Raw genomic sequence first — 57671 nt, forward strand, 5'->3', positions numbered from 1 at the left:
CAGCACCCCCGGATCGCCGATCGACGCCTTGTGCGTGCCGAGCGCCGCCTGGCCCACGAAGAACGTGATGAAGCTGGTGATCATCCCGACGGCCAGGGCGAGACCGGCCGCCACCGCGACCTTGCTGAACAGGAACGTGCCGCGCTGGGGGACCGCCGAGAGCGACGTGCGGATCATGCCGGTGCTGTACTCGTTGCCGACGACGAGCACCCCGAACACGATCATCGCGAGCTGGCCGAGGGTCATGCCCGCGAAGCTGATGAACGTCGGGTCGAAGGTCAGCCGGTCCTGCCGGCTCATGTTGTCCCACTCGTGGTTGGACAGCAGCGAGATGAGCAGGCCCAGCGCGATCGTGACGACCGCCGCGAGGCTCAGCGTCCACACCGTGGACGAAACGGAACGGATCTTGGTCCACTCGGACCTGAGGACCTGTCCGGCCGCCATCGTCAGCCCTTCTTCCAGTCGCCGCCCCAGCGGGGGGCGGGAGGTGTGTCCGGCGGGTCCGGCACGAGCTCCGGTTCCGCCGTGTCGGTGTGCGCGTGGTACTCCACCGATTCCGCGGTCAGCCGCATGAAGGCCTCCTCCAGCGAGGCCTGCTGCGGGCTCAGCTCGTGCAGCACGATCTGGTGCCGCGCGGCCAGCTCCCCGATGTGCTCCGGTTTCCCGTCGTCCACCTCCAGCGCCCCGCCGCCCGTCTGGACGACCGTGATCCCCGCGCCCTTCAGCACGTCGAGCAGCCGCTCGCGCTGCGGGGAGCGGACACGGACGTAACTGCGGGAGTTCTGCCGGATGAAGTCGGCCATCGAGGTGTCGGCGAGCAGCCTGCCCTGGCCGATGACGACGAGGTGGTCGGCCGTCAGCGCCATCTCGCTCATGAGGTGCGAGGAGACGAAGACCGTACGGCCCTGGGACGCGAGGGATTTCATCAGATTGCGGATCCAGTGGATGCCCTCGGGGTCGAGCCCGTTGACCGGCTCGTCGAACATCAGGATCCGCGGATCGCCCAGCAGCGCGCCCGCGATGCCGAGCCGCTGGCCCATGCCGAGCGAGAACCCCTTCGCCTTCTTCCGGGCGACCGCGGTGAGGCCGACGGTGTCGAGGACCTCGTGCACCCGCGCCCTCGGGATGCCGTTGCTCTGGGCGAGGCACAGAAGGTGGTTGAAGGCGCTCCGGCCACCGTGCATCGCCTTGGCGTCCAGCAGGGCGCCGATGTACTTCAGCGGGTCCTTGAGCCGGTCGTAGTGCTGTCCGTCGATCCGCACGTCGCCCGCGGTGGGACGGTCGAGCCCGAGCATCATCCGCATCGTCGTGGACTTCCCGGCGCCGTTGGGACCGAGGAAGCCGGTCACGATGCCCGGTCTGACGGTGCAGGTGAGGTTGTTGACCGCCACCTTCTCGCCGTACCGCTTCGTCAGCCCCTCGAGCTCGATCATGCGGCCACGCTAAGACCGCCCCCGGGGGCCTGCCACTTGACACGACAGGACCCACCGGCCCGACGGCGCCCACCGGCCCGACGGGCCCTCCGACACGACAAGGCCCGCGCCCTCGGCAGAGGGAGCGGGCCTTGTCGTGTCGTGCTGTGCGGTTACCGGGACTGCTGCGCCGGAACCCCGCGGGAGATCGGCTCGTCCTCGGCCGGACCGGTGGCGGCGGCCACCGCGGCGCCCGTGAGCGTCGCGAGCATCTCGCGGACGTTCGTGAGCTGCGCGTTGATCGAGTCGCGGCGGTTGGTGAGGGCGGCCAGCTCGCGCTCGGATTCCGAGCGGATGCGGTCGGCCTTGGCGTTCGCGTCGGCGACGATGTCCTCGGCCTGGCGCTGAGCCGTCTCCACCGTCTGGCGGGCGCGGCGCTCGGCGTCCGTGCGCAGCTTCTCGGCCTCCAGGCGGAGCTGCTCCGCGCGGTGCTCGATCTCCGCGAGGCGCTTCTCGGCCTTGGCCTGCCGCGACGCGAGGTCGCGCTCGGACTGCTCGCGGCGCTTGGCGAGGTTCGTCTCGAAGTCGGCGGCGGCCTGGGCGGCCTTGGCGCGGGTCTCCTCGAAGAGGGCGTCCGCCTCCTCGCGCTTGGACGCCGCGTCCTTCTGCGCCTCGGAACGCAGCTGCGAGGCGTCGCTCTTGGCCTTCTCGACGATCCGGACGCCCTCGTCCTCCGCCTTGGCCTTGCGGTCCGCGGCGAACGACTCGGCGTCGTTGCGCACCTGCTGAGCGGCCGACTCGGCGAGCTCGCGGTGCTGCTCGGACGCGCGACGGGCCTCCTCGCGCAGGTCCTTGGCCTCCTCCTCGGCGAGGCGGAGGATCTTCTCGACGCGGGCGCCCAGACCGGCGTACGACGGCTCGGCGTCGCTCACCTGTGCCTGGGCGTTCTGCGTTTCGAGATGGAGTTCCTCGATGCGCTTTTCGAGGGCGGTGATACGGGCCAGAGCGCTGTCACGGTCGGAGACGAGCTTCGAGATGCGTTCGTCCACCTGAGCGCGGTCGTATCCACGCCGCACAAGCTCGAAGCCGTAGGGGGAAGTGTCGCTCATGGGGTTCCTGTCGAATGAGACCGGTGAGGTGATAGGTGGAATCCTAGGGGGCAATGCGGTGTGTCATCGAGCGGATACGTGTTTGATCTGGAGAATGACACTCCTTTTGGGTGGCCGGCTGTCGGAAGGCTTGCCAGAACCTGTGACAAACGTCCCGGAAAGCACGTAAATCCGCGCTTCCCGCCAGGGCCCGTCCCCGCGGACAGACCCTAACTCTCCGACGCCTTGCCGCCCGAACGGGCCGCCCCGGCCGAAGCGCCCGCCTTCACCCCGCCGTCCTTGCCGGCTCCAGGGGTCTCGAAAGACTCCAACGCTTCCAGGACGTCCTGGACACGGGAGATCTCCGTGTTGATGTCCTCACGCCGGCGGACCAGGACCTCCAGGTCGCGCTTGCCCTCCTCCACGGCGGCCTTCGCCTCCTGGATCGCCTCGGAGCGGATCTTCTCCGCCTCGGTGACGAGCGAGGACTTCTTCTGCTCGGCCTCCTTGAGAAGCCCCTCGGCCTTGCGCACGGCGGCGATCCGCACCTTGCTCGCCTCGGAGTTCGCCTCGGCCACCAGGTCCTTGGCCTTCGCCTCGGCCTCCTTGAGCTGGTCCTCGGCGGCCTTGATCAGCGCGTCGCAGCGGTCGCCCGCGTTCTTCATCGCCTCGGACGACTCACGGCGCGCCCGCTCGTGCAGGTCCTCGATCTCGGACGTGACGCGGTCGCGCAGCTCCTCGGCACGCTGGCGGATCGCCGTGGCGTCCCGGCGCGCGCCGACCAGCAGCTCGTCCGCGTCCGCGCGGGCCCGCTCCACGAGCGTGTTGCCCTCGACGGTCGCCTCGGACACGAGCCGCTCGGCCTCGCCGCGCGCCACACCGACCATCGTGTCGGCCTGCGACTCGGCGTCCGCCGTCGTCTTCTGCGCGCTCTGCTGCGCGTCCGAGAGCAGCTTGTCCGCCTCGGACGCCGTCTCGGAGATGAGCGTGTCGACCTGCTCGGCCGCCTCGGAGCGCTTCTTGTTGGCCTCCTGGCGCGCCTCGTCCAGCAGCCGCTCGGCCTCCTCGCGCGCCGCCGCGGTACGCCGCTCGGCCTCCTCCGTCGCCCGCGCCTTGAACCGCTCGGCCTCGGTACGGATCCGCTCGGAGTGCTGCTGGGCCGAACCGACCGCCTCGGCGGCCTCGGCGCGCAGCCGCTCCGCGTCGCCGGTCGCGTCCGAGATGAGCTTCTCGGCCTTGGCCACGGACTCGGCGCGTACCCGCTCGGCCTCGGCCGCGGTCTCGATCCCGAGCCGCTCGGCCTCCGCCGCCGCCTCCGTGATGAGCGTGTCCACCTGAGCCGCCGCGTCCGAACGCATCCGGTTCGCGTCCTCCCGGGCGTCCGCACGGGTGCGCGCGGCGTCCTGGTCGGCGTTCGCGATGGCGTCCGACACCTCGGTGCGCACCCGCTGGGCGTGGTCGGCGGCGTCCGAACGCATCCGCTCCGCCTCCGCGATGGCCTCCGCGACCGTGCGCTCCGCGAGCGCGCTCGCGGCCTCCCGCTCCTCGTTCGCCTCGCGCCGCAGCCGCGCCGCGTCCTCGCCGGCCCGCTCGCGCTCGGCGTACGCGTCGGCGCGGACCCGGTCCGCCTCCTCCTGCGCCTCGGTGCGCGTACGGTCCGCCGCGTGCTCGGCGGCCGAGCGCAGTCCGGTGATCTCCTCCTGGGCCTGCTCGTGCAGCCCCGCCACCGCGTCCCGCACCTGCTGCGCGGTCTGCTCGGCGCTGGAGACCATCTCGGTCGCGCGCCGGTCCGCCTCCTCGACCAGCCGTACGGCCTCGGCCTGGGCCTCCTCGACCCGCTTGCGCGCGGACGCCAGCAGTTCCTCGCTCTGCTCGCGGGCCCGCTCGCGCTCCTGGTCGGCCTCCTGGCGCGCCGAACCGAGGGTCTCCTCGGCCTCGCGGCGGCGCCGGGCGGCCTCCTCCTGGGCGGCGGCCAGCGTCTCGGCCCCCTCGGCCGCCAGACGCTCGGCCGCGGTCTGCGCCTCGCCGCGCACCCGGTCGGCGGTGTCCTGGGCCTCCGACTTGAGCCGCTCGGCCTCCGCCGCGGCCTCCGAACGCAGCCGTACGGCGATGGCCTCGCCCTCGGCACGGGACGCCGACGCGTCCGCCGCGGCCTCGTCGCGCCGCCGGTCGGCCTCCGCCTCCGCCTGGGCCTGGAGCGTACGGATCCGCTCGGCGGACTCCGAACGCAGCCGGTCGATCTCCTCGGAGGCCTCGCGGCGGATCCGCTCGGCCTCCGCGCGCGCGTCGGTCAGCGCCTGCTCGGCGGCGGCCAGACGCTCCTCCGCCTCCGTGTGCTGCCGGGCCAGCCCCTCGGCGGCCTCGGCCTGACGGGCCTCTATGGCCCGCTCGGTCTCCTCGCGCTGCCGCTCGGCGGCCCGCTCCGCGTCGGCCACGATCGCCTCGGCCCGCTCCTCGGCCTCCGCGCGGTGCCGGTCGGCCTCCGCACGGGTCCGCTCCAGCGTCTCCTCGGCCTGCCGACGCAGCGACGTGGCGCGCTCGATGGCCTCGGTGCGGACCTTCTCGCTGTCCGCGGTGGCGGCCTGCCGCAGCTCGTCCGCGTCCGCCTTCGCCTTGCCGAGCAGCTCCTCGGCGGTCTTCGCACCCTCCTCGATCTGCTGGACGGCCTCGCGCCGGGCCTCGGCGCGGATGCGCTCGCCCTCGGCGACGGCGTCCGAACGCAGCGTCTCCGCGTCCCCGCGCAGCCGCCGCGCCTCCTCCTGGAGCTCGACGGTCTTGGCGCGGTACTCCTTGGTGTCGTCCTTCGCCGTGCCCTTGAGCTGCTCGGCGATGTCGTGCGCCTCGGCGCGCAGCCGGTCGGCCTCGGTCTCCGCCTCGGTGCGGATCCGCTCGGCCTCCTCGGAGGCCGCCTTCGTGGTCCGCTTGGCCTCCTCGGACGCCTTGTTCAGCACGTCCTCGGCGGTACGGGCCGCCTTGGCCAGCTGGGAGGCGGTCTCCTCGGCGGTGAGGCTGCGCGCGCTCTCCTCGGCCTCGGCGACGATCGTCTCGGCCTTGCTGCGGGCGTCCGCGACGATCTGCTCGGCCTCGGACTTGGTGGTCTCGGCCTCCTGGTTGGCCTCGCTGACCAGCCGGGCGACCTGCTCCTTCGCGGTCCGGGTGCGCTGTTCGTTGACCGACTCGGCGTTGGCGATCGTCTTCGCCGCGGCTTCCTTGGCCTCGTTCAGCACCTTGTCCGCCTCGGCCTGGGCCTCGCGCAGCGCCGTCTCGGCGGCGCTCATCCGCTGCTCGGCGGCCCGGCTCAGCTCGCCGGCCTGACGGCGGGCGTTGTCCGACTCGCTCGCCGTGCTGCTGCGGAGCTGCTCGGCGTGGTCGGTGGCCTCCTGCGCCTGCGTCGAGGCGGCGTTCAGCAGCCGCTCGGCGTCCGTGCGGGCACGGCGCAGCAGCGCCTCGGCCTCCGCGCGGGCGGTCTCGGCGTCGGTGGTGAGCCGCTGGCGCGCCTCGGCGGCTACGCGCTCGGCCTCCGCGCGGGCGGCGGCGAGCGCCTGCTCGGCCTCGGCGCGCGACTCGTCCACCAGGCGGCGGGCCTGGGACTCGGAGCGGGCGCGAAGCTGCTCCGCCCACGCCACGTTCTCGTTGACGTGCGACTCGACGGTCTGGCGGCGCTCCGCCAGCTCCTGGTCGAGCTGCTGACGCCGGGTGACGGCCTCCTGGTGCAGCTCGGCCTGGAGCCGGGCGGCCTGCTCTGCGTGTTCCTGGAGGAGACGCTGGGTCTGCGCCCGCGCCTGGCTGATCTCGCGCTCGGCGTCGACGCGCAGCTGGTCGGCCTGCATCTGGGCATTGCGGAGCATCTGCTCGGCCTGGTAGCCGATGTCGGCCCCGTCGTAGGCAGGACGGGTCGCCAGACTGCGGCGCGCCTCGTGCAGCTTGGCGCGCAGCACCTCGACCTGATAGCCGCGGTCCTCGGCGTGCTGGACGGCCTTCTCCCGCTCGGTCTTCAGCCGTTCCATCTCGGCCTCGAACCGAGAGAGGTGGTCGACGTCAGCCGCCGGCTCTCGCTCCTGGCGTTCGTAGCCCCGCACTGCGCGGTCCCATCCGTCCCCTGGTCGCAAGTAATTCCGAACGAGCACCGTTCTTCCGCCGAACGGGGCCCCCGGGGAATGGTGTCAGATCAACGGCGGAGCACGGGCTGCTGCCCCGACGCTCGCCCCCCGAAACCTGGACCCCGGCCCTTGGTCCCGCTCGCCGGAAGGCGCCAGGACCACGGCCGTCCCCCGCGAAAGGCGACGGCCGACCCCAACCCTACCGGCCCAGATATACGGAGGTCAGTGCTCAGGTGACTCAACCGCCGCCGAAGTGACCAGTTCTGTCAGTACTCCGTGGCAATCCTTGGGGTGCAGGAACGTGATCCGGGACCCCATGGACCCGGTCCGGGGCTCGTCGTAGAGGACCCGGACGCCCTTGGAGCGGATGTCGGCGGCGTCACCGTCGACGTCCGCGGTGCCGAAGGCGATGTGGTGCACGCCCTCGCCGTTCTTGGCCAGCCACTTGCCCACGGCCGAGTCCTCGCGGGTGGGTTCCAGCAGCTGGAGGTAGGAGGCGCCGCCGTCGGACGTCTCGTTGATCTTGAGCATGGCCTCTCGCACGCCCTGCTCCTCGTTGACCTCGGAGTGGAAGACTTCGAAGCCGTACGTCGCACGGTAGAACTCGACAGTCTTGTCGAGGTCGAAACAGGCGATCCCGATGTGGTCGATTCGCGTCAGCATGGAGTCAGTGCAGCGCTCCCGGCGTGGTTACGCAACGTGCGCGCGATCACACCGCGGGCCGGATGACGCGTGGCGTACCGCTCAGTACATTCTGAGTAAACCCTCGTTCACTCCTCGGCTGTGCAGCCGGTAAGGGGATCGCACCTCATGTCTGGAACGAACAGCAACACCTCGGTGATCGTCGCGGGCGCCCGCACGCCCATGGGACGACTGCTGGGCTCGCTGAAGTCCTTCTCCGGGGCCGACCTCGGCGGCTTCGCGATCAAGGCCGCCCTCGACCGTGCGGGCATCGGCGGCGACCAGGTGCAGTACGTGATCATGGGCCAGGTGCTCCAGGCCGGGGCAGGGCAGATCCCGGCACGCCAGGCCGCCGTCAAGGCGGGCATCCCCATGAACGTCCCGGCGCTCACCATCAACAAGGTGTGCCTCTCCGGCCTCGACGCCATCGCGCTGGCGGACCAGCTCATCCGCGCCGGCGAGTTCGACATCGTGGTCGCCGGCGGCCAGGAGTCCATGACGAACGCCCCGCACCTGCTCCCGAAGTCCCGCGAGGGCTACAAGTACGGCGCCATCGAGATGCTCGACGCGATGGCGTACGACGGTCTGACGGACGCCTTCGAGGGCGTCGCCATGGGCGAGTCGACGGAGAAGCACAACACCCGTCTCGGCATCCAGCGTCCGGTGCAGGACGAGATCGCCGCCCTCTCCCACCAGCGCGCGGCCGCCGCCCAGAAGAACGGCCTCTTCGAGGCGGAGATCACACCGATCGAGATCCCGCAGCGCAAGGGCGAGCCGGTCGTCTTCAGCAAGGACGAGGGCATCCGCGCCGAGACGACCGCCGAGTCGCTCGGCAAGCTGCGTCCCGCCTTCGCCAAGGACGGCACCATCACCGCCGGCAGCGCCTCCCAGATCTCGGACGGCGCGGCCGCCGTGGTCGTGATGAGCAAGGCCAAGGCGCTGGAGCTCGGCCTGGAGTGGATCGCGGAGATCGGCGCCCACGGCAACGTGGCCGGCCCGGACAACTCCCTGCAGTCGCAGCCCTCGAACGCGATCCTGCACGCCCTGAAGAAGGAGGGCCTTCAGGTCGCGGACCTCGACCTGATCGAGATCAACGAGGCCTTCGCCGCGGTCGCGCACCAGTCAATGAAGGACCTCGGCGTGTCCACGGAAAAGGTGAACGTCAACGGCGGCGCCATCGCCCTCGGTCACCCGATCGGCATGTCCGGCGCCCGCCTCGTCCTGCACCTGGCCCTCGAACTGAAGCGGCGCGGCGGCGGCGTCGGCGCGGCCGCCCTGTGCGGCGGCGGCGGTCAGGGCGACGCGCTGATCGTGCGGGTGGCCAAGGCCTGACACGCTTTCGCGCAACGGACCTCTCGTGAACGGAGCTGTGATGCAGGACGTCTCCTCGCTGGTGACCCAGGCCAGGGAAGGACGGCCGCGGGCGGTGGCCCGGCTGATCTCCCTCGTGGAGGGGGCGGCACCACAGCTCCGTGAGGTCATGGCCGCGCTGGCCCCGCTGGCCGGCAACGCGTACGTGGTGGGGCTCACCGGCTCGCCCGGGGTCGGCAAGTCGACCTCGACGTCGGCGCTGGTGACGGCCTACCGGCGGCAGGGCAGGCGGGTCGGCGTCCTGGCCGTCGACCCGTCCTCGCCGTTCTCCGGGGGCGCGCTCCTCGGCGACCGCGTCCGGATGTCCGACCACTCCTCGGACCCGGGCGTCTACATCCGCTCGATGGCCACCCGCGGACACCTGGGCGGGCTGGCCTGGTCGGCCCCCCAGGCGATCCGTGTGCTGGACGCGGCGGGCTGCGACGTGATCCTCGTGGAGACAGTCGGCGTCGGGCAGTCGGAGGTCGAGATCGCCTCCCAGGCCGACACCTCGGTCGTGCTGCTCGCCCCCGGCATGGGCGACGGCATCCAGGCCGCCAAGGCGGGAATCCTGGAGATCGGCGACGTGTACGTCGTCAACAAGGCCGACCGCGACGGCGCCGACTCCACCGCCCGCGAGCTCAACCACATGCTCAGCCTCGGCGAGTCCCGGGGGCCGGGGGACTGGCGCCCGCCGATCGTCAAGACGGTCGCCTCGCGCGGCGAGGGCATCGACGAGGTCGTCGAGGCCCTGGAGAAGCACCGGGCGTGGATGGAGGAGCGCGGAGTCCTGGCCGAGCGCCGGCGCGCGCGGGCGTCCCAGGAGGTCGAGACGATCGCCGTCACCGCGCTGCGCCGCCGCATCGGCGACCTCCACGGCGACCGCCGCCTGAGCGCCCTCGCGGAACGCATCGTCGCGGGCGAACTCGACCCGTACACGGCAGCAGACTCCCTGATCGAGGGCCTGAAACAGACCTGACCGGCCCCGGGGTACCGGGCGCCACCACTTGGGTGCGGGACGGAGGGCCCGCCCCCTTTCGGGCGTGGGGCAAAATCTCAGCCCCTCCGGCGTTTGAGGAGCGGGGTCTGGGGCGGAGTACCGGGCGCCACCACTTGGGTGCGGGACGGAGGGCCCGCCCCGTTTCGGGCGTGGGGCAAGATCTCAGCCCCTCCGGCGTTTGAGGAGCGGGGTCTGGGGCGGAGCCCCAGGGTGGGTCGGGCAGGGGCGGAGGGGGCGAAGGTGCATCCGACGCGCACCGCAGAGCCGCGGCGAAGGGCGCAGAGCCGAGCCGGATCGTCGGCCCTGAGCCCGATGGGGAGTTGAGCCCGGCGGGGTGACACCGATAGGGCGTTCCGGAGCCGGCTGGCGGGCTTCGGACGCCGGTCGGTGGGGTGCCCCGGCGCGCTGGGGTGCGGCGCGGTGTGCCGGGCACGGCCGAGTGCACCCGCCCGGGCGGCACGCCCCCGCGCCGGACAACTCGGCCCGGCGCACAGCGGGTTGTGGTGCCCTTCCGGCGGCCAGGGCGGCCAGGGCGGCCGGGGCGGACACGGCGGCCAGGGCGGACAGGGCGGAGCCGGGGACGAGCGCGGGGAAAATCCCTGGCCGACTCCTCGTGGGCGCTGTTACGTTGACGGCATGTTCCTCCTCTTGGCGTAGGGGCCACCCGGACCCGCGACGCGAACACAGCACCACGGCTGTGCCGTCGCGGCACTTCGACGACCCCCGCCCCGCCTCGGTGTTGAGGAACCTCACCATGTCTGCGTCACCCCCGCGGCCGTCCTACGCCGCGCTCTTCCGCATGCCCCACGCCCGCCGCACCTTCGCGGCGGCCATGATCGGCCGTCTCTCGTACGGCGTCGTCGCCCTGGCCATGATGCTCACCACGACCCGCGCCACCGGGTCGTACGCCGTGGCCGGCACGGTCATGGCGCTGTTCGGCGCCGCGAGCGTGTTCCTGTCGCCCGCACGGGCGGCGCTGATCGACCGCTACGGCCCACGCCGAGCCCTGATCCCCATGGCCTCGCTCTACGCGGGCCTGCTCACGGCGTTCGCGGTGACCGCCTGGCGCCCCGGCGCTCCCGTGCCGGCGGTCGGCGCGCTCGCGGTCGCCGCGGGTGCCTGCACCCCGCCGCTCGGTCCCACGATGCGTGCCGTGTGGGGCGAAGTGATCCAGGACGAACGGCTGTTGCAGCGTGCGTACAGCCTCGACGGCGTCGTGGAGGAGATCCTCTTCGTCTCCGGTCCGCTGGTCGTCGGCGCGGTCGTGCAGACGGCGCCGCCCGCCGCCGCCGTCGCGCTCAGCGCCCTGCTGGTGTGGTCCGGCACCCTGGCCTTCGTCCTGTCCCCGCTCGTCGCGGGCGTCCGCCCGGCCACGGCCAAGGCGCCGAGCGGCGGGCGTCCCCGGCAGGGCGGCCGGCCCCTGCGGCGGGCCCTGGCCCGGCCCGTCGTCGTGGCGTCGGGCGTCGGTCTGTCCCTCGGCGCCGTCGACCTGCTGGTCATGGCGTTCGCCGAGCGGCACCACCACGGCTCGGGCGTCGTGGCCTGGGTGCTCGCCGCGCTGTCGCTGGGCAGCGCCCTCGGCGGTCTGCTGAACGGCGCGGTCGACTGGCGGACCGCGCCCGGTGCCCGGCTGCCGCTGCTGGCCGGCGCGCTGGGCCTCGCCCTGCTCGGAGCGGGCCTCGCCCAGGGCCTCGGGGCGCTGGTCGTGGCCGTGGCCTGTGCGGGCTTCTTCGTCGCCCCGGCCCTGACGACCTCGTATCTGGTGGCCGACGCGGCGGCCCCGCCGGGCTTTCGCACCCAGGCCGGCGCCTGGGTCAACACCGCGGTCAACGCCGGGAGTTCCGTGGGCACCGCCGGTGCGGGCCTCCTGGTGGGCCGGCTGCCGCTGGGCCTGTGCTTCGCCGTCTCGGGCGCGGCCGCGATGGCCGCGGCCCTGGTCTGCGTACGAAGCGCACGAACCCCGCGTCCGGGTGCGGACGCGGGGAACGGTGTGGCCGGCGGTTCGCGGCCCGAGGTGACGGACGGCGAGCGACTGCCCGGCTGAGGCTTCCGTCGGGATCGTGCCGCGGGGGCGGCGCCCGGTCCTAAGGCTTGCCGCGCTGCCCCAGCAGGTGTTCGGCGATCGGGCGCAGCGACTTGTGCAGGTCCTCGAGCGCCTCGGGCGACAGAAGGTCGATGAAGTGCCGCCGCACGGACGCCACGTGGTGCGGCGAGACCTTCTTCATGGTCTCCATACCGTGCTCGGTGAGGACCGCGTACAGTCCCCGCCGGTCGGACTCGCAGTTCTCCCGGCGCACCAGGTCCGCGTTCTCCATGCGCGTGATCTGGTGCGACAGCCGGCTCTTGGACTGGAGGGTGGCGGAGGCCAGGTCGCTCATCCGCATGCGTACCCCCTCCGACTCGGAGAGGTTGACCAGGATCTCGTAGTCGTTCATCGTCAGCCCGAACGGCTGGAGGTCCCTCTCAAGCTGGTACGTCAACAGCCTGTTGACCTCCAGGTGGGTGCGCCAGGCGCACTGCTCCGCATCGGTCAGCCAGCGCGTGGCCGTCTCGGTCTCCATGAATGAAGTCTACCTAAAATGTTGAAATGCGAACTAGTGAGGGGTTGTGTGACAGTGCGCACGTGTTCGACGTGCGTTCGACGTCACACTCCGCAGACTACCGCTCACAGCCCGAAGCGACGCTGGAGGTCTCCCAGCTGTCCGGGAAGGCGCGGTGCCCCGGCCTGCTGCCCGTGCTGACCGGGCACCCCTCCCGCGCCGGGCACTCCGGCCTGCTGCGGGACCGCCCCCGTGGCCTGCTCGGCCATCAGCATCTCGGTGGACTGGAGCAGCACCGTACCCGCCCCCACGAACTCGAACTGGTGCTCCTCGCCGGAGGCCCCTCCGAGGCCCGTCATCGCACGTAGACCGCCCATCACGCCTGTCATGTACCCGTGGTCGTAGTGGTGGCAAGGGGAGGGGCAGTCCGCCCAGCCGACGAGGGCCTGCGGGTCCACCCTGATCGGGGGTTCCATGAACACCACCGGGCCGTTGGACGCGGCCACGAACTTGCCGGTTCCGATCAGTGTCAGAAAGCCCGGCACGATCGACTGCTTGAGCGCGAGACTTGGCTGAAAAGCGAGCAAGTTGCCGGAGCGAATGGTCAGGTTGCCGTCGTCGAGGTCGTACGAATTCACGTCGAAGGCCCGGTCGGCGAGCAGCATCTTGCCCGAGCCCTGTGCCACGACCCAGTCGCTCGCGTGCAGTGGCGAATGGAACGACGTACGGACAAGACGGTCAAGTCGACCGTGCCCGATGCCGTTGAACTCCATCGATCCGTAGTAGGCGATCATCTTGCCCTTCTGCAGGAACCACTCGCTCCCTTTGAGTTCCACGCAGAAGGTGTAGTTGTTGACGTTGTCGTCGGCCGGCAGCGACAGGGGATCGTGGATCACCGGACCGCCGGGGGCTCCGTACCCGCTCAAAGCTTCTCCTCCGAGGCCTGGACGTACACCGAACCGCTGCCGCTCAGCTCCAGCTGGAACGCCTCGCCCGAGCCGCGTCCCACCATGTCGCGCCAGCCCAGCGCCGTGGACAGCTTGTTGCGCACGTCGCCGTGGTGCGCCACGTACGCCTGCGGGTCGACGTGCACCGTCCGCTGCGGGGTGATCGGGACCTCGAAGACGCCGCCGTGCGCCATGACGGCCACGGCCCCGTGCCCCTTGAGCGTGGTCGTGAAGAGCCCCTGGCCCGTCACCTGTCCCCGCACCATGCCCATGACGCCGCCCTGCGAGCCCAGGAACATCGTGCCCTGCTGGAGTGCCCCGTCGAAGGCCAGCAGCCGGTCCGCCTCCACGTACAGCGTGTCACCCGTCAGGCTGATCACGTGGACATGGTGGCCGCCGTGCCCGAAGAGCACCGTGCCCGACCCCTCCACGGTCATCAGGGGAGTCGCCTCGTTCGCCAGGCGGCGGCCGATCATCGACATCACCCCGCCCTGCCCGCCCTGGACGTTCGGAGTGAAGGACACCTCGCCCTTGTACGCGAGCATCGCGCCGCGCTGGCTGAACAGCCGCTGCCCCGGCACGACCGTCGCCTCGACCATCTTCGAGTTCACCTCGCGGAACGCCATGTCACACATCCCCCGCGATCGTGTTGCGCTCACTGGGCTGGACGTAGACCAGCCCGTCGCCCTCGAAGCGCATCTGGAACGCCTCGCCGCCGCCTTCGCCGATCAGCGTGCGGAACGTCACACCGGACTGCAGCGACTGTCGCACGTTGCCCTGGTGCGCGATGTAGGCCCCCGGGTCGACCGTCAGCGGGTACTGCGCGCTGACCCGCAGCACCACCGCGGGCCCGTCCGACATGATCGCCGCCTGGCCGTGGCCCTCGACGGTGGTCGTGAACAGACCGTTGCCCTGCGAGGCGCCGCGCAGTCCGGTGAACGTCGTGCCCGTGCGCAGCCCGGTGTCCGTGGCGAGCAGATTGCTCGACTCCACGTACAGCTTGTCCCCCTGAAGGGCCACCAGATTGATCTCCGAGGCCCGGTCCGCGAACCAGCAGGTGCCGTGCCCCTTCACCTCCATCACCGTCATCTGCTCGCCGGTCAGGCGCCGGGTCACCATCCCCCGGAGCCCTTCACCGCCCCCGCTGAGTTTCTTGAAGGCCATCTGACCGTCGTACGCGACCATGGAGCCGTTCTTCGCCTTCACGGCGTCCCCGGTCATGTCGACGGCCAGCACCTTGCTGCCCTGAAGTCGAAACATCGCCACGCTGTGAAGGTAGCCGTACGGCCGGACCACCGACAGGGCTTCCGGGTGGATCCCGTCCCTGATCCGCCCCCTAGGGGCTCCCGTCCCGTCCCGTCCGGTATCGCCCGGTGTCGTCCGGGCCCCCGGACCCGGGATCCCGCCCGGTGGATGCCACAATGGCCGTGACGCTTGTGCTTGCGTTCACAAGGAAGCGTTCCCCCGACAGTCAATTCCACCGAAGGTGACCCGTGGACATAAAGACCGCCACCGCACTCCGCCGGCTCCGCCTGGTCTCGGCCCCCGAGGCCGTTTCCTTCCTGCTGCTGCTCGTCTGCTCGGTGCTCAAGCGGACCACGGACTTCAACGCCGTCCCCGTGATGGGCGCGGTCCACGGCGTCCTCTTCATCCTGTACGTGATCTTCTGGGCGGACGCCTGGAACCGCGCCCGGTGGAGCGTCGGCACCGGCGCCCTCTACTTCGTCCTCTCCGTCCTGCCCACCGGCGGCTTCTTCGCCGAGCGCAAGCTCAAGCGCGAGGCCGAGGACGCGGTCGTCGCCTCCCGCGCCTTCGGGGAAGGGGCCGTGAAGGCATGATCGTCGCCTTCTCCGTGACACCGCTGGGTGTCGGCGAGGACGTGGGGGAGTACGTCGCCGACGCCGTCCGCGTGGTCCGCGAGTCCGGCCTGCCCAACCGCACCGACGCGATGTTCACCTCGATCGAGGGAGAGTGGGACGAGGTGATGGCCGTCGTCAAGCGCGCCGTCGCCGCCGTCGAGGAGCGCGCGCCCCGCGTCTCGGTCGTCCTGAAGGCCGACATCCGTCCCGGTGTGACGGACGGCCTCACCTCCAAGGTCGAGACGGTGGAGCGGCACCTGTCGGCATGACGGCATGACGGCATGGCCGCATGACGGTATGTCGGCATATCGATGCGAAACGGGGTGCGGCCCCGCTGCGAGAACCCCGGTCCCCAGGGCCGGGGTTCTCGCTTGTCCGCCCCGCGCCCGCGTCACCCGCCGCACACGGGAAGGCGGTTCCACGGCCGAAGAGGCACACCCGCCCCGCCCGGACGGCGGACGCGGGCCGAAGACCACCCGCCCGCCCGCCGCCGCACCCCTTCGGACCCGCCCCGCTCGACGTGTCGCGAAAACTCCACTTATGTGTGGGTACCAGCCACCACGATCACCGGACTCGTTGAACCACGGGAGGGCGATGTGCGGCCCGCGGGCTACGACTACGACAGCTACAGCCGGCTCGCCGGACCCCTGACCGAGCCGTCCGGCACCGGACACCGGGTGCAGTACACCAAGCTCCTGTCGCGCGAGCCGCACCGAATAGCCGCCATCCTGCTGACGACCCTCGCCCCGGTCCTCACCGGCGCGCTCCTCGTCTACCTCGTGTGGCCCTCCCACTGGGCGGGACGCGAGGGCGGCGAGCCCTGGCCGGCCGCCCTCGACACCACGATGCTCGTGACCATCGGCCTGATCGAACTCTTCATGGTCGTCAACGTCATGAGCATCGCCCACGCGACGCTGGTCGCGCGCGACCCCGTGCCCGTCCTGCCCGCGCAGGGGACCCGGGTCGCCTTCCTCACCACCTACGTCCCGGGAAAGGAACCCCTCGCCACGGTCCGAGCCACCCTCGAAGCCGCCACCGCGCTGACCCACACCGGCCCCCTCGACGTGTGGCTGCTCGACGAGGGCGACGACGACCAGGCCAGAGCCCTGTGCGCCGAGCTCGGCGTCCGGCACTTCACCCGGTTCGGCGTGCCCGAGTGGAACCGGCCCGAGGGAAGCCACAAGGCCCGCACCAAGCACGGCAACTACAACGCATGGCTCACCCTGTACGGGCACGCCTACGACTTCTTCGCCTCCGTCGACACCGACCACGTCCCGCTGCCCGGGTTCCTCGAGCGCATGATGGGCTACTTCCGGGACCCCGACGTCGCCTTCGTCGTCGGCCCCCAGGTGTACGGGAACTACGAGAACCCCGTCACCAAGGCCGCCGAGTCCCAGCAGTTCCTCTTCCACGCCCTCATCCAGCGCGCCGGGAACCGCTACGGCTCACCCATGTTCGTCGGCACCAACAACGTCGTCCGGATCGCCGCGCTCAAGCAGATCGGCGGGCTCTACGACTCCATCACCGAGGACATGGCCACCGGGTTCGAGGTGCACCGACACCGCAATCCCCGCACCGGCCGGCACTGGCGGTCCGTCTACACCCCGGACGTGCTCGCCGTCGGCGAGGGGCCCTCCACCTGGACCGACTTCTTCACCCAGCAGACGCGCTGGTCCCGCGGCACCTACGAGACCCTGATCAAGCAGTACGGGAAGGCGCTGCTCACCATGCCTCCCGGCCGGCTCCTCTCGTACACGCTGATGCTCGTCTACTACCCGATGACGGCCGTCAACTGGCTTCTGGGCATCCTGAGCTGCTTCCTGTTCCTGTGGTTCGGGGCGTCCGGGACGCAGGTCACCGCGTCCGTGTGGCTGATGCTCTACGGCGACGCCGCCGCCCTGCAGATCTGTCTGTACCTGTGGAACCGGCGGCACAACGTCTCGCCGCACGAACCCGAGGGCTCCGGCGGCCTGGCCGGCATGGCGATGTCCGCGCTGTCGGCCCCCGTCTACCTGAAGGCACTGGGAGAGGCGATCGTCCGGCGCCCCAGCCGCTTCGTCGTGACCCCGAAGGGCCGCGACGCGAGCCCCGACCGGCTGGGAACCTTCCGCGTCCATCTCGGCTGGGCCGCTCTGCTCGCCGTCTCGCTGGGCGCCTCGGCCGTCCTCGGTCACACCCACGCGGCCATGCGGATCTGGGCGGTGCTGGCCATGGCCGTCTGCCTCGCCCCGGTCGCGGTGTGGATCCGCACCCGCGTCCGGGACGGCCGGACCGGGCACCCGGCGCCCGCTTCCGTCCGCGTTCCCGACAGCCGCGAATCGGTGGCGGCCACGCCCGTCACGGTCACCGGCTCCACGACAGGAGGCAGCTAGGCCATGGCCCACCGGCCCTCGAAGAAGGCGAAGAAGGCGAAGACGACGAGGAAGACGCTGCTCGGCATCACGGGCATCGCCGTCCTCGCGGCGCTCAACGCCCCGGCCGCGCTCGGCTTCGCCGGCGAGGCGTACCACGATTACAGGATCTCCCGGCCCGCCTACACCGCGAAGTACGGCTCCTGGAGCAGCGTCGACATCCCGGAGCGGTACCGCACCAACGCGATCCACGCGGCCCTGCTGCACACCGGGAAGGTGCTCATCGTCGCCGGATCGGGCAACGAGCAGAGGAAGTTCGACCGGGGGACCTTCGACACGATCCTGTGGGATCCGCGGACGGACACCTTCAAGAAGATCCCCACACCGGACGACTTCTTCTGCTCCGGACACGCCCAGCTCCCCGACGGCCGGATGCTCGTGGCCGGCGGCACCGCCCGCTACGAGAAGCTGGACGGCGAGGTCGTGCGGGCCGGCGGCGGCATGCGCGTGAAGAACGAGAACCCCGACAGGGCCGTCGTCCTCAAGAAGGGCACCGTCTTCCGTTCGCCCGCCGGTGTCGACTACGTCAGCGGGGCCGACGTGACGGTCCCGAGGGCCACGCGGAACCAGATCGTCACCTACGACCGCAAGGGCGCCATGCAGCCCTGGCGGACCGAGGTCACCGCCGGAGAGGCCCGCGTCTTCGTCGAGGCCGAGGAGAAGGGGCCGGGGTCCGTCACCGACCGGCAGGCCCAGTACGAGATCGTCGGCCTGCGCGGCGAGGACGCCCGCAACACGTACGGCCTCTCGGAGCGGATCACCCTGGAGAAGCAGGACTTCCAGGGCATCAGGGCCGCCTACGAGTTCGACCCGAAGGCCGAGCGGTACATCCCCGTCGACCCGATGGACAAGGCCCGCTGGTACCCGACCCTCGTGGGACTCGACGACGGACGCGTCCTCGCCGTCTCCGGCCTCGACGACGTCGGGGTCGTCGACCCCGGCGACACCGAGATCTACGACCCGGTGACGAAGAAGTGGGGCCCCGGACCCCACCGCTACTTCCCCACCTACCCGGCGCTCTTCCTCACTCAGGGCGGCAAGCTCTTCTACCCGGCCTCCAACGCCGGGTACGGACCCGCCGACCAGGGCCGCGAGCCGGGCCTGTGGGACCCGCGGACCAACACCTTCCAGAAGGTGCCCGGCCTGCGGGACGCCGACCGGACGGAGACCTCCGCGTCGGTCCTGCTCCCGCCCGCCCAGGACCAGAAGGTGATGATCCTCGGCGGCGGAGGCGTCGGCGAGTCCGGGAAGTCCACCGCCCGCACCGCCGTCGTCGACCTCAAGAAGGACAGCCCGGCCTTCGAGGACGGCCCCGACCTGCCCCAGGGCACGCGCTATCTGAACAGCGTGATCATGCCGGACGACACCGTCTTCACCACCAACGGCTCCCGGGACTACCGCGGCCGCGGCGCGAGCAACATCCTCAAGGCGCAGTTCTACGATCCCCGCACCAACGCCTTCCGCGAGGCCGCGTCCCCGCGCGTGGGCCGCAACTACCACTCCGAGGCGCTGCTCCTGCCCGACGGCCGGGTCGCCACGTTCGGCTCGGACCCGCTCTTCGACGACCGGCGGAACACCAAACTGGGCCACTTCGAACAGCGCATGGAGGTCTTCACCCCGCCGGCCCTGCACCGCGCCGGCGCCAACCGTCCGGTGCTCGGAGCGGGCCCCGGGGAACTCGACGTGAACCACCGGGCGACCTTCGCCACCGGCCACCCCGAACGGGTCGTCAAGGCCCGGCTGATGCGGCCGAGTGCCGTCACCCACACCACGGACGTCGAGCAGCGGTCGATCGAACTGGGGCTGACGAGGACGGCGGACTCGGTCACCGTCGACGTGCCGAGGGACCCGGCGCTGGTCCCGCCGGGCTGGTACATGCTCTTCGTGACGGACGCGCAGGGCACGCCGTCCGAGGCGAAGTGGATCCACGTCCGATGACGCGGGACGCCGAACGCCGGCGACGGGACGCCGGACGGCCTGAGGGCCGAACGGCCGGAGGGCGGATGCCGGTCCGTCGCGGGCGGTCAGCCGGCGGAGCCGCGCGTCAGCTCCAGGGCGTACTCCGGCCACCACCGGCCGGCCGCGGGCCCGCCCCCGCACTCCCCGTCCGACTCGCCGGGCCGCTTGACCCACAGGTAGGCGTCGAGGAGGGGTTCACCGGTGGCGGTCGTCGGCGGGGTGCCCAGCGCCCGGCCCGGCGGGTTGCACCAGACCCCCTCCAACGGGCCGTTGCCGTTGCGGCTGGTGTCGACGACGAAGTGCTTGCCGCCGAGCCTGCCGGACAGCCGGACGCCGTACTCCCTGCTGACCTTGTCCGTCTGGAAGTTGGACACGTTGAGCGCGAAACCGTCGGCGTGCGCGATGCCCGCGCGTTCCAGGGGCGCGACCAGTCGCTCCGCGTCGGGGATCCAGGACGGGTTCCCGGCGTCCAGGTACACCTTGGTGTGCGGCCGGCCCTTCAGCCGGACGACCGCCTCGCTCAGCAGCCGCTCGCGCTCGTCGTGGTACGCGGCGGGCGTGCAGCCGTCCACGAGGTGGGCGATCGCGTCCGGCTCCAGGATCACCAGCGCCCGGCCGTCACCGAGGGCGTCGGCGAACCGGCCGATCCACCGGCGGTAGGCGTCCGCGTCCGCCGCCCCGCCCGCCGAGTGCTGGCCGCAGTCCCGGTGCGGGATGTCGTACGCGACGAAGAGTGCCGTCCGCCCTTCCCCGGCCGCGGCCGCGGTCGCCGCCCGGACCGCCGGACCCGGGTCGGCCTCGCCCGCGGGCCACAGGGCGACGGGCTCGTCCGCGATCCGCTTCAGCAGCGCCGCGTCCGCGGTCCGGCCCTGGCGGCGCCACACCTCGATCTGCCGGGCGGCGGGCCCCCGAGGGTCGACCCAGAAGGCTGAGCGGGCCGCGGGGCCCGACCGCTCGGAGGAGCCGCCGGCGGCCGGGGTCCGGCCGGCCCCGGGCGCGGACGTGCAGCCCGCCGTGAGCGCGAGCACCGCGAGGACCGCGAGGGCGTGGATCAGCCGGGGCATGCTGCTCCCTTGCGCGAGGGTGACGAACGGTCACTCATCGTGGCACAACGGGTCATTCGGGCGGGGGAGGCGGCGTGACCCGGTGGGGCACCCGGCGCAGCCGGTCCTTCCGGCGGCACCTCGTCAGTCGCCGCCCGAGGCCAGCGCGATCCCGAGGGGTGTCCGCTCGTACAGCACCTGGTGCCCGTACCGGCGCGACACGAGCAGGCCCGCGTCGCGCAGGGCGGTGAGGTGTGCGGACACCGACGACGGAGCCAGCCGCAGCCGGTGCGCGAGCGAGGTCGTGCCGGCCGGTTCGTCGAGCGCGCCGAGCACCGTGGCCCGGCCGCGCCCGAGGAGTCGTACGAGCGCGTCGGGGGTGCGGTCCGCCGGCTCGGTCCACAGGCCGCCGATGCCGCGCGCGGGGTAGACGAGCGTCGCCTGCCACGGAGGCTCGAAGCCGCTGATCACGTCCGGCCAGGAGAACACGCTCGGCATGAGGACCAGCCCCTGGCCGGCCAGGTGCCTCTCGTGCCGGCCCCCGACCTGGACGGTCAGCGTGTGCGAGCGCCAGCCGAAACGCCGGTCGATCTCCGGGAGGAGCCCGCCGAGCCCGACCTCGGCGAGCCGCCGGGAATGGAAGGCGACATCGGCGTCCAGCAGGGCGCGCAGCCGCGGCCAGTCCGGTTCGACCAGGGTGTGCCAGGCCTGTTCCAGCAGGTCCGTCAGATCCCGCACCATGCGGGCCGGGTCGGCCAGCAGGGCCCGGCCGCGCGGCGAGTCCAGCGCGCCGGGGGTGTCGGCGAGGGAACGCGCGCTCTCCTCGCGGGCCACGTCCGGGTCGGCCGTGCGGATGGCGGCGATCTCCTCCTCGAAGCTCGCCGCCGGGCCCAGCGGGGGCGGTCCGAGCCAGTCGGGGGAGTAGCCGCGCCGCGGCATGAGCAGCCACAGCGGGGTGAGGTCGAGTCCGGCGGCCGCCGCGCGCATGCGGCGCAGCCAGGGGGCGTGGTAGCCGTGCCGCGCGGGGCGGTCGAGCGTGCGGACCGCCTCCTGCGTCTCCCACAGCGGCGACACCGCGAACCGGCAGTTGAGGAGGTCGTCCTCCCCGAAGTGCAGCAGTGACGGCATGGACGACCCCAGAACATTCGGCTGACGCCGAAACTTTACGCGGCCGGGGCGCGGCCGGGCACGCTGTCGCCCATGCCGGAAGCAGAGACGAAGGGCACACCGACGGTGCCCAGCACACCAGCACGTGCCGCCAGCCCCGCCAGGGGGAACACGACCACACCGACGGAGGACGCCGCGAGGACGCCTGCCGGGCCTGCTGGGGTGCGGCCCGCCGGGGCTGCCGCGGACAGCGCGGCCGTGCCCGCCGTGGGGGAGTCCGCCGGGCACGCCGCGGCGAACTCGGCCGGGTCCGCCGTCCCGAGCGCCGCCGGGCGGGCCGCGGCGAAATCGGCCGGTCCCGCCAGGGAGAGCGCCCTCGGGTCTGCCGCGGAGGATGCTCTCGGGGCTGTCGTCGGCGGGAGGCCGGCGGGCGGGGGCTCCGGCAGCGGGTCGGTGGCGGCCCCGGGCGGGGACGCGGCGGTGCCCCCGGCGGGGAGTGACCCGGAGGCGGGGCCCGCGCGGAGCGGGTACGGGCCCGTGTTCGCCGTGCCCGAGTTCCGTGCCGTCTTCGTGGCGCACGCCTTCTCGCTGCTCGGGCTCGTCGTCAGCGAGATCGCGCTCTCCGTCCTCGTCTACGGTCTGACGGGCTCCCCGCTCCTGAGTGCCCTGACCTTCGCGCTCGGCTTTCTGCCCTACCTGATCGGCGGGACCCTGCTCGCGGGCGTCGCCGACCGCTTCCCCGCCCGCCGGGTCCTGGTCGTGTGCGACCTGGTCTGCGCGGGCTGCGTGGCCGTGATGGTGCTGCCGGGCGCGCCCGTCGCGGTGCTGCTCATGATGCGGGCCGCGCTCGCCCTGGTCGCCCCGGTCTTCCAGGGGACGCGGACGGCGACCCTGGCGGACGTCCTCGGCGACGGGGAACTGTTCGTGCTCGGCCGCTCCCTGCTGCGGATCCTGTCGCAGAGCGCGCTGCTCGCCGGCTTCGGGACGGGCGGCCTGCTGCTCACCGTCGTCTCCCCGCGCCACGCGCTCCTCGTCACGGTCTGCACCTTCCTCGCCTCCGCGGCCCTGCTGCGCTTCGGCACCCGGCGGCGGCCCGCGCGCACGGACAAGGGGCAGGCGCTCGTGCGCGACTCCCTGCGCGGTTCCCGGCAGGTGCTGGCCGACCGGCGGATCCTCGTGCTGCTCCTGCTCTTCTGGGTGCCGTCGATGTTCGTCGTCGTGCCGGAGGCGTTGGCGGCGCCGTACGCCGACGGACTCGGGGCCGGTACGGCAGGCCTCGGCCTGCTGATGTGCGCGCTGCCCGTCGGCACGATCGCGGGGGAGCTGTTCGCGGGTTCGCGGCTGCGGCCGGCGACCCGGAGCCGGCTCACGCTCCCGCTGGTCTGCGTCACGCTGCTGCCCTACGCCGCGTACGCGCTGCGGCCCGGTCTCGGCTGGACGCTGGTCCTGCTGGTGCTCGCGGGCGCCGGGTCGGCGTACACGCTCGGCCTCGACCAGTGGTTCGTGCGGGCGGTGCCGGACGAACTGCTGGGGCGGGCCATGACCTTGAACTCGGCCGGGCTGATGACCCTTCAGGGCGTGGGGATGGCCCTGGCGGGCGTGGCGGCGGAGTTCGCCGGTGTGACGGCGACGATCGTGGGCGCGGGCGTCCTGGGCACCGTGGCCTGCGCGGCCCTGGCGCTGGCGGCCCGCCGAATCGAACAGGGCGCTGCGCGGGGCGAGTAGAGCACCGGAGCGGGCGGTGGGGTGCGGGAGCCGATCCGCCCCCGCACCCCACCGCCGCGGGGGCCGGTACCGAAAAGCGAGACAGGGCTGACCACGATGTGACCGGCCGGTAAGGTCGTCGGCGTGCCGAAGCCGCTCAGCCTTGCCTTCGATCCCATCGCCCGCGCCGACGAACACTGGCGCCAGCGCTGGGGTTCCGTGCCGTCCATGTCCGCCATCACCTCGATCATGCGCGCGCACCAGATCCTGCTCGCCGAGGTGGACGGGGTCGTCAAGCCGTACGGGCTGACCTTCGCGCGCTACGAGGCCCTGGTGCTCCTGACCTTCTCCAAGGCGGGCGAGCTGCCGATGTCCAAGATCGGCGAGCGGCTCATGGTGCACCCGACGTCCGTCACGAACACCGTCGACCGGCTGGTGCGGTCCGGGCTGGTCGACAAGCGGCCCAACCCGAACGACGGCCGGGGCACCCTCGCCTCCATCACGGACAAGGGCCGCGAGGTCTGCGACGCGGCCACCCGCGATCTGATGGCGATGGACTTCGGGCTCGGGGTCTACGACGCCGAGGAGTGCGCGGAGATCTTCGCGATGCTGCGGCCGCTGCGGGTCGCCGCGCACGACTTCGACGATGCGTAGCCGGCGGCGGGCGCGGGGGACGCACCGGCGGGCCCGGGGCGCCGTGGCACGGGGGCGCGTGAAGATCGGCCGAAAAGGGTGGTTACCCTCGTGCCATGAAGAAGAGCGTGTTGACCCGCTACCGCGTCATGGCCTACGTCACCGGCGTGCTGCTGGTGCTGCTGTGCCTCAGCATGATCGCCAAGTACGGCATGGGCCTGGACGGGGCCGCGGACTTCACCCGCGTCGTCGCCATCGCGCACGGCTGGCTGTACGTCGTGTACCTGATCTTCGCCTTCGACCTGGGTTCCAAGGCGAAGTGGCCGGTCGGCAAGCAGCTCTGGGTGCTGCTCGCGGGCACGATTCCCACGGCCGCCTTCTTCGTGGAGCGCAGCATCAGCCACGAGCTGGAGTCCAAGGTCGCCGAGGGCGCTCCCGCGGTCGCCGAGGCCTGACCGACACCGCCGTACGACCCGTACGGCGGTTTGCCGTCGACATGTACTAGGACGTCCTAGTAAATTCGACGGTATGGACGCTGACGCCATCGAGGAAGGCCGGCGACGCTGGCAGGCCCGCTACGACGCCTCGCGCAAGCGGGAGGCCGACTTCACCACGCTCTCCGGCGACGCCGTGGAGCCGGTGTACGGCCCCCGGCCGGGGGACGGCCACGAGGGCTTCGAGCGGATCGGCTGGCCCGGCGAGTACCCCTTCACGCGCGGCCTGTACGCCACCGGCTACCGGGGCCGCACGTGGACCATCCGGCAGTTCGCCGGGTTCGGCAACGCCGAGCAGACCAACGAGCGGTACAAGAAGATCCTCGCCAACGGCGGCGGGGGCCTCTCGGTGGCCTTCGACATGCCGACGCTGATGGGCCGGGACTCGGACGACCCCCGTTCGCTGGGCGAGGTCGGGCACTGCGGTGTCGCGATCGACTCGGCGGCCGACATGGAGGTCCTGTTCCAGGACATCCCCCTCGGTGACGTCACCACCTCGATGACGATCAGCGGTCCCGCGGTGCCGGTCTTCTGCATGTACCTCGTCGCCGCCGAGCGCCAGGGCATCGACCCCGCCGTGCTGAACGGCACGCTCCAGACCGACATCTTCAAGGAGTACATCGCGCAGAAGGAGTGGCTCTTCCAGCCCGAGCCGCACCTGCGCCTCATCGGCGACCTGATGGAGCACTGCGCCGAGAAGATCCCCGCGTACAAGCCGCTGTCCGTCTCCGGGTACCACATCCGCGAGGCCGGCTCCACGGCCGCGCAGGAGCTCGCCTACACGCTGGCGGACGGCTTCGGCTACGTGGAACTGGGGCTGTCCCGCGGGCTCGACGTGAACGTCTTCGCCCCCGGACTCTCGTTCTTCTTCGACGCGCACGTCGACTTCTTCGAGGAGATCGCCAAGTTCCGCGCGGCCCGCCGGATCTGGGCCCGCTGGATGCGCGACGTGTACGGCGCCACCTCCGAGAAGGCGCAGTGGCTGCGCTTCCACACGCAGACCGCCGGTGTCTCGCTGACGGCCCAGCAGCCGTACAACAACGTCGTGCGCACCGCCGTGGAGGCGCTCGCCGCGGTCCTCGGCGGTACGAACTCGCTGCACACCAACGCCCTGGACGAGACGCTCGCGCTGCCCTCCGAGCAGGCCGCGGAGATCGCCCTGCGCACGCAGCAGGTGCTGATGGAGGAGACCGGCGTCGCCAACGTCGCCGACCCGCTGGGCGGTTCCTGGTACGTCGAGCAGCTCACCGACCGGATCGAGGCCGACGCGGAGAAGATCTTCGAGCAGATCAAGGAGCGCGGGCTGCGGGCGCACCCGGACGGGCGGCACCCCATCGGTCCCGTCACCTCCGGCATCCTGCGCGGGATCGAGGACGGCTGGTTCACCGGTGAGATCGCCGAGTCGGCGTTCCAGTACCAGCGGTCGGTCGAGAAGGGCGACAAGCGGGTCGTTGGGGTCAACGTCCACCACGGGTCCGTGACGGGCGATCTGGAGATCCTGCGGGTCAGCCATGAGGTGGAGCGTGAGCAGGTGCGGGTGCTGGGCTCCCGCAAGGGGTTCCGTGACGAGGCGGCGGTGCGGGGGGCGCTGGACGCCATGCTCGGCGCGGCCCGCGACGGTTCCAACATGATCGTTCCCATGCTGGACGCGGTTCGGGCCGAGGCGACCCTGGGGGAGATCTGTGGGGTTCTGCGCGACGAGTGGGGTGTCTACACGGAGCCGGCGGGCTTCTGACCCCGGCGCGGCCCCGCTGCCCGGAGCGTCCGGCTCGCCGGAGCCCCTGGCTGCCCCCTTCCGGCCCGAACCCGGGCCCCCGGACCCTCACGCCCCCGGCACCCCCGCCCGGCCCCAGGACCCCCTGTTCTCGCCCCCTCCGCCCCTACCCGTCCCACCCCTGGGGCTCCGCCCCAGACCCCGCTCCTCAAACGCCGGAGGGGCTGAACTTTTGCCGGCCGGGGCTGAAATCTTGCGCGGCACCCGACAGGTGACCCCCTGGGGCTCCGCCCCGGACCCCGCTCCTCAAGCGCCGGAGGGGCTGGATCCTGCACCCGCAGTCGGAATGCGGCGTGAGGGGACGTGGCGGTACATCGATGGCCGTCGCCACTAACGGTCACTTCTCTGTCCGACAGCGACGGGCTGATGTACCGCCGCGGCCCCGACCCACGACCCACCGGCACCGGTTCGTCGCGCCGGTCAGGGGCCGGAGGCCGTCCCGCCGGTCAGGGGCCGGAGGCCGTGGCGCCGGTCAGGCCGAACAGCAGGACCCGGGTGAACGAGCGCACCCACTCCTCGTCCGCGGGCTCCGCGCTGACCAGGGTGCGATGGACGACCGCCCCGGCGACCACGTCGAAGATCAGGGCGGCGGTGCGGTCGGCGGCGGCCGGGTCCGACTCCGCCGGAAGCTCGCCGCGCGCCTGGGCACGGGCGCGGCCCTCCATGACCAGCCGCTTCTGCCGGTCGACGATCGACGTGCGGATGCGCTCCCGCAGCGGCTCGTCCCGGGTCGACTCCGCGACCACGGCCATCAGCGCCGTCTTCGCCTCCGGGCGGTCCAGGATCGCCGCGAACTGGAGCACGACACCCTCGATGTCGGCGGCCAGACTGCCCCGGTCGGGGAGCTCCAGCTCGTCGAAGAGCTCGGCCACCGCGTCGACGACCAGCTCGTTCTTGCCCGCCCAGCGACGGTAGAGGGTCGTCTTGGCGACCCCCGCGAGCGTCGCCACGTACCCCAACGTCAGTTTGGACCAGCCCAGTTCGACCAGGGCCGTGCGCGTCGCCTCCAGGATCGCGGCATCCGCGGCCGCACTGCGGGGGCGACCCGTACGGGCGGCATGGGAGCGACATTGCATGCCGTTGACCATATCCGGCCGCATCGCAGGCCGATATCCAGCGGTTCTGTGAAGCCGTGAGGGAGATCACCGGCGGACGGCGCGCGAGCGTGCTCCCGTACAGTTACGCTACGACTCGTAGCGAAAGCTCGACCGCGGCGACAACCGCACGGGCGCCTGGTGGGGACCGGGCGCCGAACAGGCCTGACACAGCCTGGGTTTCACGACGCTTTTCACACGTGCGCGAGGAAGGGGGAGGATGTACTCATGCAGCCACGGAACATGTCCATGAGCGGAGTCGTCGACCTCGCCGCGGTGAAGGCGGCCCAGGAGGCCAAGTCGAAGGCGGAGCAGGCGCGCGCCGAAGCGGCCAGGCAGGGCGGAGGCGGGGCCGTGACTCCCGCGAGCCTCGTCATCGACGTAGACGAGGCCGGATTCGAGCAGGACGTCCTGCAGCGCTCCACCGAGGTGCCCGTCGTCATCGACTTCTGGGCCGAGTGGTGCGAGCCCTGCAAGCAGCTCAGCCCGCTTCTGGAGCGGCTGGCCGTCGAGTACAACGGGCGCTTCGTGCTCGCCAAGATCGACGTCGACGCCAACCAGATGCTGATGCAGCAGTTCGGGGTCCAGGGGATCCCGGCCGTTTTCGCGGTGGTGGCCGGACAGGCCCTGCCGCTCTTCCAGGGGGCCGCCGCCGAGGCGCAGATCCGCGGGACCCTCGACCAGCTCGTCCAGGTGGCCGAGCAGCGCTTCGGCCTGACCGGTCTCACGGTCGACCCGGACGCCGCGCCGGGCGCGGCTCCCGCGGCGCAGGAGGTGCCGGCCGGACCGTACGACGTCCTGCTGGAGGCGGCCGTGCAGGCGCTGGACGCGGGCGACTTCGGCGGTGCCGTCCAGGCGTACAAGAACGTGCTGGCCGACGACCCGGGCAACACGGAGGCCAAACTGGGCCTGGCCCAGGCCGAGTTGCTCCACCGCGTCCAGGGGCTCGACCCGCAGAAGGTGCGTCAGGACGCCGCGGAGAAGCCCGCGGACGTGGCGGCGCAGATCGCGGGGGCCGACCTCGACCTCGTCGGCGGCCACGTGGAGGACGCCTTCGGGCGGCTCATCGACACCGTGCGGCTCACGGCGGGCGACGACCGGGACGCCGTACGCCTGCGGCTGCTGGAGCTCTTCGAGGTGGTCGGCGCCGACGACCCCCGTGTCGTGGCCGCGCGCAGGGCCCTTGCCCGGGCGCTGTTCTGACCAGTCCGTAAACGTCAGGGCCTGTGATGCCCGGGTGAAAGATTGGCCGACAGGGACGGATGTGGCCGCGCTTTACCAAAACTTGGTAAACGCGGCCGCTGTTACTCGTAGTAAGTCGCGAGCGCTGAACTGTCTGTTTCCGTCCGGAATTTGACCACTGTGTCACCCCCGGCGGGGCCACCCTGAGTCGCCACCCGATACCGACGGGTCGTTCTTCGGTTATCCCGCCGTTACTAGCGAGTAACGAACCCCCTTGTGCCCACGGCGAGAATGCACCACGATCGGCGACGCTCGGTCCATTCCCGCACCCCGACAGCCAATCGGGTCGGCGGACTTTCTGGGTCCCCACCGAGTAGGACCGACAGCAGTGCGATCGGTTCTTGGACAGGGGGGTCTTCGCCGACCGGCGGAGCCTGTCCAGCAGGTTGTGCGTGATGTGTGTCAGGCGCGACCAGTGGTTGTCGCTCGGGGGTGATCGCCGGTGATTCGGGTGCGGTTCGCACCTTCGGGTACAGGCGCTCTCCTTCCCGAGGACGTAGCACTTCTCCCATCCCTGCCCGGCTGAGCCGCCGCAATGTGGCAGTCAGGGCCAGGAGATGTACGTCCGAGAAGGAGGAAAAATTATGTCCCAGGTGCGTGGCGGGACCAGATGGAAGCGGTTCGCCGTCGTCATGGTGCCCAGCGTGGCAGCCACGGCAGCGATAGGTGTCGCCCTCGCGCAGGGTGCTCTCGCCGCATCGTTCAGTGTCTCCGGTCAGTCCTTCAAGGTGACCGCGGACAAGCTTGAGGGAACGGGCTTCTCGCAGTACGGAGCCCTGGACCAGGGCACGGGCCTCGACGGCAAGTCGGCGCTGCACCCCGTCGCGGTCTCGGCGTTCAAGAGCGCCGACATCACGGGCATGTGCCAGTCCGTCGTCACCCCGAACGTTCCGCTGCTCGGTTCCGTCAGCCTCGTGCTGAAGGCCGGCGGCGGCGGTACGCCGGTTCACGCCGACAACCTCTACATCGATGTCGAGGACCTCGGCGCCGACGCGACGTTCAAGAACATCGACATCGGTGTTGCCGCCAAGGACGCCACCAAGGGTCCGGGCATGAAGGGCGGCGGCGAGCAGGCCAACCCCTTCGGGTTCGCGCAGCAGGCCGAGTCGGCCACGCTGACCGACGTGAAGCAGACGGCGTGGGCGACCACCGCCGGCACGTTCAAGCTCAGCGGTCTGAAGATGTCGGTGTCTGCCGGCACCAAGGAGTGCTACTAAGCACCCCTGGGGCGGGCGTCGAGGCCCAGGCCGCTTCGCCCGCCCCGCCCGCTCCGCCCGTCGTACGCGGAGCACTCAACGCGTACTTCTCACAGCAATGCCGTTCCAGGGAGCTGTTTCCATGAGCGCCGAGACTCCTGCCGCGCCCGGCCAGAACGATGAGCACTACCTTCAGGTGTTCCGGCGGAACTTCCGTAACTGGAGGAGCGACCGCCCGTTCTGGGCCGGTCTGTACATCGTGTTCGGCGGCTTCCCCATCGCCTACTTCCCGTACGCGCACCTTCAGCTCGGCCATCTGACGCTGGCGATGTCCACCACCGCCGGAGCCGGATCCCTGATCATCGGCGTACTCCTCGTCGTGCTCGGGATCAGCCTCTGGTTCCAGAAGCACGTGCGGACGTTCGCGGGTGTCGCCGCGATCCTCCTGGCCCTGGTGTCCATCCCGGTGGCCAACCTGGGCGGCTTCCTGATCGGCTTCCTGTTCGCTCTGCTCGGCGGCGCCATGGCGGTCGCCTGGGTTCCCGGCGAGCCCGAGGAGAGCTACACCACGGCGGGTTCCCTCGACAAGCAGGACGCGCCGGACGCCCCGGCGGCCGAGCCTGTCGAGTCCATCGCTCCCGAGGCGGCGGACACCGCGGGCGACCCGAACGATCTGTCAGGAACGAGCCCGACCAACGGGGCGAACGGGAGGCACAGTGCCGGCTGACGAGGTGACCCATGGGACTGATGTGGAGGCGTCCCGTGTGAGAACCGGGCCGCGCCACGCGGCCCCGAGGAAGCCGCTGTTCACCAGGTTCCAGATGCCCGCCGGCAAGGTGATAGCCATAGCGGCGATGCCGACGGCGGTCCTCATGGGCATGGGCTTCACGCCGACGCTCGCCCAGGCCGACGACCACGCCACCTCCAAGAGCCTCACGGCCGAGGAGTACCAGGCGTGTGTCGAGGCCGTCACGGGTGAGGAGGCGTCGGACACGGCGTCGCCCTCCGCCTCGGCGAGCCCGAGCGCGTCCGCCTCCGCCGAGGCCACGCCGAGCCCCTCCGCGTCCTCGGACGCCCCGGACAAGGACACGTCCTCTTCGTCGGATTCAGGTTCCGACGACAAGGCCGAGCCCGCCCCGTCCGCCTCGGCCTCCGCGAGCACGCAGGACAAGGCGGCGGACAGCAGCGCGTCCACGCCGACCCCCTCGGCGTCCGAGAGCAGCAAGAACCCGCTCGACCCGCTGGGTGTCGGCGACGCCATCAAGGACATCCTCACGCCCGACGAGACGGCGAGTTCCACCCCGGAACCGTCCGCGTCGCCGAGCGCGAGCGCCGGCTCGGACACGTCGGACGGCAAGACCGCCGCGGAAACCGTCAAGGACACGACCGACAAGGTCACCGAGACGGCGGACGAGACCGCCAAGACGGTCACGGACACCGCGTCGAAGGCGGCCTCGGACGCCACCGAGAAGGCCGAGGACACGGCCGCCGCGGTCACCGGTTCGCCCAGCCCGTCCGCGAGCGCCACCACGGACGCGGCGGACTGCCCGGTCGCCACCGACGACGAGGGCGGCGTGGACAACAAGGTCGCCCTGCCGACCGAACCCTGGTACCTCAACGCCAGTTCGCTGCTGCTCAAGGGCGCCGACTACCAGGGCATAGTCAAGGTGAAGACCGCCGACGGCACCGTCAAGAAGGTGCTGAAGTACGTCATATCCGACGGCACCGACATCGGCGACCTTCACCAGACCGTGAACGACAAGCAGTCCGGCAAGACCTACCACGTGCAGGCCGCGTCGGGTTCGACGTCCACCATCCGCGACGGCAAGACGATCATGTACACGGAGAGCATCTCCGGGAACCTGCTCGGGCTGATACCGGTCACCTTCGACCCGGACAACCCGCCGCCGCTCAACATTCCGCTGATCTACTTCACCAAGGTGAAGGTGGTCCAGGCCGGCCAGTTCGGCGGCACCCTGCACGTACCCGGACTCCACCAGTACACGACCGGCTGAGTCGTCCAGAGCCCGTCCGGGAGCCGCACAGACGCTGAGGGCGCCCCCTGCGAACAGGGGGCGCCCTCAGCGGCGTTCGGCGGGCGGAGGTCAGGCGTGGCCGACCTCGCCCAGGTGGTGCACCCGGACCATGTTGGTGGTGCCGGGGACGCCGGGGGGCGAACCGGCGGTCATCACGACGACGTCGCCCTCGTTGAACCGCTTGAGCTTCTGCAGCTCGCGGTCGACCAGGCCGACCATCTCGTCGGTGCTGTTGACGAACGGCACGACGTGCGACTCGACGCCCCAGCTCAGCGTGAGCTGGTTGCGGGTGCCCTCGTCCGTGGTGAAGGCCAGGATCGGCTGGGCGGCGCGGTAGCGCGAGAGACGGCGGGCGGTGTCACCGGACTTGGTGAAGGCCACCAGGCCCTTGCCGCCGAGGAAGTCGGCGATCTCGCAGGCGGCACGGGCGACCGAACCACCCTGCGTGCGCGGCTTCTTGCCCGGGACCAGCGGCTGCAGGCCCTTGGAGAGAAGCTCCTCCTCGGCCGCGGCGACGATCTTCGACATCGTCTTCACCGTCTCGACCGGGTACGCGCCCACGCTCGACTCGGCCGACAGCATGACCGCGTCCGCGCCGTCCAGGATCGCGTTGGCCACGTCGGAGGCCTCGGCGCGCGTGGGACGGGAGTTGGTGATCATCGACTCCATCATCTGGGTCGCCACGATCACCGGCTTGGCGTTGCGGCGGCACAGCTCCACGAGGCGCTTCTGCACCATCGGGACGCGCTCCAGCGGGTATTCGACGGCCAGGTCGCCACGGGCCACCATGACGGCGTCGAACGCCGCGACGACGCCCTCCATGTTGTCGACCGCCTGCGGCTTCTCCACCTTGGCGATGACGGGGACGCGGCGGCCCTCCTCGTCCATGACCTTGTGGACGTCGTTCACGTCGTTGGCGTCGCGCACGAAGGACAGGGCGACCATGTCGCAGCCCATCCGCAGCGCGAAGCGCAGGTCCTCGACGTCCTTCTCCGACAGCGCGGGCACGTTCACGGCCGCGCCGGGCAGGTTGATGCCCTTGTGGTCGGAGATCACGCCGCCCTCGATGACGACCGTCTTGACCCGCGGGCCGTCGACCTCGACGACCCGCAGCTCGACGTTGCCGTCGTTGATGAGGATCTGGTCGCCCTTGGAGACGTCACCGGGCAGACCCTTGTAGGTCGTGCCGCAGATGTGCTTGTCACCCGGCACGTCCTCGGCCGTGATGACGAACTCGTCGCCACGCTCCAGCTCGACGGGGCCTTCGGCGAAGGTCTCCAGGCGGATCTTGGGGCCCTGCAGGTCGGCCAGGACACCGATGGCGATGCCGGTCTCGGCCGAGGCGGCCCGGACACGCTCGTACCGGCCCTGGTGCTCGGAGTGCGAGCCGTGGCTGAAGTTGAAACGGGCCACGTTCATGCCGGCCTGGATCAGCGCGACCAGCTTTTCGTGGGAGTCGACCGCGGGGCCGAGAGTACAGACGATTTTCGAACGGCGCATGAGGCGATCCTATCGGTTTGTTTCGCAACGGAATATTCCGTCTGGCGGAAAATACAAATGGGCGGGCGGGTGCTCAGGCGTGGCATTCCGCCCCGTTCAGGCGCCGCCCTTTCCGACCAGTGCGTACGTCTGTGTGGCGATCTCCAGTTCCTCGTCCGTCGGCACGACGGCGACCGCGACGCGCGCGTACGGCGGTGAGATGAGCCGGGGCTCCCCACCGCGCACGGCGTTCAGCTCGCCGTCGACCGCGAGTCCCAGTTCCTCCAGGCCCCTGATCGCGGCCTCGCGCACCGGGGCGGCGTTCTCGCCCACTCCGGCGGTGAAGGCGACGGCGTCCACGCGGCCGAGGACCGCGTAGTAGGCGCCGATGTATTTCTTCAGCCGGTGGATGTAGATGTCGAAGGCGAGCCGTGCCTTTTCGTCCCCTTCGTCGACACGGCGGCGGATCTCCCGCATGTCGTTGTCGCCGCACAGACCGATCAGACCGCTCTTCTTGTTGAGAAGAGTGTCGATCTCGTCCGTGGACATGTTGCCAACGCGCTCCAAATGGAAGATGACGGCCGGGTCCACGTCCCCGGACCGCGTTCCCATCACCAGCCCCTCCAGAGGGGTGAGCCCCATAGAGGTGTCCACGCACCGCCCGCCCCTGACCGCGGACGCCGAGGCCCCGTTGCCCAGGTGCAGCACGATGACGTTGACCTCCTCGGGCGCCTTGCCGAGGAGTTCGGCGGTGGTCCGGGAGACGTAGGCGTGCGAGGTGCCGTGGAAGCCGTACCGGCGGATGCGGTGCTCGTCCGCCGTCGCCACGTCGATCGCGTAGCGCGCGGCCGCCTCCGGCATCGTCGTGTGGAACGCGGTGTCGAAGATCGCGACCTGGGGGAGGTCGGGGCGCAGCGCCATCGCCGTGCGGATGCCGGTGAGGTTCGCCGGGTTGTGCAGGGGGGCGACCGGGATCAGCCGCTCGATCTCCGCCAGGACCTCCGCGTCGATGACCGTCGGTTCGGTGAACGTCCGTCCGCCGTGCACCACCCGGTGGCCGATGGCGGCCAGTTCGGGGGAGTCGAGGCCGAGTCCGTCCACCGCCAGTTCCTCCGCCATCGCCTTCAGCGCGGCCTCGTGGTCGGCGAACGTGTCGGCTCTCTCGCGGGTCTCGCCCGTCGAGCCCGTGGTGTGCCGCAGCAGGGAGGTTCCCTCGCCGATGCGCTCCACCAGGCCGACGGCCAGCCGTGTGCCGTCACGCATGTCGAGCAACTGGTACTTCACCGACGACGAGCCGGAGTTGAGGACGAGGACCCGCACGGCCTGCGGGGCGGCGGGCTCCTCGGGCACGGCGGCCTCGGGGGACGGGTGGGCGCTCACTGACGGGCAGCCTTCTGGTCGGGGGTCTGGGACTGGATCGCCGTGATGGCGACCGTGTTGACGATGTCCTGGACGAGTGCGCCGCGGGACAGGTCGTTGACGGGCTTGCGCAGACCCTGGAGCACCGGGCCGACGGCGATCGCGCCGGCCGAACGCTGCACGGCCTTGTAGGTGTTGTTGCCGGTGTTGAGGTCGGGGAAGATCAGTACGGACGCCTGCCCGGCGACCTCCGACTCCGGCAGCTTGGTCGCCGCCACCGACGGCTCGACGGCGGCGTCGTACTGGATCGGCCCCTCGATCCGCAGGTCGCCGCGGCGCGCGCGCACCAGCTCGGTCGCCTCGCGCACCTTGTCGACGTCGGCACCCGAACCCGAGGTGCCCGTGGAGTACGACAGCATCGCGATCCGCGGTTCGACGCCGAACTGTTCGGCGGTGGCGGCCGAGGAGATGGCGATGTCGCAGAGCTGCTCGGCGTTCGGGTCGGGGTTCACCGCGCAGTCGCCGTAGACCAGGACCTTGTCGGCCAGGCACATGAAGAAGACGGACGAGACGATCCGCGACTCCGGCCTCGTCTTGATGATCTCGAACGCGGGCCGGATCGTCGCCGCCGTCGAGTGCACGGCCCCCGACACCATCCCGTCGGCCAGGCCCTCCTGCACCATCAGCGTGCCGAAGTAGTTCACGTCCGCGACGACGTCGTAGGCCAGCTCGACCGTGACGCCCTTGTGGGCGCGCAGTTCGGCGTACTTCTCGGCGAAGGAGTCCCGCAGCGGTGACGTCTGCGGGTCGACGATCTGGGTGGCGCTGACGTCGATGCCGAGGTCGGCGGCCTTCTTGCGGATCTGGTCCACGGGGCCGAGCAGGGTCAGATCGCACACACCGCGGCGCAGCAGCACCTCGGCGGCGTGCAGGACGCGCTCCTCGGTGCCCTCGGGCAGCACCACGCGGCGGCGCTCGGAGCGGGCCTGTTCCAGCAGCTGGTGCTCGAACATCATCGGGGTGAGCCGGTCGCTGCTGGGCGCGGAGACCCGCTTGAGCAGGTCGGCGGTGTCCACGTGCCGCTCGAACAGGCCGAGCGCGGTCTCCGCCTTGCGGGGCGTGGCCGCGTTCAGCTTGCCCTCCAGGGCGAACAGCGCCTCCGCGGTGGGGAAGGAGTTCCCGGCCACCGAGACGACCGGGGTGCCGGGCGCGAGGCGGGCCGCGAGCGTCAGGATCTCGTCGCTGGGCTTCTCGTCCAGGGTGAGCAGGATCCCGGCTATCGGCGGGGTGCCGGCGCTGTGCGCGGCGAGCGAGCCGATCACCAGGTCGGCCCGGTCCCCCGGGGTGACCACGAGGCATCCCGGGGTCAGCGCCGTCAGGAGGTTCGGCAGCATCGCGCCGCCGAAGACGAAGCCGAGCGCGTCCCGGGCGAGCCCCGCGTCGTCGCCGAGGAGCACCTTGCCGCCCAGCGCGTGGGTGATCTGCGCGACCGTGGGCGCGGAGAGCGCGGGCTCGTCCGGAAGCACGTAACAGGGCACCGGCAGACGGGAGTCCAGCCGCTGCGCGATCTGCGCCCGGTCCTCCGGAGCCACCCGGTTCACCACCATGGCGAGGACGTCGCAGCCGAGCCCGTCGTACGCGCGGTAGGCGTTGCGGGTCTCGGCGCGCACCGACTCGGCGCTCTCGCCCCGGCCGCCGACGACCGGGAGCACCGACGCGGCGAACTCGTTCGCCAGGCGGGCGTTGAGCGCCAGCTCGTCGGGGAGCTGGGTGGCGGCGAAGTCGGTGCCGAGGACGAGGACGACGTCGTAGTCGCGGGCGACGAGGTGGAACCGGTCGACGAGCGTGGACACCAGCTCGTCGGTGCCCTGCTCGGCCTGGAGCGCGGACGCCTCGCGGTAGTCCATGCCGTACACCGTGGCCGGGTCCTGCGTCAGCCGGTAGCGGGCCCGCAGCAACTCGAAGAGCCGGTCCGGACCGTCGTGCACGAGCGGACGGAACACCCCCACCCGGTCGACCTGGCGGGTCAGCAGCTCCATGACCCCCAGTTCGACGACCTGACGGCCGTCACCTCGGTCGATCCCGGTCACGTACACGCTGCGCGTCACGCGTGCTCTCCATCCGTTTCGTCGCCAGGCGGTTTTCTGGGCTCGGAAAAAGGGCCCACCAGCGTGAGCAGAACCCTCTTGACAATACCTCCGGCGCTGGCTAAGGCGCCCGCCAGGGCACGTGCGCCGGTGGCGGGGGGAGCGGCGTCCGGGTGGCGTGCGCGGCGGTGGACGCAATCGGCGGGGCACCCCGGGCCGTGAAACAATCGATACGGCTCACACGAACCAGCAGGGAGCAGGAGACACAGCACGATGCGCATCGGAGTTCTCACCGCAGGCGGCGACTGCCCTGGCCTGAACGCAGTGATCCGGTCGGTCGTGCACCGAGCGGTCACCAACTTCGGGGACGAGGTCATCGGCTTCGAGGACGGCTACGCCGGGCTCCTCGACGGTCACTACCGCACCCTCGACCTCAACGCCGTCAGCGGCATCCTCGCCCGGGGCGGCACCATTCTCGGTTCCTCCCGGCTCCAGCGCGACCGGCTCCGCGAAGCCTGCGACAACGCGCAGGACATGGCCCGCGAGTTCGGCATCGACGTGCTCATCCCGATCGGCGGCGAGGGCACGCTCACGGCGGCCCGGATGCTGTCCGACGCGGGTCTACCGGTGGTCGGTGTGCCGAAGACCATCGACAACGACATCTCCGCGACGGACCGCACCTTCGGCTTCGACACCGCCGTCGGCGTCGCCACGGAGGCCATGGACCGGTTGAAGACGACGGCCGAGTCCCACCAGCGTGTGATGGTCGTCGAGGTCATGGGCCGGCACGCGGGCTGGATCGCCCTGGAGTCCGGCATGGCGGCCGGCGCCCACGGCATCTGCCTGCCCGAGCGTCCCTTCGACCCGGCCGATCTGGTCGCCATGGTCGAGGAGCGCTTCTCGCGCGGCAAGCGGTTCGCCGTCATCTGCGTCGCCGAGGGCGCCCACCCCGCCGAGGGCACCATGGACTACGGCAAGGGCGAGATCGACCAGTTCGGCCACGAGCGCTTCCTCGGCATCGGCACGGCCCTGGCGTACGAGCTGGAGCGCCGCCTGGGCAAGGAGGCCAAGCCGGTCATCCTCGGCCACGTCCAGCGCGGCGGCACGCCGACCGCGTACGACCGTGTCCTCGCCACCCGCTTCGGCTGGCACGCCGTCGAGGCCGCGCACCGCGGCGACTTCGGCAGGATGACCGCGCTGCGCGGCACGGAGATCGAGATGGTTCCGCTCGCCGACGCGACCACCGAACTGAAGACCGTGCCGAAGGACCGGATGGACGAGGCCGAGTCGGTCTTCTAGACCCCGGGAGCCGCGGGCGGAAGCCGGAACTCCGATCCCGCGGGCGGAAGCCGGTCCGATGCCCCGGGCGGGTGTCGGACCGCGGCCCCGCCCGCGGCTGCCGCCCGGAGCCGCGGTCCTCAGGTGGCCGGAGCGGCGGACCTCAGTACGTGCTTCCGCGGACGGCTGTCCAGAAATGGTCGACGACCCGGTCGAGGAAGTCCTGGCCGGACTCGCCCGAGCCGGTCGCGGCCGGCCCGCCGCCCCAGTTCAGCGTGGCGGCCATCCGCCCCTGGTAGTCCGTGTGCAGTTCCTGCAGAGCTGCCTCCAGGAGGCCGCGGTCCAGCGGCACCAGCTTCCCGACCGGGCGCACGTACGCCCCCCAGCGCGTCGTCACGGCGCTGCGCAGCAGGTCGGCGAGCCGGGCGTCACGGCCCGTCACGGTGACGAAGTCGGGCAGCGAGAGGTCGAGTGCCTTGGCGAGCGCGGTCGACTGCCGTTCGTTGCCACGCCAGTTGCCGGACTCCTCCATCCGCTCGTAGGCGAGGAGGTCGATCCCGACGGCGTGTGCCACGTCCTCCGGGGCGAGATCGCGGGCGACGCGGTGTTCGCGCAACGTGCGCGGAGCGCCTATGAGTTCACCCGCCGAGCACCACAACACCCCCGCGAGTGCGGTGAGTTCGGGGCTGCTCGGCCGGGCGACGCCGCGTTCCCAGGCGATGACCAGATCGGGTGTGGCGTACGGCAGCCCGTAGGAGGCTCTCAGGCCGTAGGCGACGTGCTCGGGCCCCATTCCGAGCGCTGTCCGCAGTCTTCGGGCGGCCGGGGCGTTGAAGGGCGGGGTGGGCTGTTGGGCTTGCGGTCGGTGCACGCGCACAAAGTATGGGCCGGGGGCGGCGGTGACTACGGTCTGTTCGGCCACAATCACGGATTGTAGGAACATACGGTTTCGGCCGTGCCCGGAAAGCGCCGTGCGACGCGCACGCAGGGGCGCAAGTCGCCCGAGGGGGAGCGGAGTTGGGCCGCGTCAGCTCTTCACCCAGCGGTACTGCAGCTCCGGCCGGCCGACCGTCCCGTACTGCGGGGCGCGGGCCGCGCGGCCGGCCTCCACCAGATGTTCGAGATAGCGCCGGGCCGTGATCCGGGAGATGCCGACGGCCTCGGCGACCTTGGCCGCCGTCAGTCCGCCCGCGTGGTCCCTGAGGGTGACCGTCACGCGTTCCAGGGTCGGCGCGCTCAGGCCCTTGGGCAGCGCGGCCGGGCCGGGAGCCCGCAGGGCGGCCAGCGCCCGGTCCACCTCGGCCTGGCCGCTCGCCTCGCCGGCCGCGGCGCGGAACTCCGCGTACCGGATCAGCCGGTCGCGCAGGGTGGCGAAGGTGAACGGCTTCAGCACGTACTGCACGACCCCGAGCGACACGCCCTCCCGTACGACCGCCAGGTCCCGCGCGGAGGTCACCGCGATGACGTCGGCGCGGTGCCCGGCGGCGCGCAGCGAGCGGGCGAGCTGGAGGCCGTGGGTGTCCGGCAGGTGCAGGTCCAGCAGCAGTAGGTCCACGGGCGTACGCTCCAGCGCGCGGCGCGCCTGCGCCCCCGTGTGGACCTTGCCCACCGCGGTGAAGCCGGGCACCCGGCCGACGTACATGACGTGCGCGTCGGCGGCCACGGGGTCGTCCTCGACGACGAGCACACGGATCGTCTCACTCATGCGCCGCCTCCCGGCGTGACGGGCGTGGACGGCCGGTCGGACCGTGCACGCGGCACGGCCCCGGCGCCCGGTGCGTGGCCGTCCGGCCCGGGAATCTCGCCCGGAACGGGGCGGACGCCAGAGGCCCGTGCGGCACCGCTCCCCAAACGCGGGCCCCGGCCCCGGTCCGGGTCCCGGCCCCGGTCCGGGTCCCGGCCCCGGTCCGGGTCCCGGTCCAGGTGCCGGTCCGGGTTCGGGTCTCGGTCCTGGTCCTGGTCTTGGTCCGAGTCAGTGTCCAGGTCCCGGCCTTGGTCCGGGTCTTGGTCGAGGTCCCGATCCGGGGCCAGGTCCCGGTCCTGGTCCAGGTCCGGGCCCGGGCTCCGATCTTGGTCCCGGGCCGGGGTCGAGTCCCGGTCCCGGACCGGGTGCCCCGGCTGGGGTGGGAGCGGTAGGTGTACCTCGAACTCGGCGCCGCCGGCGGCTCCTTCGCGTACCGTCAGCGTGCCGCCGTGCCGGGTCACCGTCTGGCGGGCGAGGGCCAGGCCGAGACCGCGGCCGCCGGGGCCCGCCGGTTTCGTGGACCAGCCGTGCTGGAAGACCCGCTCGGTGTGGGCGGGGTCCACCCCGGAGCCGGTGTCGGCGACCCGCAGCACCAGGGCCGACTCCTCGGTAAACGCCGTCACCGTGACCCGTGCCGGGGTCGCGCCCTGTGCCGCGTCCATGGCGTTGTCGATCAGGTTGCCGAGCACGGTGACCAGGTCGCGCGGGGTGAGCGAGGCCGGGAGCAGTCCGTCGTCGATGCCGCTGTCCTCGGAGACCACGAGCTCCACCCCGCGTTCGTTCGCCTGCGCCGCCTTGCCCAGCAGCAGCGCGGCGAGGACCGGTTCGCTGACCGCCGAGACCACCTCGTCGGTGAGCGCCTGCGCCAGTTCCAGCTCGGCGGTGGCGAAGCCGACGGCCTCCTCGGCGCGGCCCAGTTCGATCAGGGAGACCATCGTGTGCAGCCGGTTCGCCGCCTCGTGCGCCTGCGAGCGCAGCGCCTGGGTGAAGCCGCGCTCCGAGTCCAGCTCGCCCGTCAGCGACTGGAGTTCGGTCACGTCGCGCAGGGTGACCACCGTGCCGCGCCGTTCGCCGCCGGACACCGGGGAGGTGTTCACGACCAGCACGCGTGTGTCCGTCAGATGGACCTCGTCCACGCGGGGCTCCGCCGACAGCAGCGCGCCCGTCAGCGGCGCGGGCAGCCCGAGTCCGGCCGGCGAGAGACCGACCACGTCGTCCGTGACGCCGAGCAGTTCCCGCCCGCCGTCGTTCATCAGCGCCACCCGGAACTGCCCGTCCAGCATCAGCAGCCCTTCGCGTACGGCGTGCAGCGCGGCCTGGTGGTAGTCGTGCATCCGGCTCAGCTCGGCCGCGTTCATGCCGTGGGTGGAGCGCCGCAGCCGGGCGTTGATGACGTACGTCCCGACTGCACCCAGCAGCAGCGCGCCCGCCGCGACTCCGATCAGGGCCGTCACCTGCTCCTGGACGCGTTCGGTGATCGCCTCGACCTTGATGCCCGCGCTGACCAGGCCGATGGTCCGCCCGTCGACCCGGATCGGGGTGACGGCGCGCACGGAGGGGCCGAGGCTGCCGGTGTACGTCTCCGTGAAGGATCTGCCCGCGAGCGCCGGGCCGATGTGCCCGAGGAAGTGCCTGCCTATCTGCCGTTCCTCGGGGTGCGTCCAGCGGATGCCGCGCGGATCCATGATCGTCACGAAGTCGACGCCGGTGTCCCGCTGGACGCGCAGGGAGTACGGCTGGAGCCGCGCGGTGGGGTTCGCCGTGCCGATGGCCGTGTGGACGGACGGGGCGTCCGCGACCGACCGCGCGACGGCCATCGCCTGACGGCCCGCGGCCTCCTCGGCCTGGCTGCGGTCGCTGACGTAGGTGAACAGCGCGTACCCGGCGACGAGGACCGCGATGAGCACGGCCTGCATGCCGAAGAGCTGGCCGGCCAGGCTGCGCGGTCGGGGGACACGGGGAAGACGCATGCCGTTCAGTGTGCCTTCCTCTGGCGTGGGCGCCCCAGGTGTACGTGATGAGGGTGCCGCAGGTGTGCGTGATGAGGGTGCCGCAGGTGTGCGTGACGCACCGGGTGCCGCGGGTGTGTGCGACCAGGGAGGTGCCGCGGGGGTGCGCGATCAGGAAGGTGCCGCAGGGGTGCGACCAGGGTGGTGTCCCGGGGGGCGCGGCCAGGGATGTGCCCCGGAGTGTGTGACGAGGCGGATGTCCCCGGGGTGTGTGACCAGGCGGATGTCTCGGGGTCGTGTGGCGGTGCGGGTGTTCCCGGAGGGCGTGTGGCGAGGTGGATGTCCCCGGAGGGTGTGTGGCGGTGCGGATGTCCCCGGAGGGCGTGTGGCGGTGCGGGTGTCCGGGGGTGTGTGAACTCAATGAACGGAAGGGTGACCGCCCTCACAGGCCGGGAGATAGTCCCCTCATCCCCCGGGAGCCCCCGCCTCCCGGCACCCCCGGCCGTGAGCCGCACGCCGGGTCCCCCGGACGTGGACCGCACGCCGGGTTCCGCCGGACGTGAGCCGCACGCCGGATGATGCCGACGACGTCGTCAAGGAGGGCAGCCGTGGCCAGCACGCCGCAGACCGCACCTGCCGCACCCGCCGCCAGACGGGACCGCACGCACTACCTGTACATCGCCGTGATCGGCGCCGTGATCCTCGGGATCGCGGTGGGCCTGATCGCCCCCGACTTCGCCGTGGAGCTCAAGCCCATCGGCACGGGCTTCGTGAACCTGATCAAGATGATGATCTCCCCCATCATCTTCTGCACGATCGTGCTGGGCATCGGCTCGGTCCGCAAGGCCGCCAAGGTCGGCGCCGTCGGCGGTATCGCGCTCGGCTACTTCCTGGTCATGTCGCTGGTCGCGCTCGCCATCGGCCTGGTCGTCGGCAACATCCTGGAGCCGGGCAGCAGCCTGGCGATGACCGACGCGGTCAAGGAGGCAGGGCAGGGCCAGGTGTCGGCGGAGGCGCTGCCGCCGGTCGACTTCGTGCTCTCGATCATCCCGACCACGATGGTCTCGGCGTTCACCGAGGGCCAGGTCCTGCAGACCCTGCTCGTCGCGCTGCTGACCGGGTTCGCCCTCCAGGCCATGGGGCAGGCCGGGCAGCCGGTCCTGCGCGGGGTGGAGCACATCCAGCGGCTCGTGTTCCGGATCCTCGCCATGGTCATGTGGGCGGCCCCGCTCGGTGCCTTCGGTGCCATCGCCGCCGTCACCGGCTCCGCCGGTCTGGACGCGCTCAAGAGTCTCGCCGTGCTGATGCTCGGCTTCTACGTCACCTGCTTCCTCTTCGTCTTCGTCGTGCTCGGCACGCTGCTGCGCGTGGTGACGGGCCTGAACATCCTCACGTTCCTGAGGTATCTGGGCCGGGAGTTCCTGCTGATCCTCTCCACCTCGTCCTCCGAGTCGGCCCTGCCGCGGCTCATCGCGAAGATGGAGCACCTGGGCGTCGGCAAGCCGGTGGTGGGCATCACGGTCCCGACCGGCTACTCTTTCAACCTCGACGGCACGATGATCTACATGACCATGGCCTCGCTCTACATCGCCGACGCGATGGGCACGCCGATGTCGGTCGGGGAGCAGATCCCGCTCCTGCTCTTCCTCCTCGTCGCCTCGAAGGGCGCGGCCGGTGTCAGCGGGGCGGGCCTGGCCACGCTGGCCGGCGGTCTCCAGTCGCACAAGCCCGCCCTGGTGGACGGCGTCGGCCTCATCGTCGGCATCGACCGGTTCATGAGCGAGGCCCGCGCGCTGACGAACTTCGCCGGCAACGCCGTGGCCACGGTCCTGATCGGAACGTGGACGAAGGAGATCGACCGGGAGCGGGTGTCCCAGGTCCTCGCCGGGCAGCTGCCCTTCGACGAGAAGACCCTGCTGGACGACTCCGACGCCCCCGCCGACGCCCCCGCGGACGTGCCGGAACAGGGCGGCGAGAAGGCGCCGGTCACCGCGTAGGGCCTCCTCCGGCGGCTTCCGGGGCCCGTCCGTGACACTCCCCGTCCGGCGGACCCCGGGACGCCGGGCGGCAGGGCATCCCCCCACGGGCCCGGCCACCCGGTGCACCGCTGGGAACGGCCGGGTCCCCGGGGGCCCTGACGCCCGCGGGACCCGGCCGTTCTCAGTCGCTCAGCTTCGCCACCAGTTCGGTGGCGCGCGAGGCGGGTACGCCCGCCGCGGTCAGCATGGTGACCGTGGCGGACGCGCCCGCCTCCTCCGCTGCCAGGAGGCCGTCGTTCACCGCCTCCATGAGGGCGAACAGGGTCTGTTCGTGCACGTACGCCAGGGCGTACGGCGGCAGCGGCGAGGCGAACACGCCCTGCTCCAGGCCGCGCCGGAGAATCTCCGCGCAGGCCTCGCGGACCGGTGTCAGACGCTCGCGGATGCCCTGCAGGGTGACGCTGCGCTGGGCGAGGGCGACCAGCAGCCGGTACCGGTCGGCGATCTCCCAGACGGCCAGGGTCGAGCGGGCCAGCGACTCGGCCGGGTCCGCGACTCCTTCGCGGCCCGCCGCGTGCGCCGCCGCGACCGCCGCCACGGCCTCGTCGGTCAGGGTGCCGACCAGTGCCTCGCGGCTCGGGAAATGCCCGTAGACGGTACGCCGTACGACTCCCGCCGCCCGGGCGATCTGGTCCATGGACGCGTCCGGGTCGCGCAGCAGTTCGGCGAGTGCGACGTCCAGGATGCGGCGGCGGTTCACGTCGGCGCGGCTCGGGTTACCCGTGGTCATGGCTGCCATTCTGCCCGCCGCCCGCCGGGCGGCGGCCTGTCCTGCGATCACCGGGCTCGACCTCCTTCATTTGCACAGCGCTGTGCAATCTCGTATCTTGCACACTGTTGTGCAGTTGCACTCCACTGTGCAAGTTCCGGCGCGGACGATCTCCGTGCCCGTCGACGAAGGAAGGGCGACCGTAGCCATGCGTCTCGTCATGAACGAACCGGTCGAGGGGATGGACCGGCCCTACGCCAAGCGGTGGTGGGCGCTGCTGGTCCTCTGCCTGAGCCTGCTGATCATCGTGATGGCGAACACCGCCCTCACGGTCGCGGCACCCGACATGACCCAGGACCTCGGTCTGTCCAGCGCCGACCTGCAGTGGGTCATCGACGGCTACACCGTCCCGTACGCCGCCCTGATGCTGCTGCTCGGCGCGATCGGGGACAAGTACAGCCGTCGCGGCGCGCTCGTCCTCGGGCTCGTCGTCTTCGGCGGCGGCGCGATCGCCGGCTCGCTCGTCGGCAGTTCCACCGGGGTCATCGCGGCCCGTGCCGTCATGGGTGTCGGCGCCGCGCTGATCATGCCCGCCACCCTCTCCCTGCTCGCCGCGACCTTCCCGCGCGCCGAGCGGGCCAAGGCGATCGTCCTGTGGACCGCCACCGCCGGACTCGCCATCGCCGCCGGCCCGCTCGTCGCCGGCGCCCTGCTGGAGCGCCACGGCTGGTCGTCCACGTTCCTGATCAACGTGCCGATCGCCGCCCTCGCCATCGTCGGCGCCCTGGTCCTGGTGCCGCCGTCCAAGGCCGCGCACCACAACCGCATCGACTACGTCGGCGGGCTGCTCTCCGTCGTCTGGATCGGCTCCCTCGTCTACATGATCATCGAGGGTCCGCACTTCGGGTGGGGCGTCAAGGCCGTGACCGCCGCGGTGGTCGCCGGGGCCGGACTGGTCCTGTTCGTGCTGTGGGAGCTGCGCCACCCGCGCCCGGTCATCGACGTACGGCGCTTCGGGAACCGTCGCTTCGCCGGCTCGAACCTCGCCGTCGCCCTCTTCTTCCTGGCCGTCTTCGGCGCCTTCTACTACCTCACCCAGCACCTCCAGTTCGTCCTCGGCTACGACGCCCTGGACACCGGCGTACGGATGCTGCCGCTGGCCGGTGCCGTCTTCGTGGGCTCGGCGCTCACCGGGTACCTCACCCCGCGCATCGGCATGAAGTTCACGGTCACCGCGGGCATGGTCGGCGGTACGGCGGCCCTGGTGCTGCTCACCCGGGTCGACGCCTCCTCGGCGTACGGCGACCTCGTCCTGCCGCTCGTCATGCTCGGCCTCGCCATCGGACTGGCCCTCTCGCCCTGCACGGACGCCATCATGGGCGCCTTCCCCGAGGCCGAACTGGGCGTCGGCGGCGCGGTCAACGACACCTCGCTGGAGCTCGGCGGCTCGCTCGGCATCGCCATCCTCGGCTCGGTGCTGGCGAGTTCGTACTCCTCGCACCTCGCCGACGCGACCGCGGGCAGCAAGCTCCCGGCGGGCGCCCTGACCACGGCCCAGGACTCGGTGGGCGCCGGATACGCCGTCGCCCAGGGCATCGGCGACAAGGCCCGGGCGCTCGGCGAGCAGGCCGCGCAGTCCGCGAACGCCGAGCAGGCGGCCCAGTTGAAGGCGCAGGCCGGGCAACTCGCCTCCGGGGCCCGGCAGATGGCGGACGCGGTCGGTTCGTCCTTCTCGGACGCGGTGGCGCACACCAGCCTCGTCGGAGCGGTGATCCTGGGCGTGGGCACGGTCCTGGTGGCGGTGCTGCTGCCCCGCAAGGCCCGTACGGAGGGTGAGGCCGAGACCGGGTCCCGGAGCGATGACGTGGCCGAGGGCGAGCCGGGGGGCCTGCCCGGGGCCGAGGTCGCGGAGGACGGTGACGTGCGGGCCGGCGACCGGGCCGAGGAGCCCGGCGGCGAACCGTCCGGAACCGCGGCCCCCCGCGCCGCCGTCTCGTAGAACATGCACTACCGTGCCGTGCCGGACCGTCCGGCACGGCACGGCGCGTTCTGCGGAGGACACCGAGCATGAAGATCGACTGGGACCGGCGCACCTGCGCGCGCAAGGGGCACGTCACCTACGCGCCGGACGACCCGCGCCTGCGGGTGCGGCTGCACGCCGAGACCGCGCTCGGCGAGGTCTGGCGCTGCCTGCGCTGCGGCGACTTCGCGCTCGGCGCCCCGCACGGCGCCGGACCGGCCGCCGAGGCGCCCCTGGTCCCGCGCGGCAAGGTGCTCCGCGACCTGTTCATCCTGCGCTTCCTGGCGATCGAGCGGGCCGTGCGCGGGGTGTTCATCGTGCTGGTCGCGGCCGCCGTGTGGAAGTTCAGCAACAGCCAGGACGCCGTGCGCCGGCTCTTCGACGAGTACCTCGACGTCCTCAGGCCGGTCTTCCGGCACTTCCACTACGACCTCGACCACTCGCCCGTGGTCGGCACGATCCAGAAGACCTTCGGCTACAAGCACTCCACGCTGCTGATCGTCGCGGGCCTGCTGCTGGCGTACGCGCTGATCGAGATCATCGAGGCGGTCGGGCTCTGGTACGCCAAGCGCTGGGCGGAGTACCTCACGGTCGTCGCCACCGCCGCGTTCCTCCCGCTGGAGATCTACGAACTCACCGAGCACATCAGCTGGCTGAAGATCGCGACGCTGGTCCTGAACATCCTGGCCGTTCTCTACATCGCCCTCACCAAACGGCTGTTCGGCCTGCGCGGCGGACACCGGGCGTTCGAGGCGGAACGGCAGAGCGCGTCCCTGCTGGAGGTGGAGGAGTCGGCCGGGGTCATGGTCTGACCGGGCCGGCCGCGTCCAGACGGGCCAGGTCCTCCGCGCTCAGGACCAGGTCCGCGGCCCCCGCGGAGTCCCGGGCCGTCTCCGGCCGACTCGCGCCGGGGATCGGGATCACCGTGGGGGCGAGCGCCGACAGCCAGGCGAGGGCCACCCGCTGAGGGCTCACACCGTGCTCCCGGGCCACCGCGTGGAAGGCCGCGAACCGCTCCTCCCGCGAATCCCCGGCGCTCCCGCCGCCGGACGGACCGTCCAGGGAACTGCGGGAGATGCCGCCCAGCGGGCTCCAGGGCAGGAAGGCGATACCCAGTTCGGCGCAGAGGCGCAGCTCGGGGTCGCTGTCGCGCACCGCGGGGGAGTACCGGTTCTGGACGGAGACCAGCCGGTCGCCGAGGATCGCGCGGGCCCGGCGGATCTGGTCGGCGGTGGTGTTGGAGATGCCGGCCAGCCGGATCGTGCCCGCGTCGAGCAGGTCGCGCAGGGCGCCGGCCGAGTCCTCGAAGGGGACGGCCGGATCGGGCTTGTGCAGCTGGTAGAGGCCGATGGCCTCCAGGCCCAGCCGCTTCAGGGAGGCCTCGGCGGCCGCCTTCAGGTGGCGCGGGGAGCCGTTCACCGTCCAGGTGCCGTCGGCGGGCCTGCCCCGCCCGCCCTTCGTGGCCACCAGGACGTCCGCGGTGTCACCGCCGTACGTGGCCAGGGCCCGGGCCACGAGCCGCTCGTTGTGGCCCGCTCCATCGCCGGGCAGGTGGTACGAGTCCGCCGTGTCGAGGAGCGTGACTCCCGCGTCGAGGGCCGCGTGCACCGTCGCCAGGGCCCGCGCCTCGTCCGGCCGTCCCTCGATGGACAGCGGCATCGCGCCGAGCCCCACGGCGCTCACCCGGAGTCCGCCCAGTGTGCGGTAGCGCATGTCAGCCGTCCTTTCGGAGCGTCTCGGCCACGGCGCGCGGCAGCCAGGCCCGCGCGTCACCGAAGGCGAACCCGAGGCGCGTGGCCCGGGAGTTGTCCATGCCGTAGGACCGGCGGAAGGAGAAGGGGGAGACCTCGCCCACCTCGACGGCCTCCAGGACCGTCCGGCCCCCCGGGAGGCGCGCGCCGATCGCCTCGCACAACTCCCGTGTGGTCAGGGTGCCGTGGGAGGCCGCGTTGACCGGGCCGGTGAAGTCCTCGCCCACCGTCCAGAACAGGAAATCGGCGATCTCCTCGACGTGGATGTAGGTCGCCGGGTGGTTCACGACGGGCACGGCGATCGCCTCGCCGGCGCCGATCCGGTCGGCGTAGTGCTCCAGCCGGCCGGTGAAGTCGTCGTCCCCGCCCAGCACATGGGCCACGCGCACGGCGACGTACGGGAGATCGGGACCGGCCGCGAACACCGCCTCGGCCTGCCGCTTGCCCTCGCCGTAGTGGGCGTCGAGGAACTCCCCGTCGTCCCAGGGGAGTCCGGGATCGACGGCGACCGAGCGCGGGTCCACGGCGTCCTCGCCGACCGGGTCCGCCGAGTCCTCGTACTCGTACACCTCGACGGTCGACGTCATCACGTACCGGCGCGTGCGCCCCGCGAAGACCCGGCGGGCGATCTCCGCCTGCCGCGGCGTGTAGCAGACCTGGTCGACGACGACGTCGAAGGTCCGTGAACCCAGCGCCTCCTCCAGGGACTTCTCGTCGTCGCGGTCGGCGATCAGATGGACCGTCCCGGGAGGCGGCGCGGACGAGCCGCGGTTGACGACGGTGACCCGGTCGCCCGCCGCCAGAAGCCGGGAGATGAGACGTTTTCCGAAATACCGGTTTCCCCCGATGACGCAGATCTCCCGCACGTCGCCCTCCCCATTTCCCGCTCCATGGCCCCGCACCCGTGCCCCGCGCACCCGTGCGTCCCGCTTCCCGCGCCGGTCATCGTTCGCCGGGCGTTCACGGTGCTTGCGCCTGTGGTCATAATTCTTCCGTCGCAGGGGCCGGGACCGAAGGGGGAGACATGGGAGATCCGGCGGTCGCACCGAAGGAAACACGGCATCCGCGGGCCGTCTCCGGTGAAACGGCGGTGGGCTTCGACGCGCTCGACCGGCAGATCCTGGAACTGCTCCAGAGCGAGGGCCGGATCAAGCTCAGCGAGCTGGGCCGCCGGGTCCGGCTGAGCCCGGCCGCCGTCGCCGAGCGGGTGCGCCGGCTGGAGGCGACCGGAGCGGTCACCGGCTACGGCGCCCAGGTGTCGGCGTCCCGCCTCGGCTACGGCATCCAGGCCTTCATCCGCGTCAATCCGCACGGCGGATACACCCTCAAGCACCCGCGGACGCTGGAACTGCTGGCCCGCCCCGAGGTCACCGAGGTGCACCACGTCGTCGGCGAGGACTGCTGGATCCTCAAGGTCGCCGTCGAGGACACCATCCACCTGGAGGACGTCCTGGAGCAGACCTCCGCGCTGGGGCGGACGACGACCTCGATCGTGCTGTCGTCCCCGGTGGACCGCAAGCCGCTGCTCCCGCGCACCTCACGCTGACCCCGCCGGGGCGGCCCCCGGCGGACGCTTGCCTTGACGTCGGCGTCAAGGACTACCGTCGGGGACATGCGAATCGGCGAGCTGGCCGCACGGGCCGGGACGACCACGCGGACCCTGCGCTACTACGAGTCGCGGGGGCTGCTGCCCGCGCGGCGGGGCGAGAACGGGTACCGCACGTACGACGAGCACGATCTGCGGCTGCTCCGGCAGATCAGGACCCTCCAGGACTTCGGGTTCGACCTGGAGGAGACGCGGCCCTTCGTGGAGTGCCTGCGGGCCGGACATCCCGAGGGCGACTCGTGCCCGGCGTCGCTGGACGTCTACCGGCGCAAGCTCGGCGAGCTCGACGCGCTGATCGACGAGCTGCGGTCGGTGCGCGCGCAGGTCGGCGAACAGCTCGCGCGGGCGGAGCGGGCCCGTGACGAGCTGGCCGCCGACGCGGAGGTTCCGGGCGGTCCGGAACCCGTATGCGAACTGGGAGGGCGGACGCGATGATCAGGGCGGCAGGCGTGGCCGAGGTGACGGACGCGGACTTCGGGGCGGAGGTGATCGGCTCGGAACTGCCCGTGCTCGTGGAGTTCACGGCCGACTGGTGCCCGCCGTGCCGGCAGATGGGCCCCGTGCTCAGCGAGCTGGCCTTCGAGGAGGCCGACCGGTTCAAGGTGGTCCAGCTCGACGTCGACACCAACCCGGAGACGACCCTGGCCTACGGCGTGCTCTCGATGCCGACGTTCATGGTCTTCCGCGACGGCGAGCCCGTGAAGTCGATGGTGGGGGCCCGGGCCAAGCGGCGGCTGCTCCAGGAGCTGGCCGACGTGCTCTGATCCCGCCCGGCGGAGAACCCGGAACACAAAAAATCCCCTGGGCAATTGCGCCCGGGGGATTTCTCTGCGTATATTCAATGATTCGCGACTTCGAGGAATCGGGTCGCAAAGAAGTTCAGTAGACGCAGTATATCCGGGCGGGAGCGGAATTGTCAAACAAGGGATCGCACACAGAATTCCCCGACGATGAACTGCGAAGTGAGCAGGAATTCATCGACGGGTTGTACGCGCGTGTGGACGCGCTGCGCGGTGCCACCGAGGCCTCCGTCGGGGACGCGCTCGCCCAGGGCAACACGCCCATGCAGGCCCGGCTCGAGAGGGACGTCCTGGTCGCCGAACGGTCCGGGCTGCTGGCCGCGCTGAACGCCGTGGACGGCTCGCTCTGCTTCGGCCGCATCGACCTGTCCCCCGTGGAAGGGGCGCCCGCCGCCGGCGTCAGCCACCACATCGGCCGGATCGGCATCCGCGCCGACGACACCGAGCACACCCCGATCCTCATCGACTGGCGGGCCCCGGTCGCCCGCCCCTTCTACCTGGCCACCGGCCACACCCCGATGGGCCTGCGCCGCCGCCGGCACATCGGCACCGCGGGCCGGCACGTCACCGACCTGCACGACGAGATCCTCGACCTCGGCGACCGCGAACGCACCGGCCACGAGGACCCGACCGGCGACGCCGTGCTGCTCGCCGCGCTCAACTCGGCCCGCACCGGCCGGATGAGCGACATCGTGCAGACCATCCAGGCCGAGCAGGACCGGATCATCCGCGCGCCGCACCGGGGCGTCATGGTCGTCGAGGGCGGCCCCGGCACCGGCAAGACGGCCGTCGCCCTGCACCGCGCCGCGTACCTGCTCTACGAACACCGCGAACTGCTCGCCAAGCGGGCCGTTCTGATCGTCGGCCCCAACCCGGCCTTCCTCGGCTACATCGGCGAGGTGCTGCCCTCGCTCGGCGAGACCGGCGTGCTGCTCTCCACCGTCGGTGAACTCTTCCCCGGCGTCCACGCGACCGCCGCCGACACCCCGGAGGCGGCCGCCGTGAAGGGCCGCGCCCGTATGGCCGACGTCCTCGCCGAGGTCGTCCGGGACCGGCAGGCCCTGCCCGACCCGGTCATCGCCATCGAGCACGACCGGGACGTCCTCATGCTCGACGCGGGCCTCGTCCGGGTCGCCCGGGAACGCACCCGCGCGGCCGGCCTGCCCCACAACGCGGCCCGCGAGCACTTCGAGGGACACATCCTCAACACCCTCACCGACATGCTCGCCGAGCGCATCGGCACGGACCCCTTCGACGGCTCCAACCTGCTCGACCCCAGCGACATCACCCAGATCCGCGACGAACTCGCCGAGAACCCCGAAGTCTGGTCGGCCGTGGACCGGTTGTGGCCGAGACTGACCCCGCGGCGGCTGGTCGCCGACTTCCTGGCCGACCCGTACGGCTACGTCCCGGACGAGGACGCGGCGGCGATCCGGCGCCCCTCGACCGGGGCCGGCGACTGGACCGCCGCGGACGTCCCGCTGCTGGACGAGGCGGCCGAACTCCTCGGCGAGGACGACCGGGTGGCTCGCGCGCTGGCCGACCGGGAGCGCCGTACCCAGATCGCCTACGCGCAGGGCGTGCTGGACGTCTCCTACGCCTCGCGGACCTACGAGTTCGACGACAAGGACGAGGAGGACTCCGAGATCCTGTCCGCGCACAACATCATCGACGCGGAGCGGATGGCAGAACGGCACGAGGAGGACGACCACCGCAGCGCCGCCGAGCGCGCGGCCGCCGACCGGACGTGGGCCTTCGGCCACATCATCGTGGACGAGGCGCAGGAGCTGTCGCCGATGGCGTGGCGGCTGCTGATGCGGCGTAGCCCGACGCGGTCGATGACACTCGTCGGGGACCCCGCGCAGACCGCGGAGGCGGCGGGGGTCGGCTCGTGGGAGGAGATCCTCGCCCCGTACGTGCAGGACCGCTGGGAGCACACCCGGCTCGGCGTCAACTACCGCACCCCGTCCGAGATCATGGACGTCGCCGCCGGTGTGGTGCGGGCCGAGCGCCCCGGATTCGAGCCGCCGCGTTCCGTCCGGTCCACCGGTGTGCGGCCCTGGGCGCGCGAGGCCGGGGACGATCTGCCCGGCGCGGTCGCCAAGGCCGTCGCCGAACTGACCCCGGCCGAGGGCCGGCTCGCGGTGATCGCGCCGCGGGCCCTGCACTCCGCGCTCGCCGGCCGGCTCGACGGGGTGACGGCGGGCGGGGAGCCCGACCTCACCCACACGGTCGTGCTCCTCGACCCCCGGCAGGCCAAGGGTCTCGAGTTCGACTCCGTCCTGGTGGTCGAGCCCGCGTCGTACGGGACGAGCGACCTGTACGTGGCTCTGACCCGGGCCACTCAGACGCTGGGCGTGGTGTACACCGGCGACCTGCCCGCCTCGCTGCGGGGCACCGGCCTGGAGTGAGGGACCGGGGCGGCGCGGGTCGCGCCGCCCCGGCGCCGTCCTAGGCGGGGCGCAGCCACACGGTCGCGAGGGGCGGCAGGGTGAGCTGGATGCTGGCGGCACGGCCGTGCCAGGCCGTGGGCTCCGGTTTGACGGGGTCGGGATTGGTGACGTCGCCGCCGCCGTAGCGGGCGGCGTCGGTGTTGAGGATCTCGTGCCAGGCGGGGACGTCCTCGGGGACGCCGAGGCGGTAGCCGTGGCGGACGGCGGGGGAGAAGTGGGAGACGGCGAGGAGGGGGGTGCCGTCGGCGGCGTGCCGCAGGAAGGCGAAGACGTTGTCGTCCGCCGAGTCACCGGTGATCCAGGCGAAGCCGGACGGGTCCGTGTCGCGCTCCCACAGCGCCGGTTCGTGCCGGTAGACGCCGTTGAGGTCGCGGACGAGGTCGCGCACGCCACGGTGGTCGGGCTCGGCGCCGTACGCCGGGTCGAGGAGCCACCAGTCCGGGCCATGGGCCTCGGACCACTCGGCACCCTGGGCGAACTCCTGTCCCATGAAGAGGAGTTGCTTGCCGGGGTGGGCCCACATGAAGGCGAGGTAGGCGCGCAGGTCGGCGCGCTGCTGCCACCAGTCCCCGGGCATCTTGGAGACCAGCGAGCGTTTGCCGTGCACGACCTCGTCGTGGGAGATCGGCAGGACGTAGTTCTCGCTGTAGGCGTACACCATCGAGAAGGTCATCTCGTCGTGGTGGTACCTGCGGTGCACCGGGTCGTGGGACACGTAGTCCAGCGAGTCGTGCATCCACCCCATGTTCCACTTCAGCCCGAACCCCAGACCGCCGAAGCCTCCGGGGCCGGTGTGGTGGGTGGCCCGGGTGACGCCGTCCCAGGCGGTGGACTCCTCGGCCACGGTGACCACGCCGGGATTGCGGCGGTAGACGGTGGCGTTCATCTCCTGGAGGAAGGCGACCGCGTCCAGGTTCTCGCGGCCGCCGTGCTCGTTGGGGACCCACTGACCGGGTTCGCGGGAGTAGTCGAGGTAGAGCATGGAGGCGACGGCGTCGACCCGCAGGCCGTCGATGTGGAACTCCTCGCACCAGTAGGTGGCGTTCGCGACGAGGAAGTTGCGCACCTCGCGACGGCCGTAGTCGAATTCGAGCGTGCCCCAGTCGGGGTGGTCGGCGCGCCGCGGGTCGGCGTGCTCGTACAGCGGACGGCCGTCGAACTCGGCGAGCGCCCACTCGTCACGGGGGAAGTGCGCGGGCACCCAGTCCATGAGGACGCCGACACCGGCGCGGTGCAGGGCGTCGACGAGGTGCTTGAAGTCGTCGGGGGTGCCCAGACGCGCGGTGGGCGCGTAGAACCCGGTGACCTGATATCCCCACGAGCCGCCGAAGGGGTGCTCGGCGACGGGCATCAGCTCGACGTGGGTGAAGCCGAGGTCGCTGACGTAGGCGGGCAGCTGGTCCGCCAGTTGACGGTAGGTCAGACCCGGCCGCCAGGACGGCAGGTGCACCTCGTACACCGAGAAAGGCGCCTCATGCGCGGGCCGTTCGGCCCTGCCCGCCATCCACTCCGCGTCGCGCCACTCGTGGTGGGAGGCGTGGACGACCGACGACGTGGCGGGCGGCGCCTCGGTACGGCGGGCCATCGGGTCCGCGCGCAGGGTGCGGGAGCCGTCGGGGCGGGCGATGTCGAACTTGTACAGCTCACCCTCGCCGACCCCCGGAACGAACAGCTCCCACACGCCGGACGAGCCCAGCGACCGCATCGGATGGCCCGTGCCGTCCCAGAAGTTGAAGCCGCCGGCCACCCGCACACCGCGCGCGTTCGGGGCCCACACCGTGAACCGTGTCCCGGCGACGCCCTGGTGCTCCATCGGCTCGGCGCCGAGCGCCCGCCACAGCTCCTCGTGCCGCCCCTCGCCGATCAGATGCAGGTCCAGCTCGCCGAGCGCGGGCAGGAAGCGGTACGCGTCCTCGGTCTCCAGCACCGTCCCCTCGTAGGCCACGAGCAGCCGGTACGGGTCGGGGACCACGCGCAGCGGCAGCAGCCCCGAGAAGAACCCGTCCCCGTCGTCGCGCAGTTCGGTGCGCAGGTCGTCCGTGACGACGGTGACCCCGAGCGCGTACGGGCGCAACGCCCGGAAGGCGACGCCGTCCGGCACCGGATGGGCGCCCAGCACTCCATGCGGATCGTGGTGCGTGCCGTCGAGCAGGCGCCGGCGGTCCTCCGGGCCGACACCGGCGGGATGCGTCGGTGCCACGGGAGCACCGCTGCCGGCCGGGACGGGATCGGCGGAGTCCTGGACCCCCGCCGCCCTGGCTGCCGGAGTCGGCGCGTCCGCCGGCTCCGGGGCCCTCGGCCGTTCGGCGGGCCTCCTGTCCCCGGGAGCCGGTTCGTTCGCGCTGGTCATCTTCGGAGTGTCGTCGGGCCGGGGGCGGGGCGTCACGGGCAGGGCCTCCTCGGGCGGATGAGCTGGGGGGGGCGGGGCACAGGGGGATCAGGGTGATGCGGCCAGCCGTCGTACCGCCGCGAGCGGAACCGGCAGCCAGTCCGGGCGGTGCCGGGCCTCGTACACGACCTCGTACACCGCCTTGTCCGTCTCGAAGGCGCGCAGCAGGACGGGATCCGTGCGCGGGTCGATGCCGCTGACCTCGGCGTATCCGGTGCAGTAGGCGGCCCGGCAGGTGTCGGCCCAGCCGGAGTGCGCCGGCGTCCCCGTGGCGTCGGGCGCCCGGGGCACGGAGTGGGCCGCGTAGTCGAAGGAGCGGAGCATGCCCGCGATGTCGCGTGCCGGGGGCTGGGGCATACGGCGCTCGGCGAGCGGTTTCGACGGTTCGCCCTCGAAGTCGATGAGCGACCACTCCCCGTCCGGGGAGCGCAGACACTGGCCCAGATGCAGATCGCCGTGGATGCGCTGGGCCGTCCACGTGTGGCCCTCGGCGGACAGACCGGCCAGCGCCTCGAACGCGGTCCGCAGACCGGGGGCGTGGGGCCGGAGCACGGGCACCGCCCGCGCGGCGGCGTCCAGCCGCTCCGTCATCGCGTCGACGAGCGGCCCCACCTGGGCGTGCCCCAGGGACACGACGGGCAGCGCGCGGGCCAAAGCCGTGTGCACCTCGGCGGTGGCGCGCCCCAGGGCGCGCGCCTCGGCGGCGAAGTCCTCGCCCTTGGCGAGTTCGCGCAGCGCCAGCTCCCAGCCGTCCGAGGCGCCCTGCACGAACGGCTGGAGCACGCCCAGGACGTACGACTGCCCGGACAGCTCGGTCCGCATCCAGGCGGTGGGGGCCGGAACCCGGGGGCAGCCCTCGCGGGCCAGGGCCAGCGGCAGTTCGAGGTCGGGGTTGATCCCGGGAACGATCCGGCGCAGCAGCTTGAGGATGAACGTGTCCCCGTACACCACGGACGAGTTGGACTGCTCGGCGGTCATCATCCGCGGTACGAGACCGGGGCGTATCTCGTGTCCGGCGTCCCGCTCGAAACGCAGCCCGCCGATGCGGGCCCGGGAGCGCAGGGCCTCCAGGAGCACATCGGCGGGCTGGGGGTCGTACAGGGCGTCGTACACCGTACGTCCGGCGAGGGGCCCCTCGGTCAGGTGCCCGATCAGCGCCGGCGCCAGCCGGGGCGGCAGTGCCTCGCGCACGCCGATCAGTAACTGGTAGCAGTCGCCGGGGACGGTCCGGGCGCCGGGCGCGGGCGGCTGATGGGCCCGCGTCAGCAGGTGGTAGAGGCCCAGTGGGCCCTTCCCCGGCAGCAACTCGGTGGCGGTGACCAGCGAGAGGCCGGTGACGGGCCGTCCCTTGCCGGCGAACCAGCGCTGCCGCGGCAGCCAGGTGCGCAGCAGCGGATCGAGGGACGCCAGAAGGCCGGGACCTGGGGGTGCGGTGCGTGTGACGGCTTCCGACATGGGTCGCGTCCTTTCCCCGGGGGCGGGGTGGTTACTGATGCGTGCCCCGGGCGCAGCCGTGGAAACCGCCCCGCCCGGGGGCCTTTTCAGTCGGGTGGGTCCAGGAGATTTCCTGCGGACCTGGCACAAGGGTGTCCAATTCCGGTGGGTGATACCAGACCTGGACACCCGTGCGCCGTTCACTCCGCCCCTGCCGCGTGCGGCCGGACCGCGGTGCCCGGGTCAGGCGGTGGTGCGGGAGAAGGCCAGGCGGATGTCCTTCGCGGTGTCCTTGGAGATGGTGTCGCCCGGCCTCGCGGGCGTGAGCCAGAGTTCGTACTCCGCGGAGTCACCCTGCTGGTCGCCCGCCGCTTTCAGCGCGGCCGTTCCTTTGACCAGCCTGACCTCCGCCGTGACCTTCCCGCCGAGGTCGGCGGGGAGGGTGACGGTGGCCGTGACCGTCAGATCGAGGTCACCGGTGTTCTGCGCCGTGAAGCCACCGATCATTTTGGCGGAGGTCCCGGTGAACTTGATCTCCTTGTTCTTGTACGTGAAGACCGGGGCGGCGCTCGTGAACCAGTCGCTGGAGTTCAGGGCGACGGTCGTCAGCCGGGCGGTCTTCGTGGCCGTGGCCGTGGGTGTGGGAGTGGGTGTGGGTGTCGGGGTGGCCGTGGCCGTGGCGGTGGGTGTCGGGTTGGGAGGGAGGTCCGCCTCGACCGTGAAGGACCCTGTCGCGGTGCTGGTGAACGTGGCGCCGCTGCTCACGCCGACAAGGCCGATGCCGCCCGCGGCCAGTACGCATACCGCCGCGATCTTTCTCCGGTCGGAGATGGCCATTCGTGTAGCGCCCTTCTGATCGAGCTGGGGTCGGTCCGCGCCCCGGGTGACGGGGCGCCATGGCGGT

At 71.8% G+C, this 57671-nt stretch carries 46 protein-coding genes and 1 pseudogene (1 of these 47 only partly in view); 23 read left to right on the forward strand and 24 right to left on the reverse strand.

Translation table 11 applies throughout. The annotated features are described in order from the left end of the window. From ACFYYF_RS37085 to mce, 5 genes are all read right to left on the reverse strand, one after another. Positions 1-444, reverse strand: the 5' portion of a protein-coding gene (locus ACFYYF_RS37085; protein WP_361683309.1) for an ABC transporter permease. It extends 324 nt beyond the left edge of the window; only the first 444 of its 768 coding nucleotides appear in the window; its start codon is at positions 442-444; its stop codon lies off the left edge, out of view. A 2-nt stretch (positions 445-446) separates the two neighbouring features. Further along, complete coding sequence (locus tag ACFYYF_RS37090; protein ID WP_388782871.1) at positions 447-1433, reverse strand: ABC transporter ATP-binding protein; 987 nt, start codon at positions 1431-1433, stop codon at positions 447-449. Between the two features lie 152 nt (positions 1434-1585). Beyond that, a complete protein-coding gene (locus tag ACFYYF_RS37095; protein ID WP_361683305.1) occupies positions 1586-2521 on the reverse strand; it encodes a cellulose-binding protein in 936 nt (311 codons plus the stop codon). Between the two features lie 209 nt (positions 2522-2730). Next, on the reverse strand, positions 2731-6579 hold the full coding sequence (gene scy / locus ACFYYF_RS37100) for a polarized growth protein Scy (RefSeq protein ID WP_388782874.1): 3849 nt from the start codon (positions 6577-6579) through the stop codon (positions 2731-2733). Between the two features lie 243 nt (positions 6580-6822). Then, positions 6823-7263, reverse strand: a complete 441-nt coding sequence (gene mce, locus ACFYYF_RS37105; RefSeq protein WP_361683301.1) for a methylmalonyl-CoA epimerase — start codon at positions 7261-7263, stop codon at positions 6823-6825. Positions 7264-7410: 147 nt separating this feature from the next. Here mce and ACFYYF_RS37110 point away from each other — a divergent pair, with 147 nt between their 5' ends. The 3 genes from ACFYYF_RS37110 (at position 7411) to ACFYYF_RS37120 (ending at position 11675) form a co-directional block, all read left to right on the forward strand. Beyond that, positions 7411-8613 (forward strand): acetyl-CoA C-acetyltransferase, encoded by a 1203-nt coding sequence (locus ACFYYF_RS37110; RefSeq protein WP_365486745.1) that lies wholly within the window; start codon positions 7411-7413, stop codon positions 8611-8613. Between the two features lie 40 nt (positions 8614-8653). Then, on the forward strand, positions 8654-9610 hold the full coding sequence (gene meaB / locus ACFYYF_RS37115; RefSeq protein ID WP_388782940.1) for a methylmalonyl Co-A mutase-associated GTPase MeaB: 957 nt from the start codon (positions 8654-8656) through the stop codon (positions 9608-9610). A 775-nt stretch (positions 9611-10385) separates the two neighbouring features. Continuing rightward, the gene (locus ACFYYF_RS37120) at positions 10386-11675 is read left to right on the forward strand and encodes an MFS transporter (RefSeq protein ID WP_388782878.1); all 1290 of its coding nucleotides are present in this window, start codon (positions 10386-10388) and stop codon (positions 11673-11675) included. Positions 11676-11715: 40 nt separating this feature from the next. On the opposite strand, the gene ACFYYF_RS37125 is transcribed toward ACFYYF_RS37120, so the two are convergent. From ACFYYF_RS37125 to ACFYYF_RS37140, 4 genes are all read right to left on the reverse strand, one after another. Next, on the reverse strand, positions 11716-12192 hold the full coding sequence (locus ACFYYF_RS37125) for a MarR family winged helix-turn-helix transcriptional regulator (protein WP_103550943.1): 477 nt from the start codon (positions 12190-12192) through the stop codon (positions 11716-11718). Positions 12193-12296: 104 nt separating this feature from the next. Then, the gene (locus ACFYYF_RS37130) at positions 12297-13097 is read right to left on the reverse strand and encodes an AIM24 family protein (protein WP_361683295.1); all 801 of its coding nucleotides are present in this window, start codon (positions 13095-13097) and stop codon (positions 12297-12299) included. Next, positions 13094-13744, reverse strand: coding sequence for an AIM24 family protein (locus ACFYYF_RS37135; RefSeq protein ID WP_361683293.1), 651 nt, complete (start codon positions 13742-13744; stop codon positions 13094-13096). Before ACFYYF_RS37135 ends, ACFYYF_RS37130 begins: the two co-directional genes overlap by 4 nt. A 1-nt stretch (position 13745) precedes the next feature. Then, the gene (locus ACFYYF_RS37140; protein WP_361683489.1) at positions 13746-14378 is read right to left on the reverse strand and encodes an AIM24 family protein; all 633 of its coding nucleotides are present in this window, start codon (positions 14376-14378) and stop codon (positions 13746-13748) included. A gap of 233 nt (positions 14379-14611) precedes the next feature. Between ACFYYF_RS37140 and ACFYYF_RS37145 the strand changes: the two genes are divergently transcribed. From ACFYYF_RS37145 to ACFYYF_RS37160, 4 genes are all read left to right on the forward strand, one after another. Continuing rightward, positions 14612-14956 carry a DUF3817 domain-containing protein gene (locus tag ACFYYF_RS37145; RefSeq protein ID WP_361683291.1) on the forward strand — a complete coding sequence of 115 codons (345 nt, stop codon included), beginning with the start codon at positions 14612-14614 and terminating at the stop codon, positions 14954-14956. Further along, complete coding sequence (locus ACFYYF_RS37150) at positions 14953-15246, forward strand: MTH1187 family thiamine-binding protein (protein WP_361683289.1); 294 nt, start codon at positions 14953-14955, stop codon at positions 15244-15246. Before ACFYYF_RS37145 ends, ACFYYF_RS37150 begins: the two co-directional genes overlap by 4 nt. 327 nt (positions 15247-15573) lie before the next feature. Beyond that, the gene (locus tag ACFYYF_RS37155) at positions 15574-17349 is read left to right on the forward strand and encodes a glycosyltransferase family 2 protein (RefSeq protein WP_388782943.1); all 1776 of its coding nucleotides are present in this window, start codon (positions 15574-15576) and stop codon (positions 17347-17349) included. A 3-nt stretch (positions 17350-17352) separates the two neighbouring features. Continuing rightward, on the forward strand, positions 17353-19326 hold the full coding sequence (locus ACFYYF_RS37160) for a galactose oxidase-like domain-containing protein (RefSeq protein WP_388782883.1): 1974 nt from the start codon (positions 17353-17355) through the stop codon (positions 19324-19326). An 86-nt stretch (positions 19327-19412) separates the two neighbouring features. Here the strand turns inward: ACFYYF_RS37160 and ACFYYF_RS37165 are convergent, their stop codons facing one another. Continuing rightward, positions 19413-20411: a glycoside hydrolase family 6 protein gene (locus ACFYYF_RS37165; RefSeq protein ID WP_388782886.1), complete on the reverse strand. Its 999-nt coding sequence runs from the start codon at positions 20409-20411 to the stop codon at positions 19413-19415. 123 nt (positions 20412-20534) lie between these two features. Further along, on the reverse strand, positions 20535-21518 hold the full coding sequence (locus tag ACFYYF_RS37170; protein WP_361683283.1) for a DUF5937 family protein: 984 nt from the start codon (positions 21516-21518) through the stop codon (positions 20535-20537). Between the two features lie 459 nt (positions 21519-21977). Here ACFYYF_RS37170 and ACFYYF_RS37175 point away from each other — a divergent pair, with 459 nt between their 5' ends. From ACFYYF_RS37175 to ACFYYF_RS37190, 4 genes are all read left to right on the forward strand, one after another. Further along, complete coding sequence (locus tag ACFYYF_RS37175; protein WP_388782946.1) at positions 21978-23222, forward strand: MFS transporter; 1245 nt, start codon at positions 21978-21980, stop codon at positions 23220-23222. Positions 23223-23345: 123 nt separating this feature from the next. Next, positions 23346-23855, forward strand: coding sequence for a MarR family winged helix-turn-helix transcriptional regulator (locus ACFYYF_RS37180; protein WP_388782890.1), 510 nt, complete (start codon positions 23346-23348; stop codon positions 23853-23855). A 95-nt stretch (positions 23856-23950) separates the two neighbouring features. After that, entirely contained in the window at positions 23951-24289 is a 339-nt protein-coding gene (locus ACFYYF_RS37185; protein WP_361683275.1) for a DUF3817 domain-containing protein, read from the forward strand. Positions 24290-24362: 73 nt separating this feature from the next. Beyond that, positions 24363-26063 (forward strand): methylmalonyl-CoA mutase, encoded by a 1701-nt coding sequence (locus tag ACFYYF_RS37190; RefSeq protein WP_388782894.1) that lies wholly within the window; start codon positions 24363-24365, stop codon positions 26061-26063. A 485-nt stretch (positions 26064-26548) separates the two neighbouring features. Here the strand turns inward: ACFYYF_RS37190 and ACFYYF_RS37195 are convergent, their stop codons facing one another. After that, the gene (locus ACFYYF_RS37195; protein ID WP_361683271.1) at positions 26549-27178 is read right to left on the reverse strand and encodes a TetR/AcrR family transcriptional regulator; all 630 of its coding nucleotides are present in this window, start codon (positions 27176-27178) and stop codon (positions 26549-26551) included. Positions 27179-27424: 246 nt separating this feature from the next. On the opposite strand from ACFYYF_RS37195, the gene ACFYYF_RS37200 reads away from it, so the two are divergent. The 4 genes from ACFYYF_RS37200 (at position 27425) to ACFYYF_RS37215 (ending at position 31649) form a co-directional block, all read left to right on the forward strand. Continuing rightward, complete coding sequence (locus tag ACFYYF_RS37200) at positions 27425-28399, forward strand: tetratricopeptide repeat protein (RefSeq protein WP_388782897.1); 975 nt, start codon at positions 27425-27427, stop codon at positions 28397-28399. 620 nt (positions 28400-29019) lie between these two features. Continuing rightward, complete coding sequence (locus ACFYYF_RS37205) at positions 29020-29655, forward strand: DUF6230 family protein (RefSeq protein ID WP_361683485.1); 636 nt, start codon at positions 29020-29022, stop codon at positions 29653-29655. A gap of 121 nt (positions 29656-29776) precedes the next feature. Continuing rightward, positions 29777-30361 carry a DUF6114 domain-containing protein gene (locus ACFYYF_RS37210; protein ID WP_361683267.1) on the forward strand — a complete coding sequence of 195 codons (585 nt, stop codon included), beginning with the start codon at positions 29777-29779 and terminating at the stop codon, positions 30359-30361. Continuing rightward, positions 30351-31649: a hypothetical protein gene (locus tag ACFYYF_RS37215; RefSeq protein WP_388782900.1), complete on the forward strand. Its 1299-nt coding sequence runs from the start codon at positions 30351-30353 to the stop codon at positions 31647-31649. Before ACFYYF_RS37210 ends, ACFYYF_RS37215 begins: the two co-directional genes overlap by 11 nt. Before the next feature lie 90 nt (positions 31650-31739). Here the strand turns inward: ACFYYF_RS37215 and pyk are convergent, their stop codons facing one another. The 3 genes from pyk to pta form a co-directional block, all read right to left on the reverse strand. Further along, a complete protein-coding gene (pyk, locus tag ACFYYF_RS37220; RefSeq protein ID WP_361683263.1) occupies positions 31740-33170 on the reverse strand; it encodes a pyruvate kinase in 1431 nt (476 codons plus the stop codon). 96 nt (positions 33171-33266) lie between these two features. Beyond that, entirely contained in the window at positions 33267-34499 is a 1233-nt protein-coding gene (locus ACFYYF_RS37225) for an acetate kinase (protein WP_388782949.1), read from the reverse strand. A gap of 26 nt (positions 34500-34525) precedes the next feature. Next, positions 34526-36616 (reverse strand): phosphate acetyltransferase, encoded by a 2091-nt coding sequence (gene pta, locus ACFYYF_RS37230; RefSeq protein ID WP_388782902.1) that lies wholly within the window; start codon positions 36614-36616, stop codon positions 34526-34528. Positions 36617-36868: 252 nt separating this feature from the next. On the opposite strand from pta, the gene ACFYYF_RS37235 reads away from it, so the two are divergent. Beyond that, the gene (locus tag ACFYYF_RS37235) at positions 36869-37894 is read left to right on the forward strand and encodes an ATP-dependent 6-phosphofructokinase (protein ID WP_361683260.1); all 1026 of its coding nucleotides are present in this window, start codon (positions 36869-36871) and stop codon (positions 37892-37894) included. A 142-nt stretch (positions 37895-38036) separates the two neighbouring features. Here the strand turns inward: ACFYYF_RS37235 and ACFYYF_RS37240 are convergent, their stop codons facing one another. The 3 genes and pseudogenes from ACFYYF_RS37240 to ACFYYF_RS37250 form a co-directional block, all read right to left on the reverse strand. Next, positions 38037-38750, reverse strand: a complete 714-nt coding sequence (locus tag ACFYYF_RS37240; RefSeq protein WP_388782951.1) for a helix-turn-helix domain-containing protein — start codon at positions 38748-38750, stop codon at positions 38037-38039. Positions 38751-38900: 150 nt separating this feature from the next. Then, complete coding sequence (locus ACFYYF_RS37245) at positions 38901-39578, reverse strand: response regulator (protein ID WP_361683258.1); 678 nt, start codon at positions 39576-39578, stop codon at positions 38901-38903. A 422-nt stretch (positions 39579-40000) separates the two neighbouring features. Further along, positions 40001-41587 (reverse strand): annotated as a pseudogene (locus ACFYYF_RS37250) (ATP-binding protein); the annotation flags it as partial. A 557-nt stretch (positions 41588-42144) separates the two neighbouring features. On the opposite strand from ACFYYF_RS37250, the gene ACFYYF_RS37255 reads away from it, so the two are divergent. Next, a complete protein-coding gene (locus ACFYYF_RS37255; RefSeq protein ID WP_361683479.1) occupies positions 42145-43563 on the forward strand; it encodes a cation:dicarboxylate symporter family transporter in 1419 nt (472 codons plus the stop codon). Between the two features lie 163 nt (positions 43564-43726). Here ACFYYF_RS37255 and ACFYYF_RS37260 read toward each other — a convergent pair whose 3' ends face one another. Further along, entirely contained in the window at positions 43727-44344 is a 618-nt protein-coding gene (locus ACFYYF_RS37260) for a TetR/AcrR family transcriptional regulator (RefSeq protein ID WP_388782954.1), read from the reverse strand. Between the two features lie 178 nt (positions 44345-44522). Here ACFYYF_RS37260 and ACFYYF_RS37265 point away from each other — a divergent pair, with 178 nt between their 5' ends. Together ACFYYF_RS37265 and ACFYYF_RS37270 are read left to right on the forward strand one after the other, a co-directional pair. Then, positions 44523-46313, forward strand: a complete 1791-nt coding sequence (locus tag ACFYYF_RS37265; protein WP_388782906.1) for an MFS transporter — start codon at positions 44523-44525, stop codon at positions 46311-46313. Between the two features lie 68 nt (positions 46314-46381). Further along, positions 46382-47146, forward strand: a complete 765-nt coding sequence (locus ACFYYF_RS37270) for a DUF2127 domain-containing protein (RefSeq protein WP_388782909.1) — start codon at positions 46382-46384, stop codon at positions 47144-47146. Here the strand turns inward: ACFYYF_RS37270 and ACFYYF_RS37275 are convergent. Both ACFYYF_RS37275 and ACFYYF_RS37280 read right to left on the reverse strand, forming a co-directional pair. Further along, positions 47136-48047: an aldo/keto reductase gene (locus tag ACFYYF_RS37275; protein ID WP_388782912.1), complete on the reverse strand. Its 912-nt coding sequence runs from the start codon at positions 48045-48047 to the stop codon at positions 47136-47138. The two genes, ACFYYF_RS37270 and ACFYYF_RS37275, sit on opposite strands and share 11 nt — an antisense overlap. A 1-nt stretch (position 48048) precedes the next feature. After that, positions 48049-48951, reverse strand: coding sequence for an NAD-dependent epimerase/dehydratase family protein (locus tag ACFYYF_RS37280; RefSeq protein ID WP_388782915.1), 903 nt, complete (start codon positions 48949-48951; stop codon positions 48049-48051). 158 nt (positions 48952-49109) lie between these two features. Between ACFYYF_RS37280 and ACFYYF_RS37285 the strand changes: the two genes are divergently transcribed. The 4 genes from ACFYYF_RS37285 (at position 49110) to ACFYYF_RS37300 (ending at position 52902) form a co-directional block, all read left to right on the forward strand. After that, the gene (locus ACFYYF_RS37285) at positions 49110-49631 is read left to right on the forward strand and encodes an Lrp/AsnC family transcriptional regulator (RefSeq protein WP_365486703.1); all 522 of its coding nucleotides are present in this window, start codon (positions 49110-49112) and stop codon (positions 49629-49631) included. A 66-nt stretch (positions 49632-49697) separates the two neighbouring features. Next, positions 49698-50126 (forward strand): MerR family transcriptional regulator, encoded by a 429-nt coding sequence (locus tag ACFYYF_RS37290; protein WP_328448005.1) that lies wholly within the window; start codon positions 49698-49700, stop codon positions 50124-50126. Then, complete coding sequence (locus ACFYYF_RS37295; protein WP_388782919.1) at positions 50123-50455, forward strand: thioredoxin family protein; 333 nt, start codon at positions 50123-50125, stop codon at positions 50453-50455. Before ACFYYF_RS37290 ends, ACFYYF_RS37295 begins: the two co-directional genes overlap by 4 nt. A gap of 131 nt (positions 50456-50586) precedes the next feature. After that, complete coding sequence (locus ACFYYF_RS37300) at positions 50587-52902, forward strand: HelD family protein (protein ID WP_388782957.1); 2316 nt, start codon at positions 50587-50589, stop codon at positions 52900-52902. A gap of 40 nt (positions 52903-52942) precedes the next feature. Here ACFYYF_RS37300 and glgB read toward each other — a convergent pair whose 3' ends face one another. From glgB to ACFYYF_RS37315, 3 genes are all read right to left on the reverse strand, one after another. Further along, entirely contained in the window at positions 52943-55294 is a 2352-nt protein-coding gene (gene glgB, locus ACFYYF_RS37305) for a 1,4-alpha-glucan branching enzyme (RefSeq protein WP_388782921.1), read from the reverse strand. Positions 55295-55381: 87 nt separating this feature from the next. Beyond that, positions 55382-56788, reverse strand: coding sequence for a maltokinase (locus tag ACFYYF_RS37310; RefSeq protein ID WP_388782924.1), 1407 nt, complete (start codon positions 56786-56788; stop codon positions 55382-55384). A 222-nt stretch (positions 56789-57010) separates the two neighbouring features. Continuing rightward, positions 57011-57604: a hypothetical protein gene (locus tag ACFYYF_RS37315; RefSeq protein ID WP_388782927.1), complete on the reverse strand. Its 594-nt coding sequence runs from the start codon at positions 57602-57604 to the stop codon at positions 57011-57013. Positions 57605-57671: the final 67 nt, after the last annotated feature.

It is taken from the genome of Streptomyces sp. NPDC001914, assembly GCF_042891215.1.
Classification (GTDB): domain Bacteria; phylum Actinomycetota; class Actinomycetes; order Streptomycetales; family Streptomycetaceae; genus Streptomyces.

Excerpts from the sequence above, each read along its gene's own strand:
- ACFYYF_RS37090 (WP_388782871.1), bottom strand. The coding sequence starts at position 1,433 with ATGATCGAGCTCGAGGGGCTGACGAAGCGGTACGGCGAGAAGGTGGCG.
- ACFYYF_RS37095 (WP_361683305.1), bottom strand. The coding sequence starts at position 2,521 with ATGAGCGACACTTCCCCCTACGGCTTCGAGCTTGTGCGGCGTGGATAC.
- mce (WP_361683301.1), bottom strand. The coding sequence starts at position 7,263 with ATGCTGACGCGAATCGACCACATCGGGATCGCCTGTTTCGACCTCGAC.
- ACFYYF_RS37110 (WP_365486745.1), top strand. The coding sequence starts at position 7,411 with ATGTCTGGAACGAACAGCAACACCTCGGTGATCGTCGCGGGCGCCCGC.
- meaB (WP_388782940.1), top strand. The coding sequence starts at position 8,654 with ATGCAGGACGTCTCCTCGCTGGTGACCCAGGCCAGGGAAGGACGGCCG.
- ACFYYF_RS37120 (WP_388782878.1), top strand. The coding sequence starts at position 10,386 with ATGTCTGCGTCACCCCCGCGGCCGTCCTACGCCGCGCTCTTCCGCATG.
- ACFYYF_RS37125 (WP_103550943.1), bottom strand. The coding sequence starts at position 12,192 with ATGGAGACCGAGACGGCCACGCGCTGGCTGACCGATGCGGAGCAGTGC.
- ACFYYF_RS37135 (WP_361683293.1), bottom strand. The coding sequence starts at position 13,744 with ATGGCGTTCCGCGAGGTGAACTCGAAGATGGTCGAGGCGACGGTCGTG.
- ACFYYF_RS37140 (WP_361683489.1), bottom strand. The coding sequence starts at position 14,378 with ATGTTTCGACTTCAGGGCAGCAAGGTGCTGGCCGTCGACATGACCGGG.
- ACFYYF_RS37150 (WP_361683289.1), top strand. The coding sequence starts at position 14,953 with ATGATCGTCGCCTTCTCCGTGACACCGCTGGGTGTCGGCGAGGACGTG.
- ACFYYF_RS37160 (WP_388782883.1), top strand. The coding sequence starts at position 17,353 with ATGGCCCACCGGCCCTCGAAGAAGGCGAAGAAGGCGAAGACGACGAGG.
- ACFYYF_RS37165 (WP_388782886.1), bottom strand. The coding sequence starts at position 20,411 with ATGCCCCGGCTGATCCACGCCCTCGCGGTCCTCGCGGTGCTCGCGCTC.
- ACFYYF_RS37170 (WP_361683283.1), bottom strand. The coding sequence starts at position 21,518 with ATGCCGTCACTGCTGCACTTCGGGGAGGACGACCTCCTCAACTGCCGG.
- ACFYYF_RS37185 (WP_361683275.1), top strand. The coding sequence starts at position 23,951 with ATGAAGAAGAGCGTGTTGACCCGCTACCGCGTCATGGCCTACGTCACC.
- ACFYYF_RS37190 (WP_388782894.1), top strand. The coding sequence starts at position 24,363 with ATGGACGCTGACGCCATCGAGGAAGGCCGGCGACGCTGGCAGGCCCGC.
- ACFYYF_RS37195 (WP_361683271.1), bottom strand. The coding sequence starts at position 27,178 with ATGCAATGTCGCTCCCATGCCGCCCGTACGGGTCGCCCCCGCAGTGCG.
- ACFYYF_RS37200 (WP_388782897.1), top strand. The coding sequence starts at position 27,425 with ATGCAGCCACGGAACATGTCCATGAGCGGAGTCGTCGACCTCGCCGCG.
- ACFYYF_RS37210 (WP_361683267.1), top strand. The coding sequence starts at position 29,777 with ATGAGCGCCGAGACTCCTGCCGCGCCCGGCCAGAACGATGAGCACTAC.
- pyk (WP_361683263.1), bottom strand. The coding sequence starts at position 33,170 with ATGCGCCGTTCGAAAATCGTCTGTACTCTCGGCCCCGCGGTCGACTCC.
- ACFYYF_RS37235 (WP_361683260.1), top strand. The coding sequence starts at position 36,869 with ATGCGCATCGGAGTTCTCACCGCAGGCGGCGACTGCCCTGGCCTGAAC.
- ACFYYF_RS37245 (WP_361683258.1), bottom strand. The coding sequence starts at position 39,578 with ATGAGTGAGACGATCCGTGTGCTCGTCGTCGAGGACGACCCCGTGGCC.
- ACFYYF_RS37255 (WP_361683479.1), top strand. The coding sequence starts at position 42,145 with ATGCCGACGACGTCGTCAAGGAGGGCAGCCGTGGCCAGCACGCCGCAG.
- ACFYYF_RS37260 (WP_388782954.1), bottom strand. The coding sequence starts at position 44,344 with ATGGCAGCCATGACCACGGGTAACCCGAGCCGCGCCGACGTGAACCGC.
- ACFYYF_RS37265 (WP_388782906.1), top strand. The coding sequence starts at position 44,523 with ATGCGTCTCGTCATGAACGAACCGGTCGAGGGGATGGACCGGCCCTAC.
- ACFYYF_RS37270 (WP_388782909.1), top strand. The coding sequence starts at position 46,382 with ATGAAGATCGACTGGGACCGGCGCACCTGCGCGCGCAAGGGGCACGTC.
- ACFYYF_RS37275 (WP_388782912.1), bottom strand. The coding sequence starts at position 48,047 with ATGCGCTACCGCACACTGGGCGGACTCCGGGTGAGCGCCGTGGGGCTC.
- ACFYYF_RS37285 (WP_365486703.1), top strand. The coding sequence starts at position 49,110 with ATGGGAGATCCGGCGGTCGCACCGAAGGAAACACGGCATCCGCGGGCC.
- ACFYYF_RS37290 (WP_328448005.1), top strand. The coding sequence starts at position 49,698 with ATGCGAATCGGCGAGCTGGCCGCACGGGCCGGGACGACCACGCGGACC.
- ACFYYF_RS37295 (WP_388782919.1), top strand. The coding sequence starts at position 50,123 with ATGATCAGGGCGGCAGGCGTGGCCGAGGTGACGGACGCGGACTTCGGG.
- glgB (WP_388782921.1), bottom strand. The coding sequence starts at position 55,294 with ATGACCAGCGCGAACGAACCGGCTCCCGGGGACAGGAGGCCCGCCGAA.
- ACFYYF_RS37310 (WP_388782924.1), bottom strand. The coding sequence starts at position 56,788 with ATGTCGGAAGCCGTCACACGCACCGCACCCCCAGGTCCCGGCCTTCTG.
- ACFYYF_RS37315 (WP_388782927.1), bottom strand. The coding sequence starts at position 57,604 with ATGGCCATCTCCGACCGGAGAAAGATCGCGGCGGTATGCGTACTGGCC.